The organism is Sphingomonas sp. (assembly GCF_035714405.1).
GTDB lineage: Bacteria > Pseudomonadota > Alphaproteobacteria > Sphingomonadales > Sphingomonadaceae > Sphingomonas.
This window is the reverse complement of record NZ_DASTMA010000019.1, coordinates 57049-112808: the sequence shown is the minus strand read 5'-3', so window position 1 is coordinate 112808 and position 55760 is coordinate 57049. Positions and strand designations below refer to the sequence as shown.

Genomic DNA, 55760 nt, shown 5'->3' with positions numbered 1-55760 from the left:
GTACGCGCGGCAGCACGCGGATGGGCAGCGTCAGCATCCTGGGCAATGGCACGACGAAGAGCTTCGCGGTGGGCCAGTTCTGGGCGGCCGCGCGTGGCCAGGCGCCCGATCGCGTCATCGCCGACGCGGCCGCAGCCGTACCGACCACCGGTCCGGTACGTCCGCTGCGCACCGGCGGCATCGTCGCGGCAGCGGAGAACGGCATTCCGGTGGCGCTCGGCGAGGCGCTGGCAGGGGTCGGCGCACGCGGCGACGTCGTCGCGGCGGCACGGCGGCTGCAGGCCTATGATCGCAATCCGACCATCGCCGCCTTTCCGAGCGGCGACTATGCCCTGTTGGTTGGCTATGCCGCGCAGGCGGTCAGCCCGGCGGGCGACGGCGTCGCGTTTAACGGCGCGTCCGCCGACATCATTCGCACCTATTTCCAGTATCTCGCCGCCGGCAATTCGGGCCCGAACTTCCGCACCGCCTATGCGGGCCTGCTGCTCAACTACCTCGACCTGCTGCGCACCGGCGCGCTGCCATCGACCTTCGGTGGCGCGACCCAGGCGCAGCTCAACGCCTATCTTGCCTTTATCGGCCGCACCGACGGCTTCGGCAGTCTGTCCGCGACCAATCGCCAGTTGCTCGACGCCTATCTGGCCTTCCTCTCGACCGGCGGCAGCGCCGACGCCTTCGGCGGCAGCGTCACGAGCCTGACGGCGGCGTTCCTGAACTTCATCCGCGCCGGCGGCCAGCCGGCGGCGTTCACACAGGCTTCCGCTTCGGTCGTCGCGCAATATCTCGCCATCATTCAATCCGGGGGCCTGCGGAGCAGCCTCAGTGCGCAGAACCAAGCACTGCTGTCGGCCTATCTGGCCGCCAACGGCATCGGTTTCGTCCAGAGCGACGCGACCGCGCTCGCCGCCTTCGTCGCCTATCTGAACGCAGGCGGCCTGCCGTCGGGCTACACCGCGCTCCCGGTCGCGACGATCCGCGCCTATCTGGAGCGGCTCGAGACCACCGGCCTGTTCGACGCCGCGCTGGGCGGTCAGGCAACGTTCCTGCGTTCCTACCTCGTCTTCCTGCGCGGCGGCGGCACGGCGGATCAGTTCAACGCGCTTCCCATCAACGTCGCGCGCGTGAACGCCTCGGCGCTGCAGCTCTACGTCGACTACCTGCTCGCGGGCGGCGCACCCAGCGCCTACACCGCGCTGACCGCCGCACAGATCCGCGCCTATCTCGACCAGATGAGCGCGATCGGCCAGTTCGACGCGCTGCTCGGCGCGAACGCCGCGTTCCTGAGCGAATATTATGCCTATCTGAAGACCGGTGCCGACGCGGACACCTTCGCCGGCCTGCCGACGGTGGACGTGCAAGCCTATGCCAGCGCGTTGCAACTGTTCGCGAGCTACCTGCGCTCGGGCAACCTGCCTACCGGCTACAGCGCGCTGACGGCGCAGCAGATCCGCTCGTATCTGACTGCGCTCCAGGTCTCCGGCCGCCTCGCCCTGCTGGGCGACAGCGCCGGGCTGCTGGCCGAGTATCTGGTGTACATCCGCGGCGGCGGCGCGCCCGATGCGTTCGCCGGGCTGCCGATCTTCACCTATCAGACCTATGCGACCTCGCTCGCGACCTATTTTGCCTATCTGAACCGGGGCGGCCTCCCGTCCGGCTACACGGCCCTCACGCAGGCGCAGATCCGCGAATATTTGAGCGTCCTGCAGTCGAGCGGGCAACTCGGCGTGCTGCTCGGCAGCAATGCCGGCTTCTTCTCCAGCTATCTCGCCTACCTGGCCGGCGGGGGCGCGCCCGATGCGTTCACCAGCCTGCCGATCGTCACCTTCACCGGCTATGCGAGCGCACTGAACGCCTATTACGCGTTCCTGCGCGCCGGCGGGCTGCCCGCCAACTACACCGCGCTGACGCCCGAACAGATTCGCGCCTATCTCGACGCGCTGCAGGCAGCGGGGCAGTTCACCGCGCTGCTCGGCGCCGACGCCACCTTCTTCGCCGGCTATCTGCAGTACCTCGCGAGCGGCGGCTCGCCCGGGGATTTCCCCGGCCTGCCCGCCGCCAGCTATGCGAGCTACGGCACGTCGCTGGCGAACTTCATCGCCTATTTGCGGGGCAACGGCCTGCCCGGCGGCTACACCGCGCTCACCGCGGCGCAGCTGCGCGAATATCTGGCGCTGCTCGCCGCCAATGGTCAGCTGTCGCTGATCGGCGACCAGGCGGACATCGACCTCGTCAACGCCTACGCCGCCTATCTCGCGGGCGGCGGCCTGCCGGACCGCTTTGCCGGCCTCCCCGCCTTCGTCACCTATGAGAGCGCGCTGCGCCTGTACTTCGCCTTCATCCAAGGTGGCGGCCGCCCGAGCGGCTACACGGCGCTGACCCAGGCGCAGATCGTCGCCTATGTCCAGGCGCTGGACGCCGCCGGGCTGGTCGCCTCGCGGCTGAGCGCGGCGGAGGCGAGCTTCCTGCGCGACTATGCCGCCTATGTGGCGGCCGGCAACAACGCCGACCAGTACGCCGGCCTCCCCGCAAACCAGCCGCGCGCGCCGGTGGTGACGCAGGGCCTGGCCAACGCACCGCGCGCCAACCCGGTCGTCACCGCTATGTCGGGCAAGAACCTGTTCTCCGCGGCGACGACGGCGGGATCGATCAACATTGACGGCAACAATATCTCGTCGATCGGCGGCACCCGCGGCGTCACCAACCAGACCGCCAAGACCGTCGAAGCGCGCGCTGTCGACAACACGGTCGCGATCGCGCGCTGGACCGAGGGCACCTTCAACACCGACAGCGCCAACAACCAGGTCGGGCCGCAACAAGGTGTCCATATGGTCTGGGGCACGCCCGCGGCCAATGTGCCGACCACCGGTTCCGCGACCTTCGGCATGGTCGCCGCGACCAGCCCGACCCGCGACGGCGGCGGGGTGGATGCCGGCAGCTTCGCCGGCAATCTGGGCGTAGACTTCGCCAGCAAGCGGGTCGGCTGGGACAGCGTGATCTCGCTGGGCGGGGTGAATTATCGCTTCGCGAGCGACGGCGGCATCACCGCGCCTTCCGTCACGATCAGCGGGACCAACACCTTCAACGGCCAGGCGAGCACCGCCAACAACGGTCTGGCGGGCAGCGGCACCGGCTTCCTGGCAGGCGCGGGCGGCAGCCTGATCGGCTTCGCCTACATGGCGCAGGGCCCCGGCGTGAACGGCGAGATCGAAGGTACCGCGATCTTCGGCCGCTACGCGCCCGCCACGACGCTACCCGCGGTCACCCCACCGAACACGCAACCGTCGCTGGGCTACGGCTACACCGCCGGCCTGCCGGGCAGCAACCTGCGCCTGCTGGGCACGCTACCGACCGCGAACAACCAGCTGGTGCAGCAGATCGGCGAGGGCGTGTCGGCGACGCCGGCTGCGGATGGAACGCTGACGACGATCAGCGGCCCCGGGGGTAGCAGCACCTACCTGCCCATCGCGCGGACCTCGGCCCGCTCGTTCGATGTCGCCGGCAACGCGCGCGGCGTGGTGGGACGGTGGTCGGACGGCGCCATCAGCCCGACCGAGCTCGGCGCGGCGAACCTGCTGGCCAATCAAGGCTATCATTACGCGCTGATGGCGCCGCTCGCCTTCACGGTGCCGACCACCGGCCGGGTTGACTATGTGCTGGCGGCGGCAACGCGGCCGACCTTCGGCTCTGGTGCGACCTTGCCCGGCGTATTCGACGCCAAGATGTCGATCCTGTTCCGCGCCGCGCCGCTGGTGGGCCTGCAAGGAACGATCGTGATGCCCGAGACGGGCGGCGCGACCACCTACAGCTTCGCCACCCCCGGCGGCACCGCCAACCCGTCCGCCGCCACTCAGGGCGATTTCAGCCGCGGCTATTTCCAGGTGGCGGCGCCGATGACGGGCACCGGAATGGGCTGCAGCAGCGAATGCTCGCTGGTGCTGCAAGGCACGCTGGGGGGCGCCGATCCGCTGGCCGTGGGCGCCATCTATCGCACCTTTGGCTCTCGCAGCGGCACCGGCGAGTATATCGCAGGGGCCGCCTTGTTCACCGGCACCGCGGTCGCCCCCGCCCCCGCCGGCCAGCGGGTCGTGTTCGTCAGCGCCCCGCGCTCCAACGTCGCCAACGACGCGGCCGTGGTGCTGAACGCCGCCGGCGCCATCCAGAGCTTCACCAGCACTACTCCCGCCGGCACCGAAGCCGGCGCGATCGGCACCGCCAGCGCGCCCGAGAGCGGATCGGTCGCCAACATTGTGTCGTGGACGCGCTGGGCTAACGGATCGCCGAACGGCTTCTCGCAGATCGGGCCGAACGAGGGCGTCCACGTCGTCGCCGGCGTGACCGCCACGGCGCTGCCGACCTCGGGTACCGTCAACTACGCGCTGATCGGCTCGACCAAGCCCACCGACGAGATCCAGCGCGGCGCGCCCGGCACCATTTCCGGCAGCGCTGCGGTGGCGTTCGGCACGACGCCGCGCGTGGGCCTCGACCTCAACATCGGGGTCAGCGGCAAAGTCTGGCGGCTCGCCACAGCAGGCGGCGTCGCCACGCCGTCGTCCAGCGAGCTGACGGTCAGCACCGTCACCATGGGCTTCAGCGCCGGCGCGGTCGGGCTGAGCGGGGTGTCCGGCGGCGCCTGCAGCGGCTTCTGCAGCGCATTCGTCCAGGGCGGGCTGTACGGCCCCGGCGCCAGCAACATCGGCCTTACCTACATCATAGACCAGGGCAGCGGATCGGGCCGCAACTATGTCACCGGCTCGGCCGTCTTCGGCAACCCGGTCCCGGCCAGCGCAGGGAGCACCGCCCCCGGCCAGTTCACCTATGCCTATGCGGGCGGGTCGCTCGTCGAGTTCGCCAACGGCGCGACGACCTATCAGGGCACGACGCTGAAAAGCTACGTCGCCTCGGGCGGTCAGACGCGCACCGGGTTCGCGATCGAGGGCGGGCGGCTGGCCGACACGATCGGCTGGTCGCGGTGGGGCGGCGACACCGCCGGGCCGCTCACCAATCAGGGGCCGAACCAGGGTGTGCACCTCATGTCGGGTACGCCGACGACGGTGGCTTCGCTGCCGAACAGTGGCACCGTCCAGTACACGCTCGCCGGGGGCACGAAGACAACGCTGGGCAACGGCGGCGCCCCACCGGGAACGCTTACCGGGACGTTGGGCGTACAGTTCGGATCCCTACCCCGCGTCGGCTTTGACCTGACCGCGAGCGTTGGCGATTACGGCTGGCGGGTGCAGACCACCGGTGGCTCTGCCAATCCGGGTCAGAGCCAGGTCACGGTCGGCTCGCAGCTCAATTTCTCGGGCCAGTTCGGCAAGACCACCGGCGTCTCCGGCACCACCGCGGCGAGTTGTGTGACCGGCTGCACCGCGACGATTGGCGGTCAGATGTACGGCAGCGGCGCCAGTCATATCGGTCTCGCGTTCAACATGACCGACAGTGGTCCGGCCGGGGTGGCGCAGGCCAGCGCGATCGGCGTGTTCGCCAAGGCGGTCCCCTAGGAGCGGGCTGCCTGGCGGCCGGGGGCGTCGTTCGCGGGGGGCGAGCGGCGCCCTTTTGCCGTCAGCGCCCGACCAGGATGAAGGGCGCCCACTGGGCCGGATGCCCCGCGCCCGGCACCGGCCGCCGGTCGATCATCGCCAACATCGCCTGACGCAGCGCCTCCGCCGGTTCGACGCCCCCACCATAGCGGCGGATCGTTTCGACCGTCAGCCAGGCGGCGGCATCGTCGCGGATCGGCCAGTGGGAGGCGAGCAGGTTGCGTGCGCCGGCATGGAGGAACGCGCGGGAGAGGCCGGTCAGCCCGGCATCATCGCTGTCCGCGCCGGCGGCGGTGTTGCACGCCGACAGCACCACCCAGTCCGCACCGATGCGCAGCCGCATGATCTCGCCGGCGGTGAGCAGCCCGTCATCCTCGCCCGCCGGGGTCAGCACCAGCGCCGGCTCCTCCAGCCCGTCCAGCTCACCCGCCATCAGCCCGTGGGTGGCGAAAGCGAGGACGCCACCGGGGGCCAGGTCCGCGGCACGGACCGCTGCCTCCGTCGCGTTCGCGCCCGTCAGTACAAGCCGCCTGGGGCTCCCCATCGCCTTGCCCAGCGCCTCCAGCTCGGTTGCGGTGGCGGGAAGCGTCGGCAGATCGCGCACCTGCGCCGCCATGCCGGCCGACCGGAAGGCCGGTCGCCCGCCTGCCGCGGTCGCGGCGAGCACGGGCGCGCCCACGGCGACGAACTGCTGCGCGGCCGCTCCGCTACCGCTACCGCTGCGGGAGGTGCGCTCGGCAAGCGCCGCCACCGACGGCAGCACCGACAGCGCATGATCGCGCACCAGCCACCGGGCGGAGCGGAGCGTCGGCGCCCGCGCGGCGGGCGCGAGGGTGGCGAAGGGCAAGGCCGCCAGTGGGCCGTTGGCGGCGACCAGCAGACGCGGCTTGCCGGCGATCACCTGCAAGATCGGTGCGGGTAGCAGGCCTGCATGAAGGTCGGCGGAGGCGGCGAAGTCGAAAGGCGGCGGCCTGTCACTATCACCGATTCCCGCCCGCACCCGGACAACCAGCGCGGCGGTGCGCTCGGCATCGAGCGGCGAGGCGACCATCTCGGCCCGGTCATTCGACAGCGCGAACAGCGCGGTCCGGGTCGGCCCGACGGCGGCGAACAGCACCGCCTCCCCCGGACCCAGCGCCGCGCGGGCGGCGTCCAGCGTCAGCGGTTCCGGCAGCTCATTCGCCAGCAGCTGCGGCGAGCGCCGACGCAGTTCCGCCGAAAGCCGCGCCAGCTCCGCCTCCAGCGCGGTGCGCTCGACACGCAGCGCGGTCGCCGCCTCTTGCGGCGCGCCGCGCGAGGCTGCGCGGAGCTGCCGGTCGCGCTGCCGCTCCAGTGCCGCCGCCGCGTCCTGACGCCGCCGCAACAGTTCGGCGACAGCGGCGTCGCCGGTCGTCTGCCGCGCCGCCGCCGCGCTGGCGGCACGCCCTGCGCTGGTGGCGGTGAAACGTTGGGCATAGCGGAACGCCGCCGCCGCATCGCCGGCCTCGAGCGCTGCGTCGAGCGCCCAGCCATAGCCGGTACGCGCCTCGCGATCATGTCCGGTGCGCGCCGCGCCGCTCGCGGCCATGTCGCGCAGCCGCCGGTCGAGTGCCGTCGTGGCAGCGGTCGCGCGCGCCAACCCGGCCTCGCGCCGGCCAAGCCTGGCCTCAATCGCCGCCAGCCGCGCTTCGCCCGCCAGCGTACCGAGGTCGTCCGCCGGCAACGATGCCAGCCGTAGCGCCTGTGCCGCCACCTGCGCGTCGCGCGCCGCGTCCAGTCGGCCCAGCCGCAGCGCGAGCGTCGCCATCCGGTCGCCACCGCCGATACGATCGCGATGATGCGGCGGCAGCTTGCGCGCGCGCACCTCGGCGACCGCCTGCAACAGTGCCATCGCGCCGACGGGGTCGCCCGCCCCGGCGAGCGACTGGGCCAAAGTCTCTTTCGCGACCATCGTCCGGTCGGACTCCGCGCCGAGATCACGCTCCAGAATGCGCACCGAGGTTTCCGCGACGGTGCGCGCCTCGACGAACTTGCCCTGCGCGTTCAGCGCCTGCGCCAGTGTGCTCAGATAGGTGGCGGTCTGCTGCTTCTCGCCGAAGTTCTTATCCGCGATCGCCACCGCGCGCCGGGCCGTCCCCACCGCATCGCCCGCACGGCCTAACTGGAGCTGAAACCGCGCCATGTTGTTGAAGTTCGGGCCGAAGTGCGGATGGGCGGCGGGCAGGAACGTGTCCATTTCCGACGCCACGTTCTGTGCCGCTTCGACCGCCTCCTCCAGCCGCCCGGCTCCGGCGAGGAACACCGGCACGTTGGACAACCAGACAGCCGCGTTGGGGGGCACGGGCTTCAGCCGCCTGGCCTCCGTCGCCGCGCGGCGCACCAGCGTGATCGCCCGGTCGTAATTGCCCGCCTCGTACTCGGCGTTGGCGGCGTTGGAATAGGCAGCGGCCAGCGGCGAACTGGGCGTGTCGCCATACTGCTTCTGGCGACGCGCGAGCAGCTCGGCCGCGACGGCCGGCGAGCGATCGTGCCGGCCCAGCGTCATCAGGATCACCAGCTGCGAATTGAGCGTGTCGGTCAGCATCGTGTCATAGGCGGGCCCGGCGGTGCGCAGCCGCCCCACCAGCAGATCGGCACGGGCGAGCGCGCCCTGGACATTGCCTTGCAGATAATCGGCGGTGACGAACTCGGCCTCGGCGACTGCGATTTCGATGTGACCGGCGGGGTACAGGGTGCGGGCGAAGGCGGCGACCTTTTCCCATGCCGCTCGATACGCCGCCGGATCGGCCGCCTCGTCCAGATCGTCGGCGGCCTTTTTCATCGCCTGCAGCTTCGCAACGTCCGCCGGCCTGGGTGTCTGCGCGCCCGCGCTTCCCGCAACGAACACCATTGCCGCCCCCGCGGCCCACAACGCGCACTTCATCGCCAGCTCCCCTATAGCTCCGCTGCCGACCGGGCTGTTGCGCGATCCCCCGCCTCTATGCCGGCGCCGGCATGCTAAGCAGCGCACCGGCGAAAAGCTAACCGGGATTTTCACTGACGCCCGCGCGCCGCTTGGGTTAGGCTGTGCCCTGATGGGGGGCCTTCAGATCCTGTACGTCGAGGACGACGCGCGGCTGGCGCAGCAGGTATGCGCGCTGATCGCGGGCGCCGGCGACAGCGTCACTTGGTGCCCGACCGCGACCGAAGGGATCGCAAAGGCTCGGGAGAGCCGCTTCGACGTGGTCATCCTCGACCGCATGTTACCCGATTCGAACGGGCTCGATCTGGTACGCCGCTTGCGCGCGGCGGGGGTGGACGCGCCGATGCTGATGCTGTCGGCGCTCGGTCGCGCGGAGAACCGGGTCGACGGGCTGGAGGCAGGCGTCGACGACTATATGGGCAAGCCCTTCGAGCCCGGCGAGTTGGTTGCGCGCGTCCGGGCGCTGCACCGGCGCGCGGCAGGGCAGGCGCACAGCGCGGTGATCCTGTTCGGCGACCTGGAATGCCATGTGAAGGCGCGCACCGCGCACCGCCGCGGCCGCCACATCCCGCTCAGCCCCAAGGAGTTCACGCTGTTCGCGTTCCTGATGGAACATGCCGGCGAAGTGGTGACGCGCGAGATGCTGCTGCGGCATGTCTGGAACCTCAATTTCGATCCGCAGACCAACGTCATCGACGTCAGCGTCAGCCGCCTGCGCCGCAAGCTGGAAGAAGGCTTCGACGGGCCGGTGCTGGAGACGATCTGGGGCGCCGGCTATCGCCTGGTCGCGGCCTGAGGGGCGCACGGCATCCGCGGCTCGCTCTTCAATCGCTTCGCGCTGGCGATGGCCGGCTTTGCGCTGGCCGCGACGCTTCTTCTCTACGTCGTCACCGCCCTGGTGGTCAGAACGGCCAGCGACGCGGAGCTGACGCGCGCGGTGAACATCGAGCTGACCGCGCTCGCCGACATCCATGCGACCGGCGGGCGCGACGAGCTGATCGCCCGCGTCGCCGACCGGCTGATGCTGCAACCCCAGTCGAGCGACCTGGTCCACTATATGGTCGCCGACGCCAGCGGAAAGCGGGTCGCAGGCGACATCGCGCGGTGGCCGCTACTGTCGGCCGAGAATAGCGAGGCGGGTTTCATCGTCCTGCCGGGAGGCCGCTCGACCTGGGCCCGCGCCACCCAGCTGGCGCCCGACCTTCGCATCGTCGCCGCGCGCGAGCATCGCGGCCGCACCGAGCTGCTGCGCAACCTGGCCCTCGCCTTTGCCGGGGCGGCGCTGTTGATCGTCGCGGCAGCGGCCGGCGCCGCCTGGCTTGCGGCGCGACGACTGCGGGCACGGGTAGAGGCGATCAACGCCGTGTTCCGCGCGATCGAGGAGGGTGCGCTGCGCCGCGCGGTGCCTGGCACGACCGCACCCGACGAGCTGGGCACGCTCGCCAGCCATGCCGACCGGCTGCTCGCCCGCCTGGCCGACCTGATCGACGCGCAGCGCGAGGTGACCGACCAGGTCGCACATGAAATCCGTACGCCGCTGGTGCATCTCGACGCGCACCTGCTGCGGCTGATCGAACGCTCGGTCGATCCGGCGATGTCGGAAGCACTGGGTGAGGCGCGGCGCGAGGGGCGCGGCATCGCGCAGCTGCTCGATTCGCTGCTCGACATCGCCGCCAGCCGCGCGCGGCGCAACGACCGGGTCGGGTTCGAGCGCGTCGACCTGTCGGAAATCGCCGCCGGGGTGGCCGAACTCTACGCCGACAGTGCGGAAGAGGCGGGTCTGCGGCTGGAGACGCGCATCGCGCCGGGGGTGGAGCTGCCCGGCGATGCGATGCAACTCACCAGGCTGTTGTCCAACCTGCTCGACAACGCCTTCAAATACGTGCCCGCCGGCGGCCGCATCGAACTGGTGGTCGCGCCTGGGCCTCGGGTGGAGGTCCGCGACGACGGTCCGGGTGTCCCCGACAGCGCGCGCGAGCGCATCTTCGAGCGCTTCCAACGCGTACAGGGCGGCAACCAGCAGGGCCACGGCCTGGGGCTGGCGCTTGCGCGCTCGATCGCGGCGCGGCACGATCTGACGATCCGCTGCGAGGATGGGGCGCCCGGCTGCGTTATGGTGATCGAAATGGAGGGGACACGATGAGAAGCCTGGCCGCGCTCCTGCTGCTCACCGCGGCGACGCCCGAGGAACAGGTATTGGCCGTTGCCGATGCGCTCGCCGCGGCCGAAGCCGCGACGACGCGCAAGTCCTTGCTCGACGCCACCGATCGGCTGGAGAAGCTCGGCGCTCGGGGCGAGCTGCCGGGGGACCGGCGCGCGGCGGCGGGGCGGCGGGCTTCGGTCCCGTGGCGCGGCCGCGCGTCCGGTCCGGCTTTCCGGCATGGCGAGCTGCCGGGGGGCGGGGAAATGGCGACCGAGCAGATCTTCCTGGCCGGCGAGAGTGCGGTGGTCGCGGTCGTTCCGGGCGGCAACCGTGCCTTGAGCGTCAGGATCACCGGACCTGACGGAAGCGCCGTCTGCGAGCAGCGTGTGGCGCCACCGCGCGCGGCATGCCGCTGGGTGCCGGTCTTCACCCGGCGATTCCGCATCACCGTCGCCAATCCGGCCGGCGACCCCGCCCGCTACTATCTGGTCAGCAACTGAACACCGTTTCAAGTCCGCCCAGCGGAGCGTTTGGCGTGGCGTCGCGTTGGCGCCGGGTGTATCGTCGTTCGCGGCCAATACTGCCCCGCGTAGGCAAATTTTCCGAAGGAGGACGCGATGAGCGAAGCCACAGGCGTGGATGTCTCGCGCCGCGGCGTACTGGCCGGCGGCGCGGCGAGCGTTGCGCTGACCGCCGTACCTGTTGCGGAGGCGCAGACCGCCCCTGCCCCCGCCGTGGCGACCGTCCCGGTCTCGTTCGAGGTCAACGGGCAGCGGCGCGACCTCCGGCTCGACACGCGCACGACGCTGCTGGACGCGCTGCGCGAGCATCTGCAGCTTACCGGTTCCAAGAAGGGCTGCGACCATGGTCAGTGCGGGGCCTGCACGGTGCTGGTGAACGGCGAGCGGATCAACGCCTGCCTCAGCCTCGCGGTCCAGCACGAGGGCGACAAGATCACGACCATCGAGGGGCTGGGCACGCCCGACAAGCTGCATCCGATGCAGCGCGCGTTCGTCAAACATGACGGTTACCAGTGCGGCTATTGCACACCCGGGCAGATCTGCTCGGCGGTGGCGGTGCTGGGCGAGATCAAGCGGGGCGTACCGAGCCACGTCACCACCGACCTAGGGGCCCGGCCGCGCGCCTCCAATGCCGAGATGCGCGAGCGGATGAGCGGCAACATCTGCCGCTGCGGCGCCTATTCCAACATCGCCGACGCGATGGCGGACGTCGCCGGAGGTCGCGCATGAAGCCGTTCACCTACGAGCGCGCCCGCACGCCTGCCGAAGCAGCCGCGGCGGTGGCGCGGGTGCAGGGCGCGAAGTTCCTGGCCGGCGGCACCAACCTGCTCGACCTGATGAAGCTCGAAATCGAGGCCCCGACCCACCTGATCGACGTTCAGGACCTCAAGCTCGACCGCATCGAGCGAGCCGGCGGCGGCCTGCGGATCGGCGCACTCGTGACCAACACCGCGCTGGCGTCCGATGCCCGTGTCCGGCGCGACTATGGCGTCCTGTCCCGCGCGATCGTAGCGGGTGCATCGGGCCAACTCCGCAACAAGGCGACCACCGCCGGCAATCTGCTCCAGCGGACCCGCTGCCCGTATTTCTACGACACCAACATGCCGTGCAACAAGCGCAACCCCGGCTCCGGCTGTTCGGCGATCGGCGGCTACTCGCGGCAGCTGGCGGTGATCGGTTCGTCCGACCAGTGCATCGCCACCCACCCGGGGGACATGGCCATCGCGATGCGCGTCCTCGACGCGACGGTGGAGACGGTGAACCCGCAGGGTCAGACCCGAGCGATCCCGATCGCCGACTTCCACCGCCTGCCCGGCGACACGCCGCACATCGACACCAATCTGCAGCCGGACGAACTGATCACCGCCGTCACCCTGCCCCGTCCGCTGGGCGGCAAGCAGGTGTACCACAAGGTCCGCGACCGCGCGTCCTATGCCTTCGCGCTCGCCTCGGTCGCCGCAGTCATCCAGCGCGACGGCAGCGGCCGGGTCGCGTTCGGCGGCATGGCGCACAAGCCGTGGCGGATCGAAGCCGCGGAGGCCGCGATGCCGCAGGGTGCGCGTGCCGTGACTGCGCAGGTCTTCGCGGGCGCCAAGCCGACCGAGGACAACGCCTTCAAGCTGCCGCTGGCCGAGCGGGCGCTCGCCGCCGTCATCGCCGACACCAGGAGCTGAGCCCATGCAATTCGACGCAAGCACCGGGCGCAACCCCATCGATCAAGGCAAGGTGATCGGCCGCGCCGTCGACCGGGTTGACGGCCCGCTCAAGGTTACCGGCCGCGCGCCCTATGCCTATGAGCGCCACGAGGTCGCCCCTGACTCCGCCTATGGCTACCCCGTCGTCAGCGCGATCGCCAAGGGGCGGATCGCCGGCATCGACACCACGCAGGCCAAGGGCGCGCCGGGTGTGCTCGCGGTGGTGACGACGCTCGACGTACCGCGCATGAAGGGCAATTTCAACACCGCCTCGCTGTTCGGCGGGCCGGTAGTGGAGCATTACCATCAGGCGATCGCGGTGGTGGTCGCCGAGACGTTCGAGCAGGCGCGCGCCGCCGCTTCGCTCGTCCGCGTCGATTATGCGCGGGAGGCCGGCAAGCACGATCTCGCCGTTGAGGCCAAGAACGCGCCGCTGACCGGTGGCAGCAGCAACGAAGGCAGCGGCGCGCCGCCGGTCACGCGGGTGGGCAAGTTCGAGGACGCCTTCGCCGCCGCGCCGGTCAAGCTCGACGAGATCTACACCACCCCCGACGAGTCGCACGCGATGATGGAGCCGCACGCGACGACGGCGGCCTGGCAGGACGGCAAGCTGACGATCTGGACGTCGAACCAGATGATCGCCTGGACCAAAGGCGATCTCGCCAAGGTGTTCGGGCTGAAGCCGGCGGACGTGCGGGTCGACTCGCCGTTCATCGGGGGTGGTTTCGGCTCCAAGCTGTTCCTGCGCGCGGACGCGGTGCTGGCGGCGCACGGCGCCCGCGCGGCGAAACGGGCGGTCAAGGTTGCCCTGCCACGCCCGGTGATCGCCAACAACACCACGCACCGGCCAGCGACGATCCAGCGCGTCCGGCTCGCCGCGACGCCTGACGGCAAGCTCACCGCGATCGCGCACGAGAGCACCAGCGGCAATTTGCCCGAAGGCGATCCCGAGACCGCGACCGCGCAGACGCGGCTGCTCTACCAGGCGCCCAACCGCATGTTCTCGCTGCGGCTGGCGAAGCTGGACCTGCCCGAGGGCAACGCCATGCGCGCGCCCGGCGAGGCGCCCGGCATGATGGCACTCGAGGTCGCGATGGACGAACTGGCGGAGAAGCTGGGCATGGACCCGGTCGAGTTCCGCATCATCAACGACACGCAGGTCGATCCGGAGAAGCCGGCCAAGGCCTTTTCCCAGCGCCGGCTGGTCGAGTGCCTGCGCACCGGCGCCGATCGGTTCGGCTGGTCGCGGCGCGGTGCCCGGCCCGCCCAGGTGCGCGATGGCCGCTGGCTGGTCGGCATGGGTATGGCGGTTGGTTTCCGCAACAACATCAACATGGCGTCGGCGGCGCGGGTCAGGCTCGACGCGAGCGGCGTCGTGACGGTCGAGACCGACATGACCGACATTGGCACCGGCAGCTACACCATCCTCGCCCAGACCGCGGCGGAGATGATGGGCGTCGGCCTCGACAAGGTCGTGGTCCGGCTCGGCGACTCCGCCAATCCCGCCGGCGCGGGATCGGGGGGTCAGTGGGGGGCGAACAGCTCGGCCGCCGGCGTCTATGCGGCCTGCGTTAAGCTGCGCGAGGAGGCGGCCAAGCGGCTCGGCCTCGATCCCGCCGCCGCCGTCTTCGCTGACGGGCGGGTCGGGGTCGGCACCCGCCGGGTGGCGCTGGCGGATGCGGCGCGGGGCGGCGAGCTGGTGGCGGAGGGCAAGGCCGACTTCGGCGCCGACGGCAAGAAGTACCAGCAATCAACCTTCGCCGCGCATTTCTGCGAGGTCGGCGTCGATACCTATACAGGCGTCACCCGCGTCCGCCGCATGCTGGCGGTGTGCGACGCCGGCCGCATCCTCAATCCCAAGACCGCGCGCAGCCAGGTGATCGGCGGCATGACGATGGGGGTCGGCGCGACGCTGATGGAGGAGCTGGCGGTCGACACCCGCTTCGGCTTCTTCGTCAATCACGACCTCGCCGGCTACGAGGTGCCGGTCCACGCCGACATCCCGCATCAGGAGGTGATCTTCCTCCCCGGCGAGGACGCGGCGACCGGCCCGATGAAGGCCAAGGGCGTCGGCGAGCTCGGCCTGTGCGGCGTCGGCGCGGCGGTGGCCAACGCGATGTACAACGCGACGGGCGTCAGGCTTCGCGACTATCCGCTGACCCTCGAAAAGCATCTGGAGCGGCTACCACCCGTGGCCTGACGCCCGTGGTCAGCCGCTCCTGAACTCGCCAGGTGGAACGCCGGCGACGCTCCAGTCGCCGATGCTCCACCGCACCAGCCGCAACGTCGGGTGACCGACCGCCGCCGTCATCCGCCGCACCTGACGGTTGCGGCCCTCGCGGATGGTGATCCGCAACCAGCAGTCGGGCACGCTCAGCCGCACCCGGATGGGCGGATCGCGGGGCCACAGCGACGGCGGGTCGATGCGCTCGGCATTGGCGGGAAGGGTCATCCCGTCCTTCAGCCGCATACCCCGGCGAAGTTGCGCCAGCGCGGGCTCCGCCACCTCGCCCTCGACCTGGACGAGATAGGTCTTGGGCAGCTTGTGGCGGGGATCGGCGATCCGCGCCTGCAGCCGGCCGTCGTCGGTCAGCAGCAACAGCCCCTCGCTGTCGAGGTCCAGCCGGCCCGCCGGATACACACCCGGAGTCCGGACGTAATCGGATAGCGTCGGCCGGGCGGTGCCGCCGTCGGTGAACTGGCAGAGCACGCCATAGGGCTTGTTGAACAGGATCAGCGTCATAGCCGATGCCGCCCGGCCAGCGCGATCCCGGCGAGGTTCTGCGAACGCTTGATGTAGCGGACACGCGGAGCGGCAATCCCGTCCAACAGCGACCGGAAGCTTTGCAGATGAGTCGCGCAGGTGCCCCGGCACGGCACCTTGCCGTTCGCCTTCGCGACCACGTCCGCCGAGTCGCCGAGCAGCACGGCCTCCGTGAAGTCGAGCGATCGGGCCACCCTCAGCGCATGGATCAGCGCCAGCCACTCGGCCTCCGTGCTGGTGCCCCTGCCCAGGTCAGTGACGATCCTGGTAGCGCCGCCCGTCACGACCGCCACCTCCATCGCGCCGCCTCGGCAACCGCCGTCGAAGAAGACCTTCACCGCACGCACAGGCTCAGCGCCACCGCCTCCGCCACCTTGATGCCGTCGACGGCCGCCGACAGGATGCCGCCGGCATAGCCCGCCCCCTCTCCCGCCGGGAACAGGCCGGCGGTGTTGAGGCTCTGGAAATCGGCACCGCGCGTGAACCGCACCGGCGACGACGTGCGCGTCTCCACGCCGGTCATCACCACATCGGGATGATCGTAGCCGGGGATCTGCCGGCCGAACACGGGCAGCGCCTCGCGCATTGCCGCCACCGCGTAGTCGGGCAGGCACTCCGCCAGGTCGGTGGGCTTAACGCCGGGCCGATAGGACGGCACGACCGATCCGAGCGAGGTGGAGGGCTTTCCGGCGAGGAAATCGCCCAGCCGCTGCGCCGGCGCCCTGTAGTCAGAACCGCCCGCGACGAACGCTTTTTCCTCCCAATGACGCTGCAAGGCCAGTCCCGCGAGCGGGTCGCCGGGATAGTCTCGCACAGGGTCGATCGCGACGACGAAGCCGGAGTTCGCGTTGCGCTCGTTGCGCGAATACTGGCTCATGCCGTTGGTCGCGACGCGCCCCTCCTCCGAGGTAGCGGCCACCACCGTGCCGCCCGGACACATGCAGAAGCTGTAGACCGTCCGCCCGTTCGAGCAGTGGTGCGAGATGTGGTACTCCGCCGCACCCAGCACCGGGTGGCCGGCGTTGACCCCGAACCGCGCCTGGTCGATCCATGACTGCGGATGCTCGATCCGCACACCGATCGAGAACGGTTTGGCTTCGACATGGACGCCCGCCGCGTGCAGCATCGCGAAGGTGTCGCGCGCGCTATGGCCGATCGCCAGCACCACCCGCTCGGCCTCCAGATAGTCGCCGGTATGAAGGTGGAGGCCGCGCACGCGGCGCTCGCCCTGGGCATCGGTCTCGATCTCGACGCCGTCGACGCGCTGCCCGAAGCGATACTCGCCGCCGAGCGCCTCGATCGTCGCGCGCATGCTCTCCACCATCGTCACCAGCCGAAAGGTGCCGATATGCGGGTGCGCCTCGGTCAGGATCTCCGGGGGTGCCCCGGCCTTGACGAACTCGATCAGCACCTTGCGGTCGAGGTGACGCGGCTCCTTGATGCGGCTGTAGAGCTTGCCGTCGGAAAAGGTGCCGGCGCCGCCCTCGCCGAACTGGACGTTCGATTCCGGGTTGAGCACGCTTTTGCGCCACAGGCCCCAGGTGTCCTTGGTCCGCTCCCGCACGACCTTGCCGCGATCGAGGATAATCGGTCGGAAGCCCATTTGCGCCAGGATCAGGCCCGCGAACAGACCGCACGGCCCCGCCCCGATCACCACTGGTCGCGGCGCGCCCGCCGGCGCTTTCGCGACCGGGCGATAGCCGGTGTCGGGCGTGGGCTGAACGTCGCGATCCTTGCGGTGGCGGGCGAGCACCGGCGCCTCGTTGCGCAGCGTCACGTCGACCGCATAGACCAGCCGGATATCGAGCTTGTCGCGCGCATCCGCGCCGCGCCGCACGATGCTGAGCCGGACTATGTCGCGCGGGCCCACCCTCAACCGCTTGCAGATCGCGGCCGACAGCGCCTCCTCCGCATGGTGCAGCGGCAGCGTCAAATTGGTCAGGCGAAGCATCGGGCCGCGCTTAGCCTTGGCTGGCCGGCGCCGACAACCACCTCCACGGCGAGCAAGTGGCGGAGAGGGAGTCCGCCTGCTTAGCGCGTAAACTCACGAATTGCCTGAGTCTTTCGCGGACAGCTGGCCGTGGTTCCCGGATTTTACCCGGTCAGAGGGCCGCAGCGCGAAGCCACAGGCCGCGCATCGCGTGGGATATAACGCGCACCCGGAAGCATGAATATCGACCCAGAAAATAACGGACAGCCTCAACTCATCTCCTGCTCGTGGGCAAAGCCCTAGAACCAAACCAGTTTGAAGAAGAGCGCGTCATGCACGGAAGCGAAGTGGAAGATGAGCTCAAGGCCCTTCCACTCGGCTAGAACGCCCTCGCGAAGGTTGTCCATACACCAGTCCTCGCATTCCGAGCCGAGCACGACCCAGTGCCGATCGACGGGGACCGGAACGCTGGTCGAGCCTTGCAAAAGCCGCCGATGAGTGCAGCGGTCGCGGAGGAGCCAGAACATGTGAGACTTCGGGAGCAACGTGGCGGCGCTGCCGCGCATAGGGCTACCTGTGCTCATTTTGTCTCTGCCTTTGCTCGGCGGCGCTTGTTCAGGTCCGTCGCCTTCTCGAAGTCGGGCGCAATCTCCTTCAGCTTCTTCACCAGCCCCTCGAGCTCGTAGCCGTTGCTGTCCTGGCCTTGGTGGACTTTGTAGCGCTCCACGCGCTTGATCAGACCCTTATTCTCGAGGGTGGTGAGATGGCGTTGAACCATGCGCGCGCTCTTGCCCATGCGCCGTCCAATCGTCTCCTTGGAGAGATAAGGATTTTGGTCCTTGATCCACCAGTGGCTCACCAGCTGCAGAAGCACGTTGAACTCGTCGGGCTTAAGCTCAAGCTTGTTCTGCCCCCAGAAAAGGATCGAAGGCATCTGCGCATAGCCGAGCTTCATGACCGACTCCGGCCACCGATCCTTCCGCTTGGGCTTGGCGACAGCATCGCCCTCCGGCTTCGCTGGCGCGCCGATCGGAGCCGGCGGCTTGATCGGCGCCGCCTTGCTGGCGGGCTTCTCAGTTGGGGCGCTCGACTTCGCAGCGGCGTTCGGCTTCCCCGATGTAGTTTTCGCGGTGATTTTCATACCACCTAACTACGCTAGCGAATCACCCGCTGCGAGAGGGCCTGGGGAGACGAATTTGTCTCGGCCCCATATGGTTACTTATGTGTCATCCGATATGTACTGCTGGGGGATGTTCTTCGTAGGACATCTATGTCTCGGAAGCGGGAGCCAAATCTGACTAGGAGGCGGGGACAAATCCGGCTCCCCCGAAATTTTCAACAGTCCAGCTCGTGCTACTTACTAGCAATCTGGCGCAGTTTGGTCACGCCCTTTCAGATCGAGGAAAGCGGCTGGGCCACCAGTAACCGCGCCGTCGCTTGGGCCCGGTCACAGAGATAGGTTGGAGAGAATTTTTAGTTGCTCGCGGATTTCCCAAGAGGCGCAGGCTTGCCGCCCCTGATTTCTTCCGCCAGCCCGTTCGCGATGAGCTGGCGCCCGTAGTGGGCGTTGACCTCCGGCGTGTCGCCTTCGAGCCAAGTGTTGCAAGCGCGGATGATCCGAACCTTCATCGTATCGCCTTCCGTATCGTGCTTGAGGGTGACCAGCGACGGGGTGCCGAGGAGCGCCATGTCGAACGCGCTCTCCGGCACCGGCTCTCCCGTCACAACGACGGCTTCAACCTTGTCCGTCATCAGCCAGCCGCCGCGTAATCGCCGTAGATCAGCGCCGCCGGGAAGCGCACCGCCAGCGCCAGCCGCTCCTCCGCCAAGATCGTGACGGCGTTCCGGATGAAGTTGTCCCGGTCCTCGGTGGAGAGCAAGACCACCGGCTGGAGCCGGTCGTAAATCGTGGCCGCATTTGCGAAGTTCCCCACAAGGAATTTGCCAACCGGCATTGACGCGGACGGCGCAACGTCCAGCCCCCACGCGGTCGCCATCGCCGTGCCCATTGGGCCGGAACCGATGTAGCGGCCCTGCGCGTCCTTGATGCCCTGCATCGTGAGCCAATCGGCGTTGTTGACGACCACGCCCGTCGCCGGGAGGTCCGCCGCTTCCGCCTGAGCGATAGCGCGCAACAGCACGTCAAACTTGGACGCGCCCGCTGCCTGCCCGGCGGCGTCATACGCTGTCGCCTGCGGGATTAGACCCAGCAGGTTCGTGCCGACGCCATCGCCCAAGAGGATTTGCGTCTCCTCCTTGAGCGCCAGACCGTAGCGCAGTTCGCCGTCGATCATGGTGCGAAGTTGGCCGCTGTCGTCCAGCACCTGCCGCGACGCACCTACCCAATGGGCGATGGTCTGCACCTTCGCTTGAGCGAGTTCCCAGCCGAAGTTACTCTCCGGCTTTAGCGCGAGTTCCGCCACGGTCGCGGCGTTGTTGGCGCGGACGGTCTGGCGCGGATACTCGATCATGTTCGAGCCGGTCGTGCCGCGCCCGAGCAGCGCTCGGATGGTGAGACGGCGGGTCGGCATCGCCGCCGGGTCCGCGCGGTCGGGCTGGATGAACCCGCCGCCGCTGCCGGGAACGCTCGTGATCGAGGCGGTCGGCTTGAGGTCGATCTGCGCCTTAGCCTTGCCTGCAGCGTTGCGGAGCGTCGCCAGCACGTCGGAACTGGCCACCTGTTCGCCCCACGACGGAGGGCCAAAGGAGAAGCCGCCCGCGCCGCCGTTCACCTGCGACTGGATAGCCTGCACGGCGGCTTCGAGGTTCCCCATCTGATCGCCATGACGGTTGATGTGAGCATCGACGGCGGCGCGAAGTTCGCGGAACAGAGCTTCCGGGGACTGCTGGTTTCCGAGAATGCGCGAGCCGGTACGGGCGAGCGCGGCGGGGATGGTCATGGCGTGCATTCGAAGTCCTCCTTGGTCGGGAGGGCTATCGGCGCTTTCCGGTGACGTATCTGCCAATTACGCCACAGTATCGATCTCGACAGAGGAACGCACATGGAGCAAGATTGCGGCTGCAGTTTTCAAGAGAGATTTAGCCGGGCATGCCGTTCCTGACGCATCGCGACTTCGAGGATTTACCTGACAACGATGAGGAAGCCTTCTCGTACCTCGTCTCGAAGATTGATGAGCGTGTTAGCAATGCCGAAACCGACAGCCATGGCAATTTGACCTACATGACGATCGGTGACTACATGAATGAAGTCGGTGCTTTAGCGCAACAGTTCTCGATCCCTGGTATTTCGTTCACTCCGCCTAATGACGACTACTTTGATCAGTATAACAAATTTCAGTGGTCAGTCCAAGCGAGCTTGACTCGTATTCGAGTCACAAAAGCGCGACGTGATACTCACTTGTCGGTTGATATTGCCGCGCCAGTGCGCCGAAAGATACACCATTATCTTGAGCAACTCAAAACCGAAATCGTCAACGCCAATCTAGATGCTAAGCGATCGCGCGCGCTTCTTGATCGAATCAAGGAGTTGGAGGTTGAACTTGCAGGCGGCAAGCGAGTGAATCTCGCTGTCGTTATGGCCGTGGTCGCCCTTACATTGCAAGCGACCACGGACGCAGGCGAAATGCTCCTAAACGCCCGAAAGTACGCGGGCGCAATTTCGCAACTTATCGGCTCAGAGAAAGTCAAAGAGCCGCAGGTCACAAGGCCACCCCCTCAGCAGCGAATAGAGGATAAGCGGCCTGCTCTTAAGCACACACAAGGCTCCCCAGTGCGGCCGAACATCACTGATGACGACGATGTTCCATTTTGAAAGATTTATCACTCTGGTGCGCGAAGGTGCCGGAGATACCGGCCGGCAAGCCGTGCCTCTACCTCCGCGATAATTGTCCGACGCTCGGCCGCGTCCTCTCCCGACGACAGCCCGCGCCCGCTCCGATTACGTAGGGCTTCCACCCGCGCCTCAACGAACAAGGAAAGCGTGTCCACGTCCGGGTCGGTCGCCAGCACGATCACAGGAGAAGGGAACGCGTTCCGATGCACCTCACCTAGCGCGGACAGCAGCGGGTCGTCCGGCTCGACAAGAAACGCGGCAAGCTCTTCGGCCACACGGCGGGCTAGATCGCGCGCCAGCGGCTCGCGCGGCGCGGACCGTGGCGCGATGGCATCGACCGCTTGCCGGACTAGCCGCGCCTCCAGCGGCGGTCGCGCCGGACCGCGCGCCACGGCCATGACCGGACCGATCAGGGCGCGGGGGAGCACTTCGGCACCAGCGCGACAACGTGAACGGATCGAAGGGCGTGCATCGCCCGCCGAGCCTGAGTCCGCGTAAGCCCGCCATTTTGAAGAGCGCGCTCAAGTCGGCGCGGCTCTAGCGGGGCACTCAGGTCGTCCAGAAGCGCGAGCGCGGCTGTGCGAACGTCGGCTGGCGCGGCGATAAGGTTGGCGAGTCCGGTCATTGGAGCGTCTCCGCCGTGAGGGGGAGGCCCGCTTCCATAACGTCCAGCGCCCGGCGCACCCAAGCGATAGCGGCGTGTGCGTCACCCGCGTGGCAGGAGGCGAGGTCCACGGCGCTATAGGCGGCGGCAATAGCGATATCGTCCATGCGCGCGCCTAGGTCCGCCTGCTTCTCTGCCATACGTCGATTGAAGTGACGGCAGAACTCGATGACGCTGAGCGAGGCGTCTTCATGATCGGGTGTCATGCTGATCTCCTTGCCCACGCGCGCGCGCGAGGCGTTCAGGTCGCGATTTTGGTATTTGCATTTGCGTCATTGGCCCGCGCCGGTCTGCGAGGTGGAGGACGCTAGACTTTTCGTGCCCCCCTCCCCCTCGGCACTGCCGCCTGTGGGCGCTCGTGGTGCGGGAGTGGCGTTGGCGAGGTCGGCTGTAGGTTGACCCTGATCGGGGCTGGGTTGGGCCGTAGCCACGTCTCCGGCGACGCGGCGGCGATAGCGCCGGGCGAGTGGGTTGCAGACCAGCGCCTCGTCGCGTGCCGCCTCCCGTCTGATATCGAGTGGCAGGGTATGAGCCAGAGCGCGCGTGGCCGTGTCGCGGACATAGGCGAGGCGGGCGCGGCTCGACGCGGGAGCGTCGAGGTCCACCTCATCATCGCATAGCTGACGCGGATAGCCGTGCGACCAGTCGCGGACTGTCGAGCCGGGGTTCACCCGCAGGTAACGGTTCAACTTAGCGCGCTCATCGCCGCTGCGGCCTGCGGTCGCTTGTGCGATGTATGCTTCGAAGTCGGCTAGGTCCGCCGGGGTATGAGGGTCGGTCACAAGGCTCCTCCAGGAACAGGATGGGTTTTAAGGGGTAAGTCGCTGATTTCGTAAGAAGCGGGACGGGTTGGACGGGTTGGGCCGGGTTTCCCGTTTCCGTGTAGGGGCGGGTAGGCGCGTAGGCGCGCGCGAAGAGCGGAACCGGAAAACCCGCCCGAACCCGTCCGGCGCGAATAGGTCATTGAACTTACTGGACTTTCCGTCAGTAAACCCGTCCGCGAACCCGTCCTAATCGGAACGGGTTGGACGGGTTCAGGCCGCGTGACGCTCTTCGAGAGAATGGTCACATCGCCTCCTCGTTATCTGAGGTGCCCAGCGCGATGCCGAGAAACCCGCGCTTCCCGCCCGGCTTACCCTTCGAAAACTTTTTGCCGAGCCTCAGGCCGAAAGCGGTTTGCGTCCCCGGCTCCTCCCCCACCCGCTGGGCGAACAGCACCCAACTGCGGTAGAGGTCGGCCGATTGCGCCTGCCTATTCGGGCCTAGTGCGCACCGCTCTTCGATCCACTGACCGAACACGTCCTGCCCTTCGAAGTAATCGGCGGTGGCAGCTTTCACCGCGTCGGGCCGATGCAAGCCGCTCCCGCCCGCCTCAGCGCGCCGCCGCTGCCAGTCGAGGCAGCCCGCGATCATCCAGCTAAGGATGCGACCTCCCTCAGCCCTCAGCTTCTGCTCGAGAAACGGATCAGGGTTCGGCGGCTTGTGCAGGAAGGGAATCATGTTGATCCGGCGCTTCATGGCGTCGTCAACTTGATGCAGACGCGGTTGATCGTTGGCCGTGAACAGCAATTTGAATTGCGGTATGTAGGTGAAGTCGTTCTGGCGCATGAAGCGCGCGGTAATAGGGTCGCCGCCCGTCGCTTGCTTGATGCGAGCTGAATTGAACTCCTTGCCTTCTTCGACCTCACTGCCGGTCACGACACGCGCGCCGCGCAGTCGCGCTAGTTCAGTCGTATGGCGTTCGCTCTTGGAGGCGGTGAACGTCTCCATGCCTGCCGTCATCGAGTATTCGCCCATGACTGCGAGCACGATGTTTAAGAACACCGATTTACCGTTGCCGCCCGATCCGAACAGGAACAGCAGCGCGTGTTCGACTGTCAGGCCGGTCAGGCTATAGCCGAGGAACTGTTGTAGGAACTGCACCAATTCTTCGTCGCCGCCTGTCCACTCACGCAGGCAGCGCAACCATAGCTCCGGCTCTTCCGGCTCCGGCACAAAACCTAGAACCTTGGTGATGCGGTCCGCCGGGTTCGGCGCTCGTGTCGTGCCGGTTCGCAGGTCGATTGTCGGCCCGCCGGGTGTCGCGGCCAGCATGGGGTCGCTGTCCCAACATGCTGACTCCACCGCGTGCGCCCTATCCGAACGGGCAAACCGCTCCGCGCCCGCCGCGACGGACGCCTTCTGCATCGCGCGCCCGCCTTCCCCTGCGGCGGCGATGCGACGACATTGCTCGAATGCCAGCCCCGTCCGCTCCGGTCGCCAGCGGGAGTCGTCCCACAGATACCAGGAGCCGCTATCATGATCGAAGAGGAGTTCGCCGCCATACCGCCGCGTGAACTCGACCGCTACGGCGTGTTCGGAAGGCGGCAGATCGTCCGCGTTCTCGCCCGCGCCAGCCGCCGCCATTTGCCGCTCCACTTCGGCCATGAGGTCGGCAGCGGTGCGCCCAGCCTCCAGCCAGTCGGTCACGTCGCCGTGGACGGGCAAGCCGGGCAACTCGACCAACACGACGGAGGCGGCGAAGCCGCGCAAGGCGGCTCGGATGGTCCGCCCGCGCTCCCGCCCGTTGTCGTCGTTGTCGGTCAGAATGGCGACACGGCGACCGCGCAACCACCGGTTGTATTCGGAGCGCCACCCCTTGGCGCCGTTGGGGTTGGTAGTAGCGATCTGGCCCTGTTCGCGGACGGTGTCCGTATCCTTCTCGCCCTCGCAAATATGGACGATGTCGTCTGGGCGCGCGCTTAGGTCCGCGATCAGTTCGGGCAGACGGTAGGGCACGTCGGCATTGTCGCCCGCGCCCTTCATCACCGCCTCTAGGCCGGGGAAGTTGTAGAAGGCGTGGGGGTCGTCGCGCCGCGCCAAATCGAGCGCGCCGTGGCCGCCGGTGAAGCGACGCCCTTTTAGGAACGCTTTGGGCTGCCCCTTGAAGATCGTGCAGGCATATGTGCCGTCAGCGCGGACGTAGTCATATTCCGCGACCACCCTTGTGGTAGCGGTCCACGGCGGGCGCTCGGGATCACCTTCGGAGAATGAACCCCGATTCTGTTGCTTTTGACGTTTGGAGAGAGAAAATCCGCTCTGCGTCTCCCCAGACGTTGCGCCCGCCGGTTCCCCTCCGGCGGACGCTTTGCTGTCTGCCTCACTCAGCATCGTCGTCACCGATGATCGCGGCATCCGCGTCGATGGCGCGCTGGATACGGGCGCGGAGGTTCCGCACGTCGATCATGGTCGCGGTGGCAACATAGCCGCCGCCAACATAGCCGCTGGCGAGGGCCAGCGAGGCGGTCGGGTGAATGGACGTGGAGCCGTTCTCCAACGTCAGCGCGGTGAGCTGGTCGGCAGTCGGGTGATCGAGCATTCCGCGCCCCAGCCGCGTAGCGGCGGCTCCGGCCACCTTGACGGTTTGACCTGCCTTGCGCTGTTCGAGGAAGAACAGGGCGACAGCCCCGCCGTCCAGCGTCCAGTGCTCGTAAGCGGGCGGTATGAAGCCGCGCGCGCCACTTGCCGCGTCGTCAGCCTGCTGCTTGCGATCCCAATCGAAACCGGCGTGCTGCAAAATGATTGGAAACTTCTTCTTCGTGATCTTTGGGTCGGGCATAATGATCTCCTTTCGCGGAGACACTTTTCTCGTGCGCCTATTCCAAACGGAATCAGGCTAACGAAAATAGTCGTTGGCTAGTGTTCTGTTGTTCGGTTGTATGGGCCGCAGCGCCCGCCGTTGCCCTCAGTCTCATCCCTGAAACCAAGCCGATGATCGGCCCAAAGCATCTTGGCATACTGCCAAGCAAAGTCGCGATCACGGCGGGCGAAGTGTTGCGGATACTGGTGGCCGCTTGCCAGCGAGGGCTCAATCAGCACCACCAGCCCGTCATCATCTTCCTTGAGCCGCACTATCGGCCCGGACGGCGCTTCTTCAGCATCGTCGTCCACGGTCCGGCGCTCAGGCGGCGTCGCGAGCGGCCATGCGGGCGGTAAGCCACGCATCGACCTCCGCCTTGACGAAGCCCAAGCTGCGTGGCCCTAGCTGGATGGGAGCGGGCAAGCCTTCGTCCGCCACCATACGCGCCAGGCCGTGTCGCGACACGCTGAGCAGCGACATGAGATCGCGCGGGCGGATGATAATGGAAGTGGGGCGGCTGCGGCGCTTGCCGGTAGTCGGCTCAAAGGGAGCGGCGGCGGGCGGGTTGGCCGTGCCGGTCGCGGGATTGAAGTTCATGGTCGGCGTCCTCAAAGACGCGAAAGGCCGCGTCCCGAACGCTAAAGCCGCAGTCAGCCGCTCTTTTTGTCCCCGGTATAATGGTCCGCGAACAGATAGCCGGGGAGAGTGGCGAGATGTGCGAGGTCGTCGGTCGCAACGCGCCGCCCCGGCGTGTCAGTCGAACGGTCGTAAGCTCGCTTTAGAGCATGGGCGGCGCGCAGCTCGCGCTCCGCTTGGGCGTCCTGTCGCCCAGCCGTTCGGAGATTAAGCGGCAGCGCTCGCTGGTGTCGAGCCGACGCTATGCGGAACGCATTTGCGCAATCCTCCATAGGGCGGTTCCGGCCCGGCCAGTAACGCTTGAACATCCAGCGTAGCAGCGCGGCATCCCGCAATGCGGCGTTCTGACCCGCACGTTCGCGGTGCGCGTCGGTTTCCGTTGGCCTGCCGGCTGTTGCCTTTGCGGCGGGCAGGCTGAGAAGGTCAGCAACCGAGGCTTCTGTCGCGCTGCGGTGATTGAACCGTCCCGTTACCAAGCCGTCAAATCGATCAAGTTCGGCATTTACCCAAGCGACAAATGCACCCCGCTCATGGTCCGAACCAAAGTCCCAAGGCGGCAGGCTCACGCCGCCGTACCGTCGATATACGCCGCCCAATCGTCCATAAGCGCCTTGCGGCGCTTGAATAGATCACCCCGGCGGTAGCTCGCCTCCACCTTACTATTGATCGCGTGCGCTAGGGCCATCTCCGCCACGATATTATCGTGCGTCGTCTCCTCCGCCGTCCAGTCGCGGAAGGTTGACCGAAAACCGTGAACCGTCGCCTCCCCAGCAAAGCCCATGTCGCCCTTTAGCAGCTTGAGCATTGCCATGTTGCTCAGGCCCTTCCCCTTGCCATTCGGAGAGATGAATACGAATGGGTTGCCCTCTTCACCGGGCAGCGCGCGCAAGATCGCCAGCGCCGGTTCGGAAAGGGGGACGCGATGCTCACGCTCCGCCTTCATTCGCTCCGCCGGGATGGTCCAGGTTGCGCCCTCTAAGTCCACTTCATCCCACGTCGCGCCGATGACCTCATCCGTTCTCACACCCGTCAAAATCAAGAACTCTAACGCTCGTGGCGCGATGCCGACGCGAGCGCGAAGCTGGCGCACAAATGCGGGCAAGTCGGCATAGTCGAGGGCCTTGTGCGGCGTCGGCTTATGGACCTTCTCCAGCTTGGGGAGGAGCTTCTTGACCTTGGCACGCAACGCCGGGTTGTCCCCCGACAACAGTCCTTCGGCAATGGCATAGTCGAACACCGCTTCCACGCGCGGCAACAGCTTCTTCGCGGTGGAGGGGCTGGCGGACCAAACGCCCTTGAGCGCGTCGCGAACGTCCATCGTGTCGATCTCACCGATGCTGGTCGCGCCGATGGACGGGAACACATGGTTGGTGAGGGAGCCACGCCAATCGGTTTCGCTCTTCCCGTCGTCGCTCCATTCGCCCTTCTTCATCTCGATCACGCGCTCAGCGACGGCCTTAAAGGTGACGCCCTCCACCTTCCGGCGCACCACCACCTTCGCCTCCCGGTTGCGGTCGGTCATCGGGTCCACGCCGTCGCGCACCATCTTGCGGAGGTGTACGGCGCGGTCGCGCGCTTCGTCCACGTTAAGGAAGTCGATGGAGCCAAGCCCCATCTCGCGAGCGCGACCCGCGAACGTGTAGCAGAACGCCCATGTCTTGCGCCCGTTGGCGCTCACCGACAGGAACAGCCCGCGTCCGTCGCTATACTTGCGGCGCTTGCTGGCCCGCTCAATGTCCCGCTTTGTCAGCCGCATCTCTTCGTCTCCGGCGCTCCGCCCATGCGAAAGCATCCCCGGTTCTTCCCCGGTTTCGGCAGAAAAGGGAACATCTTTCTTCGACGCGTAAAGACGCACCATCGCCGCGTTTAGCTCTGAAACGCGCTGGAAAGCTTGGGTTTTCTCAGTTCAAAGGAGCCGTTAAAGACGCTTTGGAAAAGAGATGTTGGCGGAGAGGGAGGGATTCGAACCCTCGGTACCCGTAAAGGCACGCCGCATTTCGAGTGCGGTACAATCGACCACTCTGCCACCTCTCCGCGAGGACGTTTCGGCTCGCAAAGGAGCGCCCGGCCGGTCGAGCGCGCGCCCTATCGTATGTCCTGCGGGCGCACAAGCGCGCTTGTGCGAACCGGTGCCGCCCCTAAATATGACGGCATGTCGCGTCATCCCACCGCCGGTCAACCGGCCCGAAACGACCCTCAGGCGCCCCCGGTCTCCGCCGCGCGCTTCGCCATCGGCGAGGTAGTCAAGCACCGCATGTTCGATTTTCGCGGCGTCATCTTCGACGTCGATCCGGTCTTCGCCAACTCGGATGAATGGTATGAGGCGATCCCCGAGGGCATCCGCCCGGCCAAGGATCAGCCCTTCTACCACCTGCTCGCCGAGAACACCGAGTCGAGCTACGTCGCCTACGTCAGCCAGCAGAACCTGGTGCCCGACGACAGTGACGAGCCGGTGGATCATCCCGCCATCGCGGGCTTGTTCACCGATTATGAGGATGGACGCTACGCGTTGCGGCGCGAGCATCGCCACTAGCCATGGGCGCCGCGCCGTGCGCGCGACGCCCGTTTGCGCAGCCGATCAATATTTGATCCGCACCCGCGCGTAATAGAAGCCGCCATTGATCCCGAACGGACCGCCCGACCGGGGATAGATCTGCCCATCGGCGAGGCTGTTGGTCAGCGCATAGATGGGGTTGGTGGTGGTCGGCGCGATCCGGTCCGGATAGGTATCGAACAGGTTGTTCGCGCCCACCGTGAGGGTGAACCGCTCGGCGAGGGTGTAGCTGATGTCGAGATCGGTCAGGAACTTGCCGCCGAAGGTTTGGCCGGGATATTCGAGCTGGTTGGCCCAGCTGCTGTAGAAGTTCTCGCGCGCGTTGATCGTGAAATTGCCGATCTGCCAGTTCGCGGACAGGTTGATGCGATGTTTGGGCGGCAGGTTGGAGATGTTGAACCGCTGCGCTGCGCTGATCACCGCCGGATCGAACTCCGTGACCGTGCTCTTGTTGTAATTATACGCAAAGGTGACGCTGAACGGATCGTCCAACAGGCGGGTGCGGTAAGTGGACACCACGTCGACGCCGCTGGTGCGCGTGTCGAACCCGTTGGTGAAATAATTCACCACCCCGCCAACCCCGACCGAGGCCAGCGACGGCAGCGACGCGACGTTGGCCGCCGTCACGTTGAAGTTCTGCGAGATGCCGATCCGGTCCCGCACCTTGATGGTATAGGCGTCGATCGTAAGCGTGAACCCGTTCTTAGGGTCGATCACGATGCCGGCGCCGAAGTTCAGCGACTTCTCCGGCCTGAGCACCGTCGCGCCATAGAATTGTGCGATGTCGCTGGTCACCGGATAGGTGCCGGTCTGCACCTGCGTACCGCCCAGGAAGTTGGTGGTGAGGATCTGCGTGTTGTTCTGCCCCGGCGACGGTGCATGGAAGCCGGTGCCGACGGTGAAGCGCAGCGAGGTCACGTCCGTGGCGCGATAGATCGCGTTGAACTTGCCCACCCAGGTGCTGCCGAAGGTCTCGTAATCCTCGAAGCGCCCGGCGATGCCGGCGGAGAAGTCCGGGACGATGTCGGCTTCGGCGGCGGCGTAGATGCCATAGCTTTCCTGGCTGTTCTTGCCGGCGAAGATCGGGCTCACGCCGCCGTAACCGCTCGCGGCCGGCGACTGGGTGGCGACGATCTGCCCGCCCGTGGCGTTCAGCGCCGGCGCGTAGACACCCGGCACGACCAGGTCGTACAGCGGCTGGCGTGCGAAGGGACCGGCAGCGTAGGACTGCAGGTCGCCGACCGTCGTCTCATATTGCTCGCGTCGGTGCTCCGCGCCTGCCGACAGCGTGATCGGGCTCGCGAACCCCGCTTCCAGCGCATAGGTGAAGTCGGCGTTGAGGTTGCGCTCGGTCTGGATCAAATCGCCGAAGAAGAAGCTGGTCTGACTCTGCGGACCGAACGAAGCGCTGAGCGAATCCGTCATCGACAGCGACAGCGAGTTGCGCGCCAGCGTCGCCGAGAGATCATAGGTGAAGTTACCCAGATCGCCCTTCAGTCCGCCCGTGCCATAGATCTGCTCCACCTCGCCGATGAAGCGCGGGGTGAACCCGCCCGGGTAGATCGAGTTGAAGTTGAAGGTCGCACCGCCGTTGCGGACGAACCCGCCGGCCGGGCACGTCGCGTTGCCCGCCGGGCAGGCGGTCGTGTAGATCGTGTTGAACGCACCATTGGCGCCCGGCGAGCGGGTCGCGGCGGTGCCGCTGCCGTCATTGACCGCCAGTGGCGTCGGTGCCCCGATCGGCGAGCGGTAGTTGAAGCTCTGGTTGGCGCTGCTCTGCGCATAGTTGACCGTCAGATAAGCCTTGGCGGCATCGGTGAACTCATAGGCGGAGTTCAGGAACAGCTTGAAGCCGTCCGCCGGCGACGTGCCCCAGATCTGCGCCGGTCCCGGGAAGTTGGGGATGCGGTTGGCGACACCGGGGTTTACCGTCGCGAGCACCACCGCCAGCGGACGGGTTGCGCCGCGGCTGGTGCCCTTTTCGTTGAAATACTCGCCCGACACGTTAACGAAGCCACGCTCGCCTAGCTTGAAACCGACATTGCCCGCGATCTGGTACCGCTCGCCGTCGCCTTCATAGGTTTGGCCGTACAGCGCCTGCAGTTCGATGCCGCTATTCTCGCGCAGCTGATAGTTGATCACGCCCGCGATCGCGTCAGAACCATATTGCGCGGTCGCGCCGTCGCGCAGGATCTGCAGGCTACCGATAGCGATCGACGGGATGTTGGCGATGTCCGACCCTTGCGAGCCATAGGACAGCGCCGTGTCGGCACCCGAATAGACCTGCACCAGCGCCGATCGATTGTACCGCTTGCCGTTGACCATCACCAGGATCTGATCGGCGCCCAAACCACGCAGCGACGGCGGCCGGACAAAGGTGGACGCGTCGGAGATCGTGTTCTGCGGGATGAAGAAGGAGGGGACGAGGTTGCGGACGATGTCCAGCATGTTCGCCGCCGGCTGCGCCTGCAGCTCCTCCGCCCCGATCACGTCGACCGGCGAGGCCGAATCCGTGACGGTGCGGTCGGTACGGCGGGTGCCGATCACCACCACGTCGGACGCAGCGCGCGTCGTGTCGTCTTGCGCCGCTTGCTCTGCCGGAGTGTCGGGACGCCCGATCGTGGGCTCGGGTGCAGTTGCCTGCCCCCAAGCGGGTGAGGCGACCAGCGCGGTGCACGAAAGCAAAAGCGAAATGGCGGTCCGGCGCATAAATTGTTCCCCCCAGGATTGTGCGTCGCAACATCCTGTGCCGAGCCCTCCGTGGCAGCAAGGCCACTGCTACGACTTCTAAACATTTGTTACGGCTGTGTTGCGATTGAGTAACACCGCTGACGCGGTTGACAGCGCGCGCGGCGTCGCTTAGCTGCCGACCTTCTCCCGACGGGCTTGCCCGGACGGGCGTTCAGATTTGAAGAAGAAAGAATACCCATGTTCGCAGTCGTGCGCACGGGCGGCAAGCAGTATCGCGTCGCCGCCGGAGACAAGATCGTCATCGACCGGATCGAGGGCGAGGCCGGCGCGTCGGTGACGCTGGGCGACGTGCTGCTCGCGGGCGAGGGCTCTGAGCTGCGGAGTGCCGCCGGCCTCACCGTCGCCGCCGAGATCATCGCGCAGGCGAAGGGCGAGAAGGTCATCGTCTTCAAGAAGCGTCGTCGTCACAATTATCGTCGCCGCAACGGCCATCGCCAGCTGCACACGATCCTGAAGATCGTGTCCGTCGGTGGTCAATCGCAGCAGCAGTCGGGCGACACCGTCCCGGCCGCTCAGGCGTAAGGAGCTAGGGACTCATGGCACATAAGAAAGCAGGCGGTTCGTCGCGCAACGGTCGCGATTCGGCCGGTCGTCGTCTCGGCGTGAAGCTGTTCGGCGGACAGGAGTGCGTCGCCGGCAACATCATCGTGCGTCAGCGCGGGACCAAATTCTATCCGGGCAAGAATGTCGGCATGGGCACGGATCATACTCTGTTCGCGCTCGTCGACGGTCGTGTCGCGTTTGCGCAAGGCAAGCTCGGCCGAAAGTTCTGTTCGGTCGTGGTCGCGAACGATGCGGCGACCACCACCGAGCCGATGGCCATCGCGGCCGAATAAACGGGTAACCGGACGGGTTGCCCACCAGGGCGACCCGGGTCCACCAGGACCAGCCAACAAGGGAGACGGGTCACCACCTGGCTCCCTTTTTTCTTGCTCCCTCACCCATGTTGTCGCCGGGCCGTCATCCAGACGTGCTTGGCGGCGGGAGGAGAGCAGGCATGTTCGCACGGACCCCTCGACTGACGCTGCGCCCCGGCTGGCCGGAGGATGCCGCCGGCCTGCATCGCGCGATCGCGCATGAGGTGGTGGCGATGCGCCTTGCGCGCCTGCCTTGGCCCTATACCCTGGACCATGCGCAGGAATGGCTGGGTACGGCGCCGACGCCAGGCAATCACCCGCTGCTGATCTTCGCCCACGATCTCGGAGCCGCGCCGGAACTGGTCGGCGGGATCGGCCTGCATCCGGCCGGCGATGCCCTGGAGATCGGCTATTGGCTGGCACCGTTCGCCTGGGGTCGCGGCTATGCGACGGAGGCCGGCCGCGCGGTCGTCGACATGGCCAGGCACGCGCTGGGGCAGGAGCGGCTGGTATCCGGGCACTTCGCCGACAACCCGGCGTCCGGCCGGGTGCTCGGCAAGCTTGGGTTCCGCCAGAACGGCAGCGAGCAGCGCCATTGCCTTGCGCGGGGCGAGGCGGTGGAATGCCTGACCTTCGAGCTCGACCTGGTGGACCGACCGGTGCTGATGGCGGCCTGACGAATCCTCCGCGTTCACGGGGAGGGGGACCGCCGCGCATGCGCGGTGGTGGAGCGGGCGGGCCGCAAGATGGGCGCGCGCGGAAACCCCCTCCGCCAGCCGAAAAGACGGCTGCCACCTCCCCGTGAACGGGGAGGATTGAACAGGCGAGTGAAAGCAGCGACACCCACCGGCGATGTCCGTCACCCCCCTCACCGTCCGCCGCCGCCTCTCCCCTTCCGCATCACGCGACGCGGCGCTCGACGCCGCACGCGATCTGCTGGTCGAGGTCGGCCCGCAGGCGGTGACGCTGAAGGCCGTCGCGGCGCGGATCGGCCGCACCCATGCCAACCTGCTCCACCACTTCGGCTCCGCCGACGAACTGCAAAAAGCGCTGATCGCGCGCATGGCCGCAAGCATCACCGGCACCATTCGTGAGGCGGTGATCCGATCCCGCGAGGTACACGACCCGGCAGAGGTGGTCGATCTCACCTTCGACGCCTTCGGTCAGGGTGGCGCCGGCGCGCTGGCGAGCTGGATGATCCTGTCAGGCAACGAGAACGCGCTCGACCCGATCCTGACGGCGATCCACGATGTGGTGGACGAGCTGGTCGAAACGCACGACACGCCGGGCCTGCCGATCCACGAGGAGACACTGCAGCTGGTGCTGATGGCGCTCGGGGATGCGCTGCTGGGCGCGCCGATGGCGCGGGCACTGGGGCTGCCCAGGGATGCGGCAAGGGGGTTGGCCCGGAAGATGTTGCTCCTCGACCGCCAGGCAGCGCCCTCCGCCGCGCGCTGAGCCCGCCGCGGCAAAGCCGCGTCGTCGGACGCGGCTGGTGGCGCGCCGGCCGAGCTTGCGCTCAGGCGTCGCTTTAGCTGCGGTAAAGCGTTACGGCGCGAGCCATGCATTTCCTCGACCAGGCCAAGATCTTCGTCCGCTCCGGCGCCGGCGGCCCCGGCGCCGTCTCCTTCCGCCGTGAGAAGTTCATCGAATATGGCGGCCCCGACGGCGGTAACGGCGGTAAGGGCGGCGACATCATCTTCGAGGCCGTACCCGGCCTGAACACGCTGATCGACTTTCGCTACACCCAGCATTTCCGCGCCCCGCGTGGCCATGGCGGTTCGGGCAGCAACCGCACCGGCGGCGGCGGCGACGACCTCGTCATCAAGGTGCCGATCGGCACGCAGGTGCTGTCGGAGGACAAGGAGGAAGTCCTGCTCGACTTCACGCGGGCTGGCCAGCGCGAGGTGTTCCTGCGCGGGGGCGACGGCGGGCGCGGGAACGCGAGCTACAAGACCTCCACCAACCGCGCGCCGCGCCAGCATGGCGAGGGCTGGCCGAACGCGGAAGCCTGGGTCTGGCTGCGCCTCAAGCTGCTCGCCGACGCCGGGCTGGTGGGGCTGCCCAACGCGGGCAAGTCGACCTTCATCAACCAGGTGACCAACGCGCAGGCCAAGGTCGGCGAATACGCCTTCACCACCACCCGACCCCAGCTCGGCGTGGTGCGTCACAAGGGCCGCGAGTTCGTGCTCGCCGATATCCCCGGCTTGATCGAGGGCGCGGCGGAAGGGGCCGGCATCGGCGACCGGTTCCTGGGCCATATCGAGCGCTGCCGCGTCCTCCTCCACCTGGTCGACGCGCAGGACGAGGATGTGGCGGAAAGCTTTCGCGTGGTGCGCGACGAGCTTGCCGCGTACGGCGCCGGGCTCGACGACAAGCCGGTGGTGGTCGCACTCAACAAGATCGACACGTTGGACGACGAGTTGATCGCGGCACTCTCGGCCGAGCTGGAGGAGGCGAGCGGCGCCGAGGTCATCCCCCTGTCCGGTGCCAGTGGCGTCGGCGTCGACTGGGCGCTCGACCGGCTGTTCGAAGCGATCGGCCCGGAGGCGACGGTGGTCGCGGACGATGACGAGGATGCGGACGAGGTGGAGTGGTCGCCCGTATGACGGCCCGGGCGCTTTGTGCTATCGGACCGTAATGGCGTCAGGATCTGATTACCCCCTGACCCTGCTTTCGGTCGAGGAATTCCTCGCCATCACGTTCGGCGATCAGAAGGCCGAGCTGGATCGCGGTGAAATCCGGATGATGGCGGGCGCCAAGTTGCGTCACAACCGGGTCATGTTGAATATCCAGGTTGCTTTGTCGGCTCGGCTGCGGGGAACCGGTTGTACGCCCTATGGCTCCGATCAGGGTATCCGAACTCTCGACCGAACCGTCCGGTATCCGGATGTGAGTGTCCTGTGCGGTCACGATGGACCCGAGGACGACGACATACGCCTGCTTGAAGATCCACGCGTGATCTTCGAAATCTTGTCGGCTGGGACCACGCGCACCGATCTGCGCGTAAAACTGCCCGAGTAGCAGGCGCTCGACAGCGTCGAGACGATCGTATTCGTCGACATGGCGACCGAACGCGTCCGGGTGATCCAACGGACCGGCCCGAAGGGGTGGAGCGACGTCAGCTACGATGACGCGTTCGACATTCCCCTGCCCTCGCTCGGCGTCACTCTCCCACATGCGGAAATCTTCGCACGCTGACGTGGCCTGCGCGGGCAGCGCGCGCTACCAGCGAGGCGGCATGCTGTTCCCCCCCGCCTCCTGCCCCCGCCTGATCGTCAAGATCGGCTCGGCGCTGCTCGTCGGCGACGACGGCACCGTGCGGCGCGCTTGGCTGGAGGGCATCGCCGCCGACATCGCAGCCCGCGCCGGCGATGGGCAGCAGGTCGCGGTCGTCTCCTCCGGCGCGATCGCGCTCGGCGCGCGCAAGCTGAACCTGCCTAGGGGCGGCCGTGCGAGCCTCGAGGACGCACAGGCCGCCGCGGCGACCGGGCAGATCGCGCTCGCGCAGGCCTGGACCGAGGTACTGGCCGCCCAAGGACTGACCGCGGCGCAGATGCTGGTCACACTTGACGATCTGGAGGACCGCCGACGCTACCTCAATGCCGCCGCGACGCTCGACCGGCTGCTGTCACTGCGCGCGGTGCCGATCCTCAACGAGAACGACAGCGTGGCGACCGCCGAGATCCGCTTCGGCGACAACGACCGCCTCGCCGCCCGCGTCGCTCAGGCCGCGGGCGCGAGCGGGGTGCTGCTGCTCTCCGACGTCGACGGCCTCTACGATCGCAACCCGTCCTTGCCGGACGCGCGGCACATCGCCCGGGTCGATCGGCTCGATCCCACGATCCTGGCGATGGCCGACGCCGGTTCGGGCTCTGGCATAGGCTCCGGCGGCATGGTGTCAAAGCTCGCCGCCGCGCGCATCGCCACGGCCGCGGGCATTCCCCTTGCGATCGCGTCCGGCCGTGCCGACCGGCCGCTCTCGACGCCCGCCCGGCACACGCTGTTCGCCGCCGAGCGCACCGCACCGGCGCGCAAGGCGTGGCTCTCCGGGGGGCTGACCGCAAAGGGCGCGATCCGGGTGGACGCCGGCGCGGCGAAGGCGTTGCGCGCCGGGAGTAGCCTGCTCGCCGCCGGTGCGACCGACGTGACGGGAAGCTTCGCGCGCGGCGACCTGGTGACGATCGAGGGCCCGGACGGCCCCGTCGCGCGGGGCCTCGCCGAATATGACGCCGCCGAGACACGGATGCTGCTGGGCAAGCGGTCGGACGAGCAGCTCGCGATCCTCGGCTACGCGCCACGCGCGGCGCTGATCCACCGCAACCATCTGGCGCTGCTGTGATCCTCGCGCTCACCGGCGCTACCGGCTTCGTCGGCGGCCATGTGCTCGACCAGGCGCTTGCCGCCGGGCACCAGGTCCGCGCCCTCACCCGCCGCCCGCAAGCCGAACGGATGGGCGTGACCTGGATCGCGGGCGACCTCGCGAGCAGCGGCCGCTTCGCGCAAGGCGCGGATGCGGTGGTCCACGTCGCCGGTGTCGTCAACGCGCCCGACCGGGCGGGCTTCGCCGCGGGTAATGTCGACGGCACGCGCAGGATGCTCGCCGCCGCCCGTGATGCCGGGGTGCGGCGGTTCGTCCACGTTTCCTCGCTTGCCGCGCGCGAGCCTGGACTGTCCGCCTATGGCTGGTCGAAGGCCGAGGCCGAGAAGCGCGTCGAAGACTCCGACCTGGACTGGACCATCGTCCGCCCACCCGCCGTGTTCGGCCCGGGCGATCTCGAGATGCTAGACATGTTCCGGCTCGCGCGACGCCATGTCGTGCCGCTGCCGCCGCGCGGGCGCCTCTCGGTGATCGCGGTCGAAGACCTCGCCGCCTTGTTGTTGGCGCTGGCCGCGACGAGTGGCCCGCGTACGATCTACGAAGCCGACGACGGTACGGGAGGGTGGACCCACGATGGGTTCGCCCGTGCGATCGGCCGCGCGGTGGGCAAGCGCGTGCTCCCGCTCCCCTTGCCCGGGCTCCTGCTCTCCGCCGCCGCCGCCATCGACGCCGCCTTGCGCGGCCCTGGCGCGAAGCTCACGCCCGATCGCGTCGCTTATTTCCGCCACCCCGATTGGACAATCGACCCCGCGCGCCGCCCGCCAGCGGCGCTATGGCAACCGGTGCAGCCGACCGGCGACGCGCTGGCGCGAACGGCCGCGTGGTATCGTACGCAGGGCTTGCTATAGCCGCCCCATCACCGCCGCATTCGCGCGCCAGGAACCGATCATGAGCGACCGCCAAGCCATCCTCGACACCGTCACTGCCCAGATCGAGCCCTTCAACAAAAAGGGTGTCGTGATCTCCGAGGCGACCACCTTTCAGGGAGACCTGGAATGGGACAGCCTGACCGTGATGGATTTCGTCGCGGCGATCGAAGACGAGTTCGACATTATTATCACCATGAACATGCAGGCCGAGATCGAGTCGGTCGGGCAACTGGTCGATGCGGTGGCGAAGTTGAAGGCATGACGGAGACTGGTCTCCAGCCCGAGCGACTGGACCTCGACCCCGCCCCGATCGCGCCGGAACGCGACCTGATGAGCAAGTTCGACGGCCTGATCGCGGAGCGCCGGGCGCTGATCGACACCGGTGTCACCGATCCGTTCGCGATCGTCATGGACGAGGTACGGTCGCCGACGGTCGCCGTGATCGGCGGGCGTGAGACGATCCTGCTCGGCACCTACAACTATATGGGCATGACCTTCGACCCCGACGTGCTCGCGGCGGGGCACGAGGCGCTGGCGAGGTTCGGCTCCGGCACGAACGGCAGCCGCATGCTCAACGGCACCTTCCGCGACCATATGGAGGCCGAGGAAGCGCTGCGCGAGTTCTACGGTACCACCGGCGCGATCGTGTTCTCGACCGGCTACATGGCCAATCTCGGCATGATCTCCACGCTCGCTGCCAAGGGCGAGTATGTCATCCTCGACGCGGACAGCCACGCCTCGATCTATGACGGCTGCGCGCAAGGCAACGCGGAGATCGTCCGCTTCCGTCACAACTCGGTCGAGGATCTCGACAAGCGCCTCGGACGACTTCCCAGGGAACCCGGTAAACTCGTTGTTCTGGAAGGCGTTTATTCCATGCTCGGCGACGTCGCGCCGCTTAAGGAGATGGTCGCCGTCGCCAAGCGGCACGGCGCGATGGTGCTGTCCGACGAGGCGCATTCGATGGGCTTTTACGGCCCGAACGGCCGCGGCGTGTACGAGGCGCAAGGGTGCGACGTCGACTTCGTGATCGGCACTTTCTCCAAGTCGGTCGGCACCGTCGGCGGCTTTTGCGTCAGCAACCATCCGAAGTTCGAGGCGATCCGTCTCGCCTGCCGCCCGTATATCTTCACCGCCAGTCTACCCCCGAGCGTCGTCGCTACGGCAGCGGCTTCGATCCGGAAGCTCCGCTATGCGCACAACAAACGTCAGCATCTTTGGGAAAATGCGCGTAAATTGCATGCGGGGCTGAAGCAGTTCGGCTTCCAGCTCGGCACCGACGCGCCGGACAGCGCCATCATCGCCATCATCTTGGAGGACCAGGAGCAAGCGGTGGCGATGTGGCAGACGCTGCTTCACGGCGGCGTCTATGTGAATATGGCGCGTCCGCCCGCCACGCCGGCCGGTACCTACCTGCTGCGCTGCTCGTTATGCGCGGAGCATACGACAGAACAGCTAGACCGTGTGCTGGCCCTATTCGCGAAGGCAGGCCGGACGGTGGGCGCGATTGGGTGAGAGGAGTAGCACCACTGTTCGCCGGTCGCGTTTCGCGGTAAACGGCGAAAGTGAGCGCGGATGAGGCCGAGATCGTGGCGCCCGGCGGCAGTTTCGGGTGGCGGGCGATCATCCTGGCGGTGTTGGCCCTGGCGGGTGCTGCCGTGCTGGTGGCGCTGATCCTGACCCTGCGAGGCGCCAACCGCGAACGCGATCGCGCGCTGCAGCTTCAGGGTCGCAGCTACGACGTCATGATCCTGGCCCGCACCGTCGCAGGCACCATCGCGCGCGCGGAAGCGTCGCTCGGCCGATACGTCATCTCCACCGATCGCCAGCTCGGCCAGCTCTATGCGGACGAGTGGCAGGCGGCCGGATCGCAGCTCGACAGGCTTGCTCGCATCACTGCCGCCGACGCGGAGCAACAGCGCCGGATCAGCCGCTTGCGCGACGCTTATGAGACCCGCGGCGAGGAACTGTCGCTGACCGCACTGTCGACCCGATACAAGAAGAACAATCAAGCGCTCGCCCTCTACCATCGCGCCCGACAGGCCCCCGCGCTTGCGGCGATCCATCGCGAACTCGACCTGATCACTGCCTATGAGCGCATGCTGCTCAACGAGCGGACCGCCCGGGCCATGGCGACGGTGCGCGACGCCAGCCGAATAGCCGGCATCTTGGCGGGGTTCGGGATCCTGCTGGTGCTCGGCGCGATCACCCTCGGCTGGATCATCGTGCGGACCATGCGCGAACGCGCGGAGGCCGAAACCGAGGCCGCAGCGGCGTCGCAGCGCGCCGACGAACTCTCCGCTGCCGTGGCTGCCGCCACCGACGAGCTGCGCGTCCAGGAGGCACGGCTGCGTCAGGTGCAGAAGATGGAAGCGGTCGGCCAGCTCACCGGCGGTATCGCGCATGATTTCAATAATATGCTCGCCGTTGTTACCGGCGGACTGGAGCTTGCTGCCCGGTCTTTGACCCAAAACCCCGCCGCCGCACGTCGCCATATCGAAAGCGCCACCGAAGGCGCGAACCGGGCTGCCGCGCTGACCCGCCGCTTGCTCGCGTTCAGCCGCGAGGAGTCGCTCAAGCCGGAATCGATCGAGGTCGCACAGCTCGTTGCGGGGATGCGCGATCTGCTCGATCGCACGCTCGGTGACGGCATCACAGTGCTGTTTCGCGACGAGGCGCGCGGGTGGCGGGTACGCGCGGACCGGGTGCAGTTGGAGAACGCCCTGCTTAACCTTGCCGTCAATGCCCGCGACGCGATGGATGGACGTGGCGAGTTGACGATCGTGTCGGGCGCCGTGGCGCTCGCCGGTGCGGTGGTCGGCGACTGTGTGGCGGGCGACTATGTCACCGTCGCCGTCCACGACACGGGCTGCGGCATGACCGCGGAGGTGGCGGAGCGCGTGTTCGAGCCGTTCTTCACCACCAAGGAGGTTGGCAAGGGGACGGGGCTCGGCCTCAGCCAGATTTTCGCGTTAGTACAGCAGCTGGGGGGAGCGGTCGGCATCGCCAGTGCGCCTGGCGCCGGGACGACGGTCACCCTCCATCTGCCGCGCGACAAGACCGAGGAGCGCGAGACGACCCACCTCAGCCTATCGGTGCTTGGGGCGGCCCCTCCCCCCAGCCTCGACATCCTGGTGGTGGAGGACGACCCGCGCGTCCTGGCCGCGACCATGGGGGCGTTGGCCGAACTCGGCCATCGGCCCGTCGCCTGTGACGACCCGCTGCGCGCGCCGGCGATGCTGGAAGCGGCGGGTGGCGTCGACCTGCTGATGTCCGATGTGCTGATGCCGCGCCAGACCGGGCCGGAGATGGTGGCGGGCCTGGAGGATCGTTGGCCCAACATGGCGGTAATGTTCGTAACCGGCTTCGCCGGTGATGTCGCCACGCACCAGCTCCACGGCCGGCCGGTACTCCGCAAACCCTACACGCTGGCCGCGCTGGAGAGCACACTCGCCGAAGCCATGGCGCAGCGAGACGCACAGCCGGAGCCGATCGCCGCGGAGTAGCGTGCGCCGATGGAGGGGTGACGCCCCTGTGCTCGCCCGTTACAGCGCGAGGCTCATGCAATCCATCGACCGCTACATGGCCCGGCTGATCGCGTTGCCGTTGTTCTCGACGCTGGTCATCGCCGCCATGCTGTTGATCCTCGATCGCATGCTGCGCTTGTTCGATTTCGTCGCGACCCAGGGCGGGCCGATCAGCGTGGTGTGGCGGATGCTCGCCAATCTGCTGCCGGAATATCTCGGCCTCGGCATCCCGATCGGACTGTTGCTTGGCATCCTGCTCGCTTTTCGCCGGCTCGCTACCACCTCCGAGCTCGACGTGCTGCGCGGCGTGGGCATGAGTTATGGGCGGCTGCTGCGGGTTCCGTTTATGTACGCACTGGTGCTGGCGGCGGTGAACCTCGCCATTGTCGGCTATGTCCAGCCGCAGGCACGCTTTTACTACGAGCAGCTTCGCTTCGAGCTGCGGACCGGCGCGCTCGGCGCCTCGATCAAGGTCGGCGAGTTCACCCATTTCGGATCCAAGATGACGATGCGGATCGAGGAGAGCGAGGACAAGGGGCGCCGCCTGTCCGGCATCTTCGTCCACCAGCAATCGACGCCGGAGGCATGGGTCTCGGTCAGCGCCAAGACCGGCGAGTTCCTTGCGACGGACGATCCCAACACCATCATCTTCCGGCTGACGGAGGGCACGCTAATCCATCAGGAGCCGAAGTTCCGCGCGCCCCGAGTGCTGACCTTCACCTCCCACGACCTGCCCATTCCGCTGCCGAAGACGGAGAGCTTCCGCGACCGAGGCGGGCGCAACGTCGAATGGACGCTGCCGGAGCTGGCGAGGTTGGGCAAGGATGGCCAGACCGAGCAGCTACGCAACCAGACCCGCGCGGAATTCCACTTCCGCGTGGCGGAGGTCGCGTCGATGTTCCTGCTGCCGCTGCTCGCGCTGGCCCTCGGCATCCCGCCCAAGCGCAGCACGTCCGCGCTCGGCGTGTTCCTGGCGATCGTGATGGTCGTCACTTATCACAAGGTGAACCAGTATGCGACGGACGTCGGCGAGCTCGGCCGCGTCGACCCGGTGATTGCCCTATGGGTTCCCTTCGCGATGTTCGCGGGCCTGACCGGCTGGATGTATTATCAGATCGCGCATGTGCCCGGCGGCCAGCCGATCGGCGGGCTGGAACGCTTCTTCTCGCGCGTTGCCAAGCTCGTCACCGGCCGCTTCCGCCGACGTGAGGCAATCGCATGACCGGCTTTTTCCCGTCGCGTACCGTCTCCTTTTACATGGCGCGGCTGTTCCTGGTACGCACCTTCGGCATCCTTGCGGCGCTGGTCATCGTGCTACAGGCGCTCGATCTGCTGAGCGAGTCGGGCAAGATCCTCGCCGTACCCGGCAATGGCGACGCGCAGGTCTGGGGCTATGTCTCGCTCCGCGCGCCGGAGATCGCCGCGCGGTTCCTGCCCTTCTCCGTGTTGCTCGGCACCATCCTGACGCTGATCCAGATGAACCAGAATTCGGAGGTGGTGGCGCTCAAGTCCGCCGGCATGTCCGCGCATCAGGTGCTGGCGCCGCTGCTGGTAGCCAGCCTGGGTGTCGCGCTACTCTCCTTTGCGTTCAACGACCGGATCGTGTCACGCGCCACTGCGACGCTCGACCTCTGGCAGAAGGCCGAATACGGGCCGCTCCCACGCGATCGCGGCGACCGCAGCAACGTCTGGGTGCGCGATGGCGACGACCTGGTGCAGGTCGACAGCATCACCGGCCGCGGCGACGCCGCGCGGCTCGCCGGGGTCACCGTCTATGACCGCAGCGGCGGCTCTCTGATGGCGATTGTCCGGGCGGCCGAGGGGCGGCGCCACGGCGACGGCTGGCGGGTGCGGTCGGCGACCCGCTTCGACGTCGCCAGCGGGCAGGTCACGGCACTGGGCGACATCGTCGTCGCGCGTGGCGTCCGCGCCGACCAGTTCACGCTCGGTACCGTCAACGCGGAAGGCCTCAGCTTCCGCGCCTTGCGGGCCGCGATCGGCGACCTCGCCGATGCCGGGCGCCCGACCAAGGCGCTGGAGGGCGCGCTGTGGCACAAGCTGTCGGGTCCACTGTCATCGGTGCTGATGCCGCTGCTCGGCGCTGTCGCCGCATTTGGGCTCGCCCGCTCGGGTCAGCTGTTCCTGCGCGCGGTGATGGGCATGGCGCTCGGCTTCGCCTATTTCGTCGCCGACAATTTCGCGTTGGCGATGGGCAATCTCGGCGCCTACCCGCCCTTCCTCGCCGCCTGGGCGCCGTTCCTGCTGTTCTTCCTGATCGGCGAGGCGGTGCTGATCCGGTCGGAGGAGTAGCCAGTTCTAGCTCAACATGCCACCGGGAGGCACAGTGGCGATCTTTTGGAATAGCTTTGGTCGGTCGCGGTGCAGCGTCCATTGCGGTGTGCCGCGAACCTGAGCGTTAGGGTATTGATCCAGCCAGAACATGTTCGGGTCGTGGCGAGTGACTGGCAGGATCTTGACGATCCGCGCGGGTCCGCTGCGAACGTTGAGCTTACTAGCATGGCTTGCAAGGAAGCGGTCCAGTTCCGCGTCGACTACCGCTTCCTGATAGCCAAAGCGCTTACCCAAGTCGGCGCGCAAAATGTCTGTTCGCCGCGCATATTCATCGGCGTCGCGCTGGTACTGCCAACCACCCGAATAACTGGTGGTGTCAGTCCAGTCGAATTCTCCTACCGCGACGGGCTCGCAAAGCTCATAGACGTCATAGCCCTTTGCAAGCCGCCCCGGACGATACCCGATCCGCCGCTCCACCTCATCGAACGCAACGCTGGCAATGGCCGCATACGTCGTGACGTCTCCCGACAGCTTCATCGCACTCGCCTCCCCCTGCAACGGGATGCGACAATTGGCTAAGAGAACGGCTAAGTCCAGCGCCTGCCCACGCCAATCAGCGCCGCCCCAGTGTACTCCGCCCAATCTTGGCCGCAAGATACGGCAGCCCGGTATAGCTTGCCTTGTGGAACGGCGACTCCCCGTCCAGCGCACCCGACAGCCGCCGATGCGCCTCGCCCAGCGCGTGATAGGGCAAGCCGGGCAGCAGGTGGTGCAGCGCATGATAGCGCAGCCCCACCGGCGCCCACAGCGCCGGTAGCAGCGTCGGCGGCGGCACGTTGACCGAGTCGAGATACTGCGCGGTAACGCTCATCGGCTCGCCGTCATTCTCCCACAGATGCGCGACCAGCGTCCGAACCTGGTTGAGCACCGCCACCGCACTGGCGATGCCGAAGCCGATCAGGAAGGCGCGCACCGGGATGACGCCGCTCACCGTCGTCACGATCAGCACGATCGCCCACACGCTCGCCGCCGCCTCCACGCGCGTCCAATACCGCTTCGCCTCCCCATCCGGCGCGCGGCGGCGAAACTGCGGGTTGATCGCCAGTGCGGAATAACGCTCCACCACCGCCTTCCGCAGGCTCGGCACGAACAGCGACAAGGGCGCCAGCACCCCATAGCGGATCAGCAGACCGACGGGCGCCAGCGCCGAGATCAGGATGAACGCCGGCAGCGTCCACGGCTTCATCAGCGCGAGCGGCAGGTATTCGGGATCCTCGACCGTGCCATAACGCGTCTTGGCATGATGAAGGGTGTGGACGCCTTCGTACATGAAGGACGGGATCAGCATCGGCACGCCGACCAGCGCGTCCCAGCCCTGGCGAAAGCCGCGCATGCCGCCGACATGCTTCATGTGGCTGACTTCGTGGATGAAGCTCATCGCCCGGTACAGCGCCAGCACGGCCACGACGCCGGCGGCGACCGCCCAGCCGCCGGACAGCGTCACCGCCGCCACCAGCGCGGCGTAGCCGAGCAGCGCGGAGCCGACCATGTCGGCCCAGTAAACGTGCGGCTTGGGCGCGATCAGGTCGCGCGTCAGCTCCGCCGCGGCGCGCAGCATCGCCTTGTCGTCCAGCGCCTTGATCGAGCTGGCGGGCCGTGCCGCCGGCGCCCGCGCGTCGAGGGTGATCGAGCTCATGCTTGTCGCCATTGCAAGGAGATAGTGGCGGCACCGTGGCATCTCAATGCCGCCCTCTCCCCGCGGCGCTTCGCTTGCTCTATGCGGCTGCGATGACCCTCAGCATCCGCGCCGTCGACGGCAAGCGCGACCTACGCGCCTTTGTCGACCTGCCTTTCCGCCTCTACCGGGACGATCTCAACTGGGTGCCGCCGCTCAAGCGCGAGGCGCTCGCGCTGTTGATGCCGGAGAAGAACGGCTGGTTCTCGCACGCCAAGGCACAGCTTTTCCTTGCCGAGGAAGGCGGGCGGGTGGTCGGCCGCATCTCCGCCCATATCGACACGCTGGCGCTGACCATGCCCGCCCGGCAAGGCTTCGGGCCCGGGGTCGGCCAGTGGGGACTGATGGAGGCGGAACGCCAGGACGTGTTCGAAGCATTGCTCGCGCGCGCCGAAGCATGGCTGCGCGAACAGGGCATGACGCGCGCGCTTGGTCCCATCTCGATGTCGATCTGGGAAGAGCCGGGCCTGCTGATCGAGGGGTACGACCATCCGCCGACGATCATGATGGGCCATGCCAAACGCGCCTATCGCGGCTGGATCGAAGGGGCCGATTACCGGCCGGTCAAGCAGCTCTTCACCTACGAGGTCGACATCACCAAGCACTTCCCGCGCCTGGTGCAGCGCATCATCAAGTCGGGCGAGGCCAATCCGCGGATCCGCATTCGCGAAGTCGACCGCAACCGATTCGAGGAGGAGGCGGCGATCATCCTCCACATCCTCAACGATGCCTGGTCCGACAATTGGGGCTTCGTGCCGCTTACCGAACCCGAGATCGCGGACATCGGCGTCAAGCTGAAGCCGATCGTCTTCAACGACCTGATCCGCATCGCCGAACTCGATGGCAAGCCCGTCGCCTTCATGATCACGCTACCCGACATGAACGAGGCGCTGAAGCCGCTCGGCGGCACGCTGCTGCCGTTCGGCTGGGCCAAGCTGCTGCTGTGGCTGCGGCGACCGCGGGTGCGCACCGTGCGGGTGCCGTTGATGGGCGTGGTCAAGACGCTGCAAGCCTCCCGCCTGGCGTCGCAACTCGCCTTCATGCTGATCGAATCGATCCGGCAGGCGAGCGTCGCCAATTATGGTGCCAGCCGGGGCGAGATCGGCTGGATCCTCGACGACAATCAGGGGATGCGCTCGATCGCCGAGACGATCGAGTGCCGCATCAACAAGGTCTATCAGATCTACGAACGCGACCTGGCCGCGTGAACGGCCAGGTCGCCGTCGTGCCTCACTGCTTTTCGAGCGGGTCGAAGCCAAGCGAGAGCCACTCGCTGCGGGTGTGGCATTCACGCAGCGGAATGCGGGTGCCGGTCAGGCTGCCCTCGACGCAATATCGCGTCTCCTTCTTCGGCTTGGCGGTGCGCGCCGGCGCTTCGACCTGCGGGCGCGCACCGCCGTCCGTGGTGGTGAGCAGGGCCGTGCCCGGCGTGCTGGCGAGCATCGCGGCGGTCAAGAAAGCGATCATGTGAACATCCTCCCGTCAACACAGCCCCGTGCTGTATTGCTGTTCTAGTGATGTAACACAGTAGCTGTACGCAGGATGAACGTCAAAACAAGATGGCGCCGCCGATCTGGATCTGAAGGTCGGGCGCGGCGCGGTTCAGGCCGGCCACCCCGAGGATGTCGAATTGCAGGCCGGGCCGCGGCTGCCATCCGAACGACAGCGCGGTGACCAATTCCGTTTCGCCTGCCCCATCGTCCGCTCGGCTCGCCGCCAGCTCGACCACGGCACTCACCTGATCGCTGATTTCGCGTCCCAATCCGAGCGTACCGCCCCAAGCAAGATGGTGACCCTGGCCATCCTCGTCCGGCGCCGCCGATGCCTCGCCGGTGAAAAGCAGGCTCCACCCGCGCCGCAGCTGATAACCGACCGGCAGCACCACGCCGCCGCTCCAGTCGCCGGCGCCGATCGGCGCGCGACCCACCGGCACGGTCACGAACGGCTCGACCGCCAGCTCCAGGTTGCCGCCGCTATTGCCCTGCAGGTTCCGGCGCACGGCCAACCGGACGTCCCCCACGCCCTCCACCACATCCACCGCGTTCGTCAGCTTGTCGCGCAACCGACTGCGCCCGAACGCGGTCCAACCGACCTGCACCTCGGTGTTCGGCCCCACACCAAAGCGCACGAGCAGGTCGCCCGCGAGCACGGTGTCCTCGCGCGTCGCGACGGTGTCCTCCCGCTGCCAGTCGATGCCAGACATCTCGACCAGCACCCGCCCCGGTTCGGTCGTGCACGCCGACGCACCCAGGTCGGGCCGATTGGGGCAGAAGCGCGGTTCCTCCTGTGCAAGCGCAGGAGCGGCGACGAACGCGAGCCCGATCAACAGCGCCCTCAACGCAGGCGTACCCAGGTCGGCGCATGGTCGCTGGCCTTTTCGCGGCCGCGATGATCCTTGTCGACACCGGCATCGACCAGCCGGTCGGCGGCTTGCGGGCTCAGCAGCAGGTGGTCGATCCGGAATCCGGCGTCGCGCTGCCACGAGCCGGCCTGATAGTCCCAGAACGTCCACACGCCCCCGCGGGGTACCCGCCAGCGCAGCGCATCGGTCCAGCCCTGCGCCAGCAAGCGTCGATACGCCGCCCGGCTCTCCGGCTGCATCAGCGCATCCTGCTGCATCGCGCGAACGGAGAAGGTGTCGTCGTCGTGAGCGATGACGTTGAAGTCGCCGGCGATCACCACCGGCCGTTCCTCCGCCAGCAACGACGCGGCGCGCGCGCGCAGCCGCTCCATCCAACGTAGCTTGTAATCGAACTTCGGCCCGGGCTGGGGGTTGCCGTTGGGCAGGTAGATCGATGCGACGATCAGCCCGCCGACCTCGCATTCCAAATAGCGGCTGTGTTCGTCCTCCGGCTCGCCAGCCAGTCCGCGCTCCCGCTCCACCGGCAGCTCGCCGCGCGACAGCACCGCGACGCCGTTGAAGCCCTTCTGTCCGTGCCAGACGGCGCGATAGCCGGCGGCTTCGATATCGGCCTGCGGGAACGTCTCATCGCTCGACTTGAGCTCCTGCAGGCACACCACATCGGGCTGCTGCTCGGTGAGATACTCTATCAATCGCGGCAGCCGCGCCTTGATACCGTTGACGTTGTAGGTGACCAGCTTCATCCGCGCCGGCCTAGTAGGCCAGCCGGCCGCGAACCAGTCAGATTGCGAAGCTGGACCCGCAGCCGCACCCGGACGCCGCCTGCGGATTGTCGACCCGGAACGCGGCGCCGCCGAGCGACTCGACGAAATCCACCCGGGCGCCCTGCACCAGGTCCAGGCTGACGCTGTCGACCACCAGTCGCACGCCGTCGCACTCGGCCACCGCATCGTCCGGCTCGGTGCCGTCGGCGAGGCCGAACTTGTACTGGAAACCGGAGCAGCCGCCGCCGTCCACCGACAGCCGCAGGATCGCCGCCTTGCCCTGCTTGGCCGCGATCGCCGCCACGCGGGTGGCGGCGGCGGGAGTGAGCGCGATCGGATGGATGGAGATCATGATTTGGAGATAGGAGCGGCGCACGGTGCGGGCAAGCGCATGGCGATCCTGAACCGGAAGAGGTGGCAGCCACGCAGGCGCGGTTTACGGAGGACCATCCGGTGACCTTGCTTGCTGTGGAGATCGTTGCCGCGAGCCCAGGCCTGCCTGGGAGAGCTCGACGCGGAAGTAAATTCCGCGCCGTCGGACGGGTTCGGCCATGCCGACCCGCCGGCCGTGCTAGGCGGTCTCGCGCGCAGCTCCGCTGCTCGCGTACCGCCCGCGCATCAATCCAGGGGTGCCGGACCGTCGGTGGAGATCGGCACCACCCGCACGGCGTCGCTCGACGCGGCGGTCAGGAAATCCGCGGTGGTCAGGAACGGCAGCGGGTTGACCGCCGCGCCGTCGATGCGGACCTCATAATGGAGGTGCGAGCCGGTCGAACGGCCGGTCGAGCCCATCAGGCCGATGATCTGGCCGCGCGTGACGCGGCTGCCCGCCTGCACCGTGATCTGCGACAGATGGCCGTAACGGGTCGCGATGCCCTTGCCATGGTCGAGCTCAACCAGCTTGCCATAGGCACCCTTGCGGTCGGCGTGCGCGACGATGCCGTCGGCGGTGGCATAGATGGGGGTGCCGACCGCGCCGGGAATGTCGACGCCGGCGTGCATCCGCGCGGTGCCGACGAAGGGATCGGACCGGACGCCGAAGTTGCTGGTGAAGTGGAGCTTGTCGACCGGCTGCACCGAGGGAATGGCGATCGTGGGGGCGCCGGCAGTGTCGAGCTTCTTCCAGGTCAGGAAGGCGGCGCGAACCTGGTTGTCGTTGGACATGCCCTGCGAGCGGGTCTCGACCGACGCGGCTGCCAGAGCGGAAACGCCGACGGCGCCCCCTGCCTCGTTCGCGGCGGCGACATTGGTCGCACCCACCGTCAGCAGCACCGCACCGATCCAGCTCGCTTTGATCATCTGGTCCCGCCCACTTCCGCCGATGACGCGATCCGCGCCACCTGCTCGGTTAAGTCCTTGCCTCGTCGCAGGCCCCGCCGCGCTTCAACAAGGGTGGGTGTGACTCGGACAGGTTACGCAAACAATGGCAACGGCCGCGAAGTCCGCCGGGCCGCACCTGGCGCGCGGTGAACCGTTTTGGCGCGGCGCTGGCCGCCGGTCAGCCGCGCGCCGGTGGCGACGAACCGTTCGGCAACCTCGCTGCCCTTTGGGAAGGCCAGAGAATCGGCCGTTCAGCGCGGGCGGCGTACCGGCACGTGGAAGTCGGGCGGCTTGTCCGCGATCCAGCGCAGGAACTTCGCAACGTCCTCTCGCTCCCGCAGCGCGGCCGGATCGGCATAGCTGCGCGCGAGATCGGCATTGGGCACGAGCGCATGGATGGTGCGGTGACAGATCGGATGCACCGCCGCCGTCACCCGCCCGCCCCTGCTCTTGGGCACCAGGTGGTGCCACTCGACCCGCGCACCGAGCGGGCGCTGGCACAGCGCGCATCGCGCCGTGGCCGATTGCGCCTTGGCCCGCGCGGCCGCCGCGGCCAGCCCCGCCTTACGCTTGACCCGGCCAGCCACAATACACGGAGCCGGCGGCCACTACCTAGGGCCGCAACGCCGCGTCGTCGGCGTCGTCCAGGTCCTCGCCGTCGACATCGTCCTCGTCGAAATCGTCCTGCAGGTCGTCCTCATTCATGTCGGCCTCGGTCATCGCAACAGAGGCATCGGTCTCGCCTACCTCGCCATCCTCCATGTCGAGCTCGTCGATCAGCTCGTCCTCGTCGTCCTCGTCGCCAAGGTCGGGGTCGAGGTCGGTCAGGATCAGCCCGTCGCTGGGGCCGTCGCGCGTCGCTTCCAGAATCTCCGCGCGCTGGCTCTCGTCGTAGCCTTCCTCGTCGAAATTGTTGTCGCCCGAGCCCACGCCTGACTGCTGGTTCACGCTTACCTCCTGCTTCATGTGCGAACAGGCGAACGGTGGGGACGGGGCCAAGTTCCTTGCACGCCGTTCGCGAGGTCCGATGCGCCCGGGGTGACGGGCAAGATCGCGCAGCGTATAGCCCGCGTCATGCTCCACTCTCCCCTGGCCCAGGTGCCCACTCTCTCGCTCGCCGCGCAGGCGGACGACGCGCAGGGCTTCGCCGCCGATCTCGGCGGCTCGTTCCGGCGCTTCGGCTTCGCCATCGTCGCCGATCACGGCATCCCGCAGGATCTGGTCGACCGCGCCTGGGCCGAAACGGCGAAGCTGTTCGCGCTGCCCGATGAGGAGAAGCGGCAGTACCATGTCCCCGGCGGCGGCGGCGCGCGCGGCTACACGCCGTTCAAGACCGAGATCGCCAAGGGCGCGAGCGCGGTCGACCTCAAGGAATTCTGGCACGTCGGCCGCGAGCTGCCCGCCGGTCACCGCTTCAGCGACTCCATGGCCCCCAACATCTGGCCATCGCGTCCCGATGGCTTCCGCGACACCTTCATCGAGCTGTTCGCCGCCTTTGACCGCGCCGGCGACCGGCTGCTGTCCGCCATCGCGCTGAACCTCGGCCTCGACCCGCACTGGTTCGATCCGGCGGTGAAGGACGGCAATTCGGTCCTGCGCCTGCTCCATTATCCGCCGATCCCGCAAGATGCCGAGGGCGTTCGCGCCGGCGCGCACGAGGACATCAATCTCATCACGCTGCTGCTCGGCGCCGAGGAAGCGGGCCTGGAATTGCTCGACCGCGACTCCGGCAAGTGGCTCGCGATCAAGCCTCCCGCCGACGCGCTGGTCGTCAATGTAGGCGACATGCTGCAGCGGCTGACCAACCATGTCCTGCCGTCGACCACCCACCGCGTCGTCAACCCGCCGCCGGAGCGCCGCGGCCGTTCGCGCTACTCGATGCCCTTCTTCCTCCACCCGGCGCCGGACTTCCTCATCCAGACGCTGCCGGGGACGATCACCGGCGACAATCCGAACCGCTACGAGACGCCGATCACGGCGCACGATTACCTGCACGAGCGGCTGGTCGAGATCGGGCTGGTGAAGAAGTGAGCGACCTGACCCTTCACGAGGCATCCGTCCCCGTCTTCGTCGCGACACTGGGCAACATGAAGGCCTGGCTCGCCAAGGCCGCCGATCGAGAGGCGATGCTGATGACCGCAGCGCTAGCCCCCGACATGGCGCCATTCCCGCGCCAGTATCAGATGGCCTCGGACACGGCGAAAAACGCACTCGCGCGCCTCACCGGCACCGACGCCCCGTCGATGCCCGATACGGAGACCTCGTTCGCCGAGCTTTCCGATCGCTGCGATCGCACGATCGCATGGCTGCGGGACATCGGTGCCGCCGCGCTTGCTGGGGCGGCCGACCGTGAAGTGGAGATCCGCTTTCCCAACGGCATGGGCTATCGCTGGACCGGCCGCACCTTCCTCGTCGGCTACGCGCTACCCAACTTCTATTTCCACGCCACCACCGCGTACGCGATCCTCCGCCACAACGGCGTGACGCTGGGCAAGCCCGACTTCCTGCAGCATCTGGGACCGCCGAACCTAAAGGCATAGGAGTCCTCCTCGGCGAAGGCCGGGTCCAGTTTGCCATGAACTCAGTGGAAGGGGCGGACCTCTCGTCGCCGCAGCTCGAAACTGGACCCGGCCTCCGCCGGGGCAGATGCTATTCCCACCCCCGCGCCAGAAAGCGCTCCGCCATCGCGCAATGCAGCGCCACGCCCTTGGCCATGACGCTCTCCTCGATCATCATCTTCGTATTGTGCAGCGGCGGGTTGGTCCGGTGGTCGCTCCCCTCGGGCGCGACGCCGATAAACGCCATCGCGCCGGGCACTTCGCGCAGCACATAGGCGAAGTCCTCGCCTCCCATCATCGGCGTCGGCATGGTGGCATAGCCCGCCCCGACCGCCGCCGCGCACTGTTCGAACATCGCCACCGCGCGCGCGTCGTTCTGCGTCACCGGATAGCCCTGGTCGATCCACGCCTCCGCCGTCGCGCCATGCGCTTGCGCGATCCCGCCCACCAGCTGCGCAAATGCTTCGTGCATCTTCGCCCGCGTCCCCTCCGACAGCGTCCGTAGCGTGCCGAGCAGCTCGACGGTGTCGGGAACGATGTTGTGCGCGCCGGTGCCCGCCCTCACCGTGGTGATCGTCAGCACCGCCGGGTCGGCGACGGGCACGCGCCGCGCGACGAAGCTCTGCAGCGCCAGCACGATCTCGCACGCGATCGGCAGCGGGTCGATCAGGTCGTGCGGCATCGCCGCATGGCCGCCGCGGCCGCGGATCACCGCATGCACGGTCTCCGCGCTCGCCAGCAGCGGCCCGGTGCGCGTCACCACGGTGCCCGCCGGCATGTTGGGCGAGATGTGAAGCGCGAACGCCGCCTCGGGCGCGGCCTTGGTCAGCAGCCCGTCGTCCATCATGAACTTGGCGCCGTGATGCCCCTCCTCGCCGGGCTGAAACATGAACACGACGGTGCCCGGCAGCGTGTCGGCCCGCGCGCACAGCGCCTTGGCGGCGCCGACCAGCATCGCGGTATGCGCGTCGTGCCCACAGGCATGCATCGCGCCCGCATTGCGGCTGGCGAAGGGCAGCCCGGTCTCCTCCGCCATCGGCAGCGCGTCCATGTCGCCGCGCAGCAGCACCGTGCGCCCGTTCGAACCGGCCCGTCCGGCGCCTCCCCCGCGCAGCACCGCGACGAAGCCGGTGGTCGAGGTCGAATCGTGGATCTCCAGCGGCAACCCTGCCAGCGCCGCCTTCGCCTTGTCGGTCGTGCGCGGACAGTGCAGCCCGACCTCGGGATCGGCATGGATCGCGCGGCGCAGCGCGATCACGTCGCCCAGCTGCTCCTCGCCGGCGGCGGTCCAGTCTGTGGTGGCGAGGTCGAGGGTCATCGCAAGCTCCTGTGTTCCGGCCGCTTCTAGGCCGCTCAGCGCCCGCGGAACAGCCCGCCCAGCACCCCGCGCACCAGCCCGCCGACCAAGCCCCCTGCAACGCCGCCGGACTTGCCGAACGCCGCCTTGGTCACCTCACGCGCGATCGCCGAGCCGGCGGAGCTGGCCGCGCCTCGCGTCGCGCCGCGCATCGCCCGGTTCCAAGGATCGTTCGCCTGCTCGCGCTCCGCGGCGCGCGCCGCCTGCGCGTCGAGCCGTGCCTGCCGGTCCGCCGCGCGCTGCGCCGCCAGCCGCTCGCGCTCGGCCTGCTTCTGCGCCACCGCCGCCGCCTTGGCGTCCGCCGCCGCTGCCTTTGCGTCGTCGGCCACCGCCTTCGCCTCGGCCGCCGCCGCACTCGCCTCCGCCGATTTCGCCTGAAGCAGTTCGGCCGCCGAATCGCGGTCGATCAGCGCATCATATTTGTCGCCGATGGCATCGGTGTCGATCAACACGCCGCGCTCGACCGGCGTCACCGGCGCCACCCGCGATCCCGGCGGCGCGATCAGGATGCGCTGCACCGGTGCCGGCGCGCCGTCGGGCTGGAGCAGCGAGACCAGCGCCTCGCCGACCTTCAGCTCGGTGATCGCGCTGGTCACATCGACGTCCGGGTTGGCGCGGAACGTCTCCGCCGCCGCCCGCACCGCCGCCTGGTCGCGTGGCGTGAACGCGTTCAGCTTGTGCTGCACGCGATTGCCGAGTTGCCCCGCCACCTTGTCGGGGATGTCGATCGGGTTCTGCGTGATGAAATAGACGCCGACGCCCTTGGACCGGATCAGCCGCACGACCTGCTCGATCTTGTCGAGCAGCGCGTCGGGCGCCTCGTCGAACAGCAGGTGCGCCTCGTCGAAGAAGAAGCACAGCTTGGGCTTCTCGACATCGCCCACCTCAGGCAACTGCTCGAACAATTCGCTCAGCAGCCACAGCAGGAAGGTGGCGTAGAGCTTGGGCGACGCCATCAATTTGTCGGCCGCCAGGATATTGACGACGCCGCGCCCGCGATCGTCGGTGGCGATGAAATCCGCCATGTCGAGCGCCGGCTCGCCGAAGAAATGCTCGCCGCCCTGCGCGCGCAGCTGCAGCAGCGACCGCTGGATCGCGCCGACCGACTGTTTGGACACATTGCCATAGGTGATGGTCAGCGTGTCGGCATTGGCGGCGCACTCGGCGAGCATCGCCTGTAGGTCGTCGAGGTCGAGCAGCAGCAGCTTGTCCTCGTCGGCGACATGGAACGCGATCGTCAGCACGCCCTCCTGCACCGCGTTCAGGTCCATCAGTCGCGCCAGCAGCAGCGGTCCCATCTCGCTGACGGTGGTGCGGATCGGATGCCCCTGCTCGCCGAACAGGTCCCAGAACTGCACGGGGGTATCGGCATAGGCCCAGTCCGGATCGCCGACCGCCGCAGCGCGCGCGGCGAAGACGGTGTGGAGCTTGCCGGTCGGCAGCCCGGGCATCGCCAGCCCCGACAGGTCGCCCTTCACGTCCGCGACGAAGCACGGCACGCCTGCAGCGGAGAAGCCCTCCACCATCCGCTGCAAGGTCACGGTCTTGCCGGTGCCGGTCGCGCCGGCGATCAGCCCGTGCCGGTTGGCGCGGCTCAACTCCAGCCGCTGCGGGTTAGCCCCACCCTCGCCCGCGCCGATCAGGATGCTCGTCATCACTCAACTCCTCGTCACCCGCTCTTGACCCGAGGGTGACGAAAAGCAAAGGGCCGCCGCTCGTGGTGAGCGACGGCCCCGACTTGCCCCGTGGAAGGCCGGCTCAGCTCTTGGCGAGCTTCACCGGCACCGGTGCGTTGGCGCGCTGGCGCTGTACCGACAGGATCACCCGGTCGCGGCCCTGCGCGCGCGCCGCGTTCACCCGCGCCGACAGGTCGGCGGCCGTCACGACCGGCGCGAAGTTGACGGCGGTGATGACATCGCCACGCTTCAGCTTCTGGCCCGCGTCACTCGCCGGATCGACGCTGGCGATGACCAGCCCGGAAACCGTCGAGTCCACGCCCACCGAACGCGCGATCTGCGGCGTCAACGGCTGCACCACCACCCCGATGCCGTTGCCGGTGGCGGGCGTCGGGGCGACAGTGGTGGCGTCGGAGTCGGCGCCGAACTCCTCAGCCCCTTGGCCGGTAAGTGCCGCCAGCTGCTCCTGCGTCGGCCGCGCCGCCACGGTGACGTTTACCGTCAGCGGCCGG

Annotated in this window: 55 protein-coding genes and 1 tRNA gene (2 of these 56 only partly in view); 26 read left to right on the top strand and 30 right to left on the bottom strand. The window is 67.7% G+C overall.

The window, feature by feature from the left end:
* A protein-coding gene (locus VFQ64_RS11920) for a hypothetical protein (protein WP_325103544.1) crosses the window boundary here: on the top strand, positions 1-5501 show its 3' portion. It extends 376 nt beyond the left edge of the window; only the last 5501 of its 5877 coding nucleotides appear in the window; its start codon lies beyond the left edge, outside the window; its stop codon occupies positions 5499-5501.
* Positions 5502-5562: 61 nt separating this feature from the next.
* Here the strand turns inward: VFQ64_RS11920 and VFQ64_RS11915 are convergent, their stop codons facing one another.
* The gene (locus tag VFQ64_RS11915; protein WP_325103543.1) at positions 5563-8442 is read right to left on the bottom strand and encodes a CHAT domain-containing tetratricopeptide repeat protein; all 2880 of its coding nucleotides are present in this window, start codon (positions 8440-8442) and stop codon (positions 5563-5565) included.
* A gap of 151 nt (positions 8443-8593) precedes the next feature.
* Here VFQ64_RS11915 and VFQ64_RS11910 point away from each other — a divergent pair, with 151 nt between their 5' ends.
* The 6 genes from VFQ64_RS11910 to paoC all read left to right on the top strand — a co-directional run bounded on the left by VFQ64_RS11910 (position 8594) and on the right by paoC (position 15039).
* The gene (locus VFQ64_RS11910; protein WP_325103542.1) at positions 8594-9277 is read left to right on the top strand and encodes a response regulator transcription factor; all 684 of its coding nucleotides are present in this window, start codon (positions 8594-8596) and stop codon (positions 9275-9277) included.
* A gap of 48 nt (positions 9278-9325) precedes the next feature.
* Positions 9326-10624, top strand: coding sequence for a HAMP domain-containing sensor histidine kinase (locus VFQ64_RS11905; RefSeq protein WP_325103541.1), 1299 nt, complete (start codon positions 9326-9328; stop codon positions 10622-10624).
* On the top strand, positions 10621-11124 hold the full coding sequence (locus tag VFQ64_RS11900; protein ID WP_325103540.1) for a hypothetical protein: 504 nt from the start codon (positions 10621-10623) through the stop codon (positions 11122-11124). Before VFQ64_RS11905 ends, VFQ64_RS11900 begins: the two co-directional genes overlap by 4 nt.
* Positions 11125-11241: 117 nt before the next feature.
* Positions 11242-11874, top strand: coding sequence for an aldehyde dehydrogenase iron-sulfur subunit PaoA (gene paoA, locus VFQ64_RS11895; protein ID WP_325103539.1), 633 nt, complete (start codon positions 11242-11244; stop codon positions 11872-11874).
* Positions 11871-12818 carry a xanthine dehydrogenase family protein subunit M gene (locus VFQ64_RS11890; protein WP_325103538.1) on the top strand — a complete coding sequence of 316 codons (948 nt, stop codon included), beginning with the start codon at positions 11871-11873 and terminating at the stop codon, positions 12816-12818. The genes paoA and VFQ64_RS11890 overlap by 4 nt, the downstream gene beginning before the upstream one ends.
* Before the next feature lie 4 nt (positions 12819-12822).
* The gene (gene paoC / locus VFQ64_RS11885; protein ID WP_325103537.1) at positions 12823-15039 is read left to right on the top strand and encodes an aldehyde oxidoreductase molybdenum-binding subunit PaoC; all 2217 of its coding nucleotides are present in this window, start codon (positions 12823-12825) and stop codon (positions 15037-15039) included.
* Between the two features lie 9 nt (positions 15040-15048).
* Here paoC and VFQ64_RS11880 read toward each other — a convergent pair whose 3' ends face one another.
* The 6 genes from VFQ64_RS11880 to VFQ64_RS11855 all read right to left on the bottom strand — a co-directional run bounded on the left by VFQ64_RS11880 (position 15049) and on the right by VFQ64_RS11855 (position 20442).
* On the bottom strand, positions 15049-15582 hold the full coding sequence (locus VFQ64_RS11880; protein ID WP_325103536.1) for a pseudouridine synthase: 534 nt from the start codon (positions 15580-15582) through the stop codon (positions 15049-15051).
* Complete coding sequence (locus tag VFQ64_RS11875; protein WP_325103535.1) at positions 15579-15902, bottom strand: ribonuclease H family protein; 324 nt, start codon at positions 15900-15902, stop codon at positions 15579-15581. The genes VFQ64_RS11880 and VFQ64_RS11875 overlap by 4 nt, the downstream gene beginning before the upstream one ends.
* Before the next feature lie 35 nt (positions 15903-15937).
* Positions 15938-17554 (bottom strand): NAD(P)/FAD-dependent oxidoreductase, encoded by a 1617-nt coding sequence (locus VFQ64_RS11870; protein WP_325103534.1) that lies wholly within the window; start codon positions 17552-17554, stop codon positions 15938-15940.
* A 559-nt stretch (positions 17555-18113) separates the two neighbouring features.
* Positions 18114-18674: a helix-turn-helix domain-containing protein gene (locus VFQ64_RS11865; protein ID WP_325103533.1), complete on the bottom strand. Its 561-nt coding sequence runs from the start codon at positions 18672-18674 to the stop codon at positions 18114-18116.
* Between the two features lie 332 nt (positions 18675-19006).
* Positions 19007-19285 (bottom strand): hypothetical protein, encoded by a 279-nt coding sequence (locus VFQ64_RS11860; RefSeq protein ID WP_325103532.1) that lies wholly within the window; start codon positions 19283-19285, stop codon positions 19007-19009.
* On the bottom strand, positions 19285-20442 hold the full coding sequence (locus VFQ64_RS11855; protein WP_325103531.1) for a phage major capsid protein: 1158 nt from the start codon (positions 20440-20442) through the stop codon (positions 19285-19287). The genes VFQ64_RS11860 and VFQ64_RS11855 overlap by 1 nt, the downstream gene beginning before the upstream one ends.
* Positions 20443-20582: 140 nt before the next feature.
* On the opposite strand from VFQ64_RS11855, the gene VFQ64_RS11850 reads away from it, so the two are divergent.
* Positions 20583-21305: a hypothetical protein gene (locus VFQ64_RS11850; RefSeq protein ID WP_325103530.1), complete on the top strand. Its 723-nt coding sequence runs from the start codon at positions 20583-20585 to the stop codon at positions 21303-21305.
* 8 nt (positions 21306-21313) lie between these two features.
* Here VFQ64_RS11850 and VFQ64_RS11845 read toward each other — a convergent pair whose 3' ends face one another.
* The 10 genes from VFQ64_RS11845 to VFQ64_RS11800 all read right to left on the bottom strand — a co-directional run bounded on the left by VFQ64_RS11845 (position 21314) and on the right by VFQ64_RS11800 (position 28279).
* On the bottom strand, positions 21314-21754 hold the full coding sequence (locus VFQ64_RS11845) for a hypothetical protein (RefSeq protein ID WP_325103529.1): 441 nt from the start codon (positions 21752-21754) through the stop codon (positions 21314-21316).
* 193 nt (positions 21755-21947) lie between these two features.
* Complete coding sequence (locus VFQ64_RS11840; RefSeq protein WP_325103528.1) at positions 21948-22196, bottom strand: hypothetical protein; 249 nt, start codon at positions 22194-22196, stop codon at positions 21948-21950.
* 66 nt (positions 22197-22262) lie between these two features.
* Positions 22263-22679 (bottom strand): hypothetical protein, encoded by a 417-nt coding sequence (locus VFQ64_RS11835; RefSeq protein ID WP_325103527.1) that lies wholly within the window; start codon positions 22677-22679, stop codon positions 22263-22265.
* A 376-nt stretch (positions 22680-23055) separates the two neighbouring features.
* Positions 23056-25140: a phage/plasmid primase, P4 family gene (locus VFQ64_RS11830; protein ID WP_325103611.1), complete on the bottom strand. Its 2085-nt coding sequence runs from the start codon at positions 25138-25140 to the stop codon at positions 23056-23058.
* Positions 25130-25588: a hypothetical protein gene (locus VFQ64_RS11825; RefSeq protein WP_325103526.1), complete on the bottom strand. Its 459-nt coding sequence runs from the start codon at positions 25586-25588 to the stop codon at positions 25130-25132. The genes VFQ64_RS11830 and VFQ64_RS11825 overlap by 11 nt, the downstream gene beginning before the upstream one ends.
* Before the next feature lie 77 nt (positions 25589-25665).
* A complete protein-coding gene (locus VFQ64_RS11820; protein WP_325103525.1) occupies positions 25666-25920 on the bottom strand; it encodes a hypothetical protein in 255 nt (84 codons plus the stop codon).
* Between the two features lie 10 nt (positions 25921-25930).
* Positions 25931-26206 carry a helix-turn-helix transcriptional regulator gene (locus VFQ64_RS11815; protein WP_325103524.1) on the bottom strand — a complete coding sequence of 92 codons (276 nt, stop codon included), beginning with the start codon at positions 26204-26206 and terminating at the stop codon, positions 25931-25933.
* 53 nt (positions 26207-26259) lie between these two features.
* Positions 26260-26811 carry a hypothetical protein gene (locus VFQ64_RS11810; RefSeq protein WP_325103523.1) on the bottom strand — a complete coding sequence of 184 codons (552 nt, stop codon included), beginning with the start codon at positions 26809-26811 and terminating at the stop codon, positions 26260-26262.
* Positions 26808-28103 carry a tyrosine-type recombinase/integrase gene (locus VFQ64_RS11805; RefSeq protein WP_325103522.1) on the bottom strand — a complete coding sequence of 432 codons (1296 nt, stop codon included), beginning with the start codon at positions 28101-28103 and terminating at the stop codon, positions 26808-26810. Before VFQ64_RS11805 ends, VFQ64_RS11810 begins: the two co-directional genes overlap by 4 nt.
* A gap of 86 nt (positions 28104-28189) precedes the next feature.
* Positions 28190-28279: transfer RNA gene (locus VFQ64_RS11800), tRNA-Ser, on the bottom strand.
* A gap of 118 nt (positions 28280-28397) precedes the next feature.
* On the opposite strand from VFQ64_RS11800, the gene hspQ reads away from it, so the two are divergent.
* Positions 28398-28778 carry a heat shock protein HspQ gene (hspQ, locus tag VFQ64_RS11795; RefSeq protein ID WP_325103521.1) on the top strand — a complete coding sequence of 127 codons (381 nt, stop codon included), beginning with the start codon at positions 28398-28400 and terminating at the stop codon, positions 28776-28778.
* Between the two features lie 45 nt (positions 28779-28823).
* On the opposite strand, the gene VFQ64_RS11790 is transcribed toward hspQ, so the two are convergent.
* Positions 28824-31508, bottom strand: coding sequence for a TonB-dependent receptor plug domain-containing protein (locus tag VFQ64_RS11790; RefSeq protein ID WP_325103520.1), 2685 nt, complete (start codon positions 31506-31508; stop codon positions 28824-28826).
* Between the two features lie 219 nt (positions 31509-31727).
* On the opposite strand from VFQ64_RS11790, the gene rplU reads away from it, so the two are divergent.
* The 14 genes from rplU to lptG all read left to right on the top strand — a co-directional run bounded on the left by rplU (position 31728) and on the right by lptG (position 43494).
* Positions 31728-32072: a 50S ribosomal protein L21 gene (gene rplU, locus VFQ64_RS11785; protein WP_325103519.1), complete on the top strand. Its 345-nt coding sequence runs from the start codon at positions 31728-31730 to the stop codon at positions 32070-32072.
* A 14-nt stretch (positions 32073-32086) separates the two neighbouring features.
* Positions 32087-32386 carry a 50S ribosomal protein L27 gene (gene rpmA / locus VFQ64_RS11780; protein ID WP_325103518.1) on the top strand — a complete coding sequence of 100 codons (300 nt, stop codon included), beginning with the start codon at positions 32087-32089 and terminating at the stop codon, positions 32384-32386.
* A gap of 161 nt (positions 32387-32547) precedes the next feature.
* Positions 32548-33084 (top strand): GNAT family N-acetyltransferase, encoded by a 537-nt coding sequence (locus tag VFQ64_RS11775; protein WP_325103517.1) that lies wholly within the window; start codon positions 32548-32550, stop codon positions 33082-33084.
* A 175-nt stretch (positions 33085-33259) separates the two neighbouring features.
* Complete coding sequence (locus tag VFQ64_RS11770; RefSeq protein WP_325103516.1) at positions 33260-33865, top strand: helix-turn-helix domain-containing protein; 606 nt, start codon at positions 33260-33262, stop codon at positions 33863-33865.
* A 104-nt stretch (positions 33866-33969) separates the two neighbouring features.
* Complete coding sequence (gene obgE, locus VFQ64_RS11765; RefSeq protein WP_325103515.1) at positions 33970-35016, top strand: GTPase ObgE; 1047 nt, start codon at positions 33970-33972, stop codon at positions 35014-35016.
* Positions 35017-35047: 31 nt separating this feature from the next.
* Complete coding sequence (locus VFQ64_RS11760) at positions 35048-35431, top strand: Uma2 family endonuclease (RefSeq protein WP_325103514.1); 384 nt, start codon at positions 35048-35050, stop codon at positions 35429-35431.
* Between the two features lie 39 nt (positions 35432-35470).
* Positions 35471-35608 carry a hypothetical protein gene (locus VFQ64_RS11755; protein ID WP_325103513.1) on the top strand — a complete coding sequence of 46 codons (138 nt, stop codon included), beginning with the start codon at positions 35471-35473 and terminating at the stop codon, positions 35606-35608.
* Between the two features lie 40 nt (positions 35609-35648).
* The gene (gene proB / locus VFQ64_RS11750; RefSeq protein ID WP_325103512.1) at positions 35649-36749 is read left to right on the top strand and encodes a glutamate 5-kinase; all 1101 of its coding nucleotides are present in this window, start codon (positions 35649-35651) and stop codon (positions 36747-36749) included.
* Positions 36746-37636: an SDR family oxidoreductase gene (locus VFQ64_RS11745; RefSeq protein WP_325103511.1), complete on the top strand. Its 891-nt coding sequence runs from the start codon at positions 36746-36748 to the stop codon at positions 37634-37636. The genes proB and VFQ64_RS11745 overlap by 4 nt, the downstream gene beginning before the upstream one ends.
* 40 nt (positions 37637-37676) lie before the next feature.
* Entirely contained in the window at positions 37677-37919 is a 243-nt protein-coding gene (locus VFQ64_RS11740; protein WP_325103510.1) for an acyl carrier protein, read from the top strand.
* Positions 37916-39172, top strand: a complete 1257-nt coding sequence (gene spt / locus VFQ64_RS11735) for a serine palmitoyltransferase (RefSeq protein ID WP_325103509.1) — start codon at positions 37916-37918, stop codon at positions 39170-39172. The genes VFQ64_RS11740 and spt overlap by 4 nt, the downstream gene beginning before the upstream one ends.
* Before the next feature lie 50 nt (positions 39173-39222).
* Entirely contained in the window at positions 39223-41163 is a 1941-nt protein-coding gene (locus VFQ64_RS11730; protein WP_325103508.1) for an ATP-binding protein, read from the top strand.
* 55 nt (positions 41164-41218) lie between these two features.
* On the top strand, positions 41219-42406 hold the full coding sequence (gene lptF, locus VFQ64_RS11725) for an LPS export ABC transporter permease LptF (RefSeq protein WP_325103507.1): 1188 nt from the start codon (positions 41219-41221) through the stop codon (positions 42404-42406).
* Positions 42403-43494, top strand: a complete 1092-nt coding sequence (lptG, locus tag VFQ64_RS11720) for an LPS export ABC transporter permease LptG (RefSeq protein ID WP_325103506.1) — start codon at positions 42403-42405, stop codon at positions 43492-43494. The genes lptF and lptG overlap by 4 nt, the downstream gene beginning before the upstream one ends.
* A gap of 6 nt (positions 43495-43500) precedes the next feature.
* On the opposite strand, the gene VFQ64_RS11715 is transcribed toward lptG, so the two are convergent.
* Complete coding sequence (locus VFQ64_RS11715) at positions 43501-44013, bottom strand: hypothetical protein (protein ID WP_325103505.1); 513 nt, start codon at positions 44011-44013, stop codon at positions 43501-43503.
* A gap of 76 nt (positions 44014-44089) precedes the next feature.
* The gene (locus tag VFQ64_RS11710) at positions 44090-45172 is read right to left on the bottom strand and encodes a fatty acid desaturase (protein ID WP_325103504.1); all 1083 of its coding nucleotides are present in this window, start codon (positions 45170-45172) and stop codon (positions 44090-44092) included.
* 92 nt (positions 45173-45264) lie between these two features.
* On the opposite strand from VFQ64_RS11710, the gene VFQ64_RS11705 reads away from it, so the two are divergent.
* Positions 45265-46419 carry an N-acetyltransferase gene (locus tag VFQ64_RS11705; RefSeq protein ID WP_325103503.1) on the top strand — a complete coding sequence of 385 codons (1155 nt, stop codon included), beginning with the start codon at positions 45265-45267 and terminating at the stop codon, positions 46417-46419.
* A 22-nt stretch (positions 46420-46441) separates the two neighbouring features.
* Here the strand turns inward: VFQ64_RS11705 and VFQ64_RS11700 are convergent, their stop codons facing one another.
* From VFQ64_RS11700 to VFQ64_RS11670, 7 genes are all read right to left on the bottom strand, one after another.
* On the bottom strand, positions 46442-46678 hold the full coding sequence (locus VFQ64_RS11700; protein ID WP_325103502.1) for a hypothetical protein: 237 nt from the start codon (positions 46676-46678) through the stop codon (positions 46442-46444).
* Positions 46679-46760: 82 nt separating this feature from the next.
* Entirely contained in the window at positions 46761-47537 is a 777-nt protein-coding gene (locus tag VFQ64_RS11695; protein WP_325103501.1) for a transporter, read from the bottom strand.
* Positions 47538-47545: 8 nt separating this feature from the next.
* Entirely contained in the window at positions 47546-48316 is a 771-nt protein-coding gene (gene xth, locus VFQ64_RS11690) for an exodeoxyribonuclease III (RefSeq protein WP_325103500.1), read from the bottom strand.
* Between the two features lie 37 nt (positions 48317-48353).
* Positions 48354-48689, bottom strand: coding sequence for a HesB/IscA family protein (locus VFQ64_RS11685; RefSeq protein WP_325103499.1), 336 nt, complete (start codon positions 48687-48689; stop codon positions 48354-48356).
* A 266-nt stretch (positions 48690-48955) separates the two neighbouring features.
* A complete protein-coding gene (locus tag VFQ64_RS11680; RefSeq protein ID WP_325103498.1) occupies positions 48956-49636 on the bottom strand; it encodes a M23 family metallopeptidase in 681 nt (226 codons plus the stop codon).
* A gap of 272 nt (positions 49637-49908) precedes the next feature.
* Complete coding sequence (locus VFQ64_RS11675) at positions 49909-50214, bottom strand: HNH endonuclease (RefSeq protein WP_325103610.1); 306 nt, start codon at positions 50212-50214, stop codon at positions 49909-49911.
* Between the two features lie 55 nt (positions 50215-50269).
* Positions 50270-50623: a DNA primase gene (locus VFQ64_RS11670; protein WP_325103497.1), complete on the bottom strand. Its 354-nt coding sequence runs from the start codon at positions 50621-50623 to the stop codon at positions 50270-50272.
* 108 nt (positions 50624-50731) lie between these two features.
* Between VFQ64_RS11670 and VFQ64_RS11665 the strand changes: the two genes are divergently transcribed.
* The gene (locus tag VFQ64_RS11665) at positions 50732-51688 is read left to right on the top strand and encodes an isopenicillin N synthase family dioxygenase (RefSeq protein WP_325103496.1); all 957 of its coding nucleotides are present in this window, start codon (positions 50732-50734) and stop codon (positions 51686-51688) included.
* The gene (locus VFQ64_RS11660; protein ID WP_325103495.1) at positions 51685-52197 is read left to right on the top strand and encodes a DUF1993 domain-containing protein; all 513 of its coding nucleotides are present in this window, start codon (positions 51685-51687) and stop codon (positions 52195-52197) included. The genes VFQ64_RS11665 and VFQ64_RS11660 overlap by 4 nt, the downstream gene beginning before the upstream one ends.
* A 109-nt stretch (positions 52198-52306) precedes the next feature.
* Here VFQ64_RS11660 and VFQ64_RS11655 read toward each other — a convergent pair whose 3' ends face one another.
* The 3 genes from VFQ64_RS11655 to VFQ64_RS11645 form a co-directional block, all read right to left on the bottom strand.
* On the bottom strand, positions 52307-53533 hold the full coding sequence (locus VFQ64_RS11655; protein ID WP_325103494.1) for a M20 family metallopeptidase: 1227 nt from the start codon (positions 53531-53533) through the stop codon (positions 52307-52309).
* A 35-nt stretch (positions 53534-53568) separates the two neighbouring features.
* Complete coding sequence (locus VFQ64_RS11650; RefSeq protein WP_325103493.1) at positions 53569-55227, bottom strand: helicase HerA-like domain-containing protein; 1659 nt, start codon at positions 55225-55227, stop codon at positions 53569-53571.
* Between the two features lie 103 nt (positions 55228-55330).
* Positions 55331-55760: the end of a Do family serine endopeptidase gene (locus VFQ64_RS11645; protein ID WP_325103492.1), read on the bottom strand. The gene runs 1121 nt beyond the window's last position; only the last 430 of its 1551 coding nucleotides appear in the window; its start codon lies off the right edge, out of view — the gene reads right to left on this strand; its stop codon occupies positions 55331-55333.

Bases quoted from the DNA above. Each gene is read 5' to 3' on its own strand.
- VFQ64_RS11915 (WP_325103543.1), bottom strand. From the start codon at position 8,442: ATGAAGTGCGCGTTGTGGGCCGCGGGGGCGGCAATGGTGTTCGTTGCG.
- VFQ64_RS11910 (WP_325103542.1), top strand. From the start codon at position 8,594: ATGGGGGGCCTTCAGATCCTGTACGTCGAGGACGACGCGCGGCTGGCG.
- VFQ64_RS11905 (WP_325103541.1), top strand. From the start codon at position 9,326: ATGGCCGGCTTTGCGCTGGCCGCGACGCTTCTTCTCTACGTCGTCACC.
- VFQ64_RS11900 (WP_325103540.1), top strand. From the start codon at position 10,621: ATGAGAAGCCTGGCCGCGCTCCTGCTGCTCACCGCGGCGACGCCCGAG.
- paoA (WP_325103539.1), top strand. From the start codon at position 11,242: ATGAGCGAAGCCACAGGCGTGGATGTCTCGCGCCGCGGCGTACTGGCC.
- VFQ64_RS11890 (WP_325103538.1), top strand. From the start codon at position 11,871: ATGAAGCCGTTCACCTACGAGCGCGCCCGCACGCCTGCCGAAGCAGCC.
- paoC (WP_325103537.1), top strand. From the start codon at position 12,823: ATGCAATTCGACGCAAGCACCGGGCGCAACCCCATCGATCAAGGCAAG.
- VFQ64_RS11880 (WP_325103536.1), bottom strand. From the start codon at position 15,582: ATGACGCTGATCCTGTTCAACAAGCCCTATGGCGTGCTCTGCCAGTTC.
- VFQ64_RS11875 (WP_325103535.1), bottom strand. From the start codon at position 15,902: ATGGAGGTGGCGGTCGTGACGGGCGGCGCTACCAGGATCGTCACTGAC.
- VFQ64_RS11870 (WP_325103534.1), bottom strand. From the start codon at position 17,554: ATGCTTCGCCTGACCAATTTGACGCTGCCGCTGCACCATGCGGAGGAG.
- VFQ64_RS11865 (WP_325103533.1), bottom strand. From the start codon at position 18,674: ATGAAAATCACCGCGAAAACTACATCGGGGAAGCCGAACGCCGCTGCG.
- VFQ64_RS11860 (WP_325103532.1), bottom strand. From the start codon at position 19,285: ATGACGGACAAGGTTGAAGCCGTCGTTGTGACGGGAGAGCCGGTGCCG.
- VFQ64_RS11855 (WP_325103531.1), bottom strand. From the start codon at position 20,442: ATGCACGCCATGACCATCCCCGCCGCGCTCGCCCGTACCGGCTCGCGC.
- VFQ64_RS11850 (WP_325103530.1), top strand. From the start codon at position 20,583: ATGCCGTTCCTGACGCATCGCGACTTCGAGGATTTACCTGACAACGAT.
- VFQ64_RS11840 (WP_325103528.1), bottom strand. From the start codon at position 22,196: ATGACACCCGATCATGAAGACGCCTCGCTCAGCGTCATCGAGTTCTGC.
- VFQ64_RS11830 (WP_325103611.1), bottom strand. From the start codon at position 25,140: ATGCTGAGTGAGGCAGACAGCAAAGCGTCCGCCGGAGGGGAACCGGCG.
- VFQ64_RS11825 (WP_325103526.1), bottom strand. From the start codon at position 25,588: ATGCCCGACCCAAAGATCACGAAGAAGAAGTTTCCAATCATTTTGCAG.
- VFQ64_RS11815 (WP_325103524.1), bottom strand. From the start codon at position 26,206: ATGAACTTCAATCCCGCGACCGGCACGGCCAACCCGCCCGCCGCCGCT.
- VFQ64_RS11805 (WP_325103522.1), bottom strand. From the start codon at position 28,103: ATGGTGCGTCTTTACGCGTCGAAGAAAGATGTTCCCTTTTCTGCCGAA.
- hspQ (WP_325103521.1), top strand. From the start codon at position 28,398: ATGTCGCGTCATCCCACCGCCGGTCAACCGGCCCGAAACGACCCTCAG.
- VFQ64_RS11790 (WP_325103520.1), bottom strand. From the start codon at position 31,508: ATGCGCCGGACCGCCATTTCGCTTTTGCTTTCGTGCACCGCGCTGGTC.
- rplU (WP_325103519.1), top strand. From the start codon at position 31,728: ATGTTCGCAGTCGTGCGCACGGGCGGCAAGCAGTATCGCGTCGCCGCC.
- rpmA (WP_325103518.1), top strand. From the start codon at position 32,087: ATGGCACATAAGAAAGCAGGCGGTTCGTCGCGCAACGGTCGCGATTCG.
- VFQ64_RS11775 (WP_325103517.1), top strand. From the start codon at position 32,548: ATGTTCGCACGGACCCCTCGACTGACGCTGCGCCCCGGCTGGCCGGAG.
- VFQ64_RS11770 (WP_325103516.1), top strand. From the start codon at position 33,260: ATGTCCGTCACCCCCCTCACCGTCCGCCGCCGCCTCTCCCCTTCCGCA.
- obgE (WP_325103515.1), top strand. From the start codon at position 33,970: ATGCATTTCCTCGACCAGGCCAAGATCTTCGTCCGCTCCGGCGCCGGC.
- VFQ64_RS11760 (WP_325103514.1), top strand. From the start codon at position 35,048: ATGGCGTCAGGATCTGATTACCCCCTGACCCTGCTTTCGGTCGAGGAA.
- VFQ64_RS11755 (WP_325103513.1), top strand. From the start codon at position 35,471: ATGGCGACCGAACGCGTCCGGGTGATCCAACGGACCGGCCCGAAGGGG.
- proB (WP_325103512.1), top strand. From the start codon at position 35,649: ATGCTGTTCCCCCCCGCCTCCTGCCCCCGCCTGATCGTCAAGATCGGC.
- VFQ64_RS11740 (WP_325103510.1), top strand. From the start codon at position 37,677: ATGAGCGACCGCCAAGCCATCCTCGACACCGTCACTGCCCAGATCGAG.
- spt (WP_325103509.1), top strand. From the start codon at position 37,916: ATGACGGAGACTGGTCTCCAGCCCGAGCGACTGGACCTCGACCCCGCC.
- lptF (WP_325103507.1), top strand. From the start codon at position 41,219: ATGCAATCCATCGACCGCTACATGGCCCGGCTGATCGCGTTGCCGTTG.
- lptG (WP_325103506.1), top strand. From the start codon at position 42,403: ATGACCGGCTTTTTCCCGTCGCGTACCGTCTCCTTTTACATGGCGCGG.
- VFQ64_RS11715 (WP_325103505.1), bottom strand. From the start codon at position 44,013: ATGAAGCTGTCGGGAGACGTCACGACGTATGCGGCCATTGCCAGCGTT.
- VFQ64_RS11710 (WP_325103504.1), bottom strand. From the start codon at position 45,172: ATGAGCTCGATCACCCTCGACGCGCGGGCGCCGGCGGCACGGCCCGCC.
- VFQ64_RS11705 (WP_325103503.1), top strand. From the start codon at position 45,265: ATGACCCTCAGCATCCGCGCCGTCGACGGCAAGCGCGACCTACGCGCC.
- VFQ64_RS11700 (WP_325103502.1), bottom strand. From the start codon at position 46,678: ATGATCGCTTTCTTGACCGCCGCGATGCTCGCCAGCACGCCGGGCACG.
- xth (WP_325103500.1), bottom strand. From the start codon at position 48,316: ATGAAGCTGGTCACCTACAACGTCAACGGTATCAAGGCGCGGCTGCCG.
- VFQ64_RS11685 (WP_325103499.1), bottom strand. From the start codon at position 48,689: ATGATCTCCATCCATCCGATCGCGCTCACTCCCGCCGCCGCCACCCGC.
- VFQ64_RS11680 (WP_325103498.1), bottom strand. From the start codon at position 49,636: ATGATCAAAGCGAGCTGGATCGGTGCGGTGCTGCTGACGGTGGGTGCG.
- VFQ64_RS11670 (WP_325103497.1), bottom strand. From the start codon at position 50,623: ATGAAGCAGGAGGTAAGCGTGAACCAGCAGTCAGGCGTGGGCTCGGGC.
- VFQ64_RS11665 (WP_325103496.1), top strand. From the start codon at position 50,732: ATGCTCCACTCTCCCCTGGCCCAGGTGCCCACTCTCTCGCTCGCCGCG.
- VFQ64_RS11655 (WP_325103494.1), bottom strand. From the start codon at position 53,533: ATGACCCTCGACCTCGCCACCACAGACTGGACCGCCGCCGGCGAGGAG.
- VFQ64_RS11650 (WP_325103493.1), bottom strand. From the start codon at position 55,227: ATGACGAGCATCCTGATCGGCGCGGGCGAGGGTGGGGCTAACCCGCAG.